Source organism: Paraburkholderia sp. BR10936, assembly GCF_040965735.1.
GTDB lineage: Bacteria > Pseudomonadota > Gammaproteobacteria > Burkholderiales > Burkholderiaceae > Paraburkholderia > Paraburkholderia nodosa_A.
This window is the reverse complement of record NZ_JBFRCM010000006.1, coordinates 225800-283048: the sequence shown is the minus strand read 5'-3', so window position 1 is coordinate 283048 and position 57249 is coordinate 225800. Positions and strand designations below refer to the sequence as shown.

At 63.9% G+C, this 57249-nt stretch carries 48 protein-coding genes (2 of these 48 only partly in view); 19 read left to right on the top strand and 29 right to left on the bottom strand.

Annotated elements, in window-relative coordinates; translation table 11 throughout:
* From AB4Y36_RS15780 to AB4Y36_RS15765, 4 genes are all read right to left on the bottom strand, one after another.
* On the bottom strand, window positions 1-827 hold the 5' portion of the coding sequence (locus AB4Y36_RS15780) for an efflux transporter outer membrane subunit (RefSeq protein ID WP_368683491.1). The gene continues 598 nt to the left of window position 1, outside the view; 827 of the gene's 1425 nt are visible here — the first part of the coding sequence; the start codon lies at window positions 825-827; its stop codon lies beyond the left edge, outside the window.
* Window positions 820-1998 (bottom strand): efflux RND transporter periplasmic adaptor subunit, encoded by a 1179-nt coding sequence (locus tag AB4Y36_RS15775; protein WP_368683490.1) that lies wholly within the window; start codon window positions 1996-1998, stop codon window positions 820-822. The genes AB4Y36_RS15780 and AB4Y36_RS15775 overlap by 8 nt, the downstream gene beginning before the upstream one ends.
* A complete protein-coding gene (locus AB4Y36_RS15770) occupies window positions 1988-5176 on the bottom strand; it encodes an efflux RND transporter permease subunit (RefSeq protein ID WP_368618687.1) in 3189 nt (1062 codons plus the stop codon). The genes AB4Y36_RS15775 and AB4Y36_RS15770 overlap by 11 nt, the downstream gene beginning before the upstream one ends.
* 75 nt (window positions 5177-5251) lie before the next feature.
* Window positions 5252-6481, bottom strand: a complete 1230-nt coding sequence (locus AB4Y36_RS15765; RefSeq protein WP_133179329.1) for an MFS transporter — start codon at window positions 6479-6481, stop codon at window positions 5252-5254.
* Window positions 6482-6623: 142 nt separating this feature from the next.
* On the opposite strand from AB4Y36_RS15765, the gene AB4Y36_RS15760 reads away from it, so the two are divergent.
* The 4 genes from AB4Y36_RS15760 to AB4Y36_RS15745 all read left to right on the top strand — a co-directional run bounded on the left by AB4Y36_RS15760 (window position 6624) and on the right by AB4Y36_RS15745 (window position 10053).
* Window positions 6624-7544 (top strand): LysR family transcriptional regulator, encoded by a 921-nt coding sequence (locus AB4Y36_RS15760; RefSeq protein ID WP_368683489.1) that lies wholly within the window; start codon window positions 6624-6626, stop codon window positions 7542-7544.
* 93 nt (window positions 7545-7637) lie between these two features.
* Window positions 7638-8537, top strand: a complete 900-nt coding sequence (locus AB4Y36_RS15755) for a LysR family transcriptional regulator (RefSeq protein ID WP_368683488.1) — start codon at window positions 7638-7640, stop codon at window positions 8535-8537.
* Window positions 8538-8651: 114 nt separating this feature from the next.
* Window positions 8652-9686 carry an LLM class oxidoreductase gene (locus AB4Y36_RS15750; RefSeq protein ID WP_368683487.1) on the top strand — a complete coding sequence of 345 codons (1035 nt, stop codon included), beginning with the start codon at window positions 8652-8654 and terminating at the stop codon, window positions 9684-9686.
* Window positions 9664-10053 (top strand): nuclear transport factor 2 family protein, encoded by a 390-nt coding sequence (locus AB4Y36_RS15745; RefSeq protein WP_368618689.1) that lies wholly within the window; start codon window positions 9664-9666, stop codon window positions 10051-10053. Before AB4Y36_RS15750 ends, AB4Y36_RS15745 begins: the two co-directional genes overlap by 23 nt.
* A 105-nt stretch (window positions 10054-10158) precedes the next feature.
* Here the strand turns inward: AB4Y36_RS15745 and AB4Y36_RS15740 are convergent, their stop codons facing one another.
* The 6 genes from AB4Y36_RS15740 to AB4Y36_RS15715 all read right to left on the bottom strand — a co-directional run bounded on the left by AB4Y36_RS15740 (window position 10159) and on the right by AB4Y36_RS15715 (window position 22372).
* On the bottom strand, window positions 10159-11676 hold the full coding sequence (locus AB4Y36_RS15740) for a CoA-acylating methylmalonate-semialdehyde dehydrogenase (RefSeq protein ID WP_368618690.1): 1518 nt from the start codon (window positions 11674-11676) through the stop codon (window positions 10159-10161).
* A 269-nt stretch (window positions 11677-11945) separates the two neighbouring features.
* A complete protein-coding gene (locus AB4Y36_RS15735) occupies window positions 11946-17474 on the bottom strand; it encodes an AAA family ATPase (RefSeq protein ID WP_368683486.1) in 5529 nt (1842 codons plus the stop codon).
* 269 nt (window positions 17475-17743) lie between these two features.
* The gene (locus AB4Y36_RS15730) at window positions 17744-18061 is read right to left on the bottom strand and encodes a LysR family transcriptional regulator (RefSeq protein ID WP_368602477.1); all 318 of its coding nucleotides are present in this window, start codon (window positions 18059-18061) and stop codon (window positions 17744-17746) included.
* 64 nt (window positions 18062-18125) lie between these two features.
* The gene (locus AB4Y36_RS15725) at window positions 18126-19649 is read right to left on the bottom strand and encodes an efflux transporter outer membrane subunit (protein WP_368683485.1); all 1524 of its coding nucleotides are present in this window, start codon (window positions 19647-19649) and stop codon (window positions 18126-18128) included.
* The gene (locus AB4Y36_RS15720; protein WP_368683484.1) at window positions 19646-20734 is read right to left on the bottom strand and encodes an HlyD family secretion protein; all 1089 of its coding nucleotides are present in this window, start codon (window positions 20732-20734) and stop codon (window positions 19646-19648) included. The genes AB4Y36_RS15725 and AB4Y36_RS15720 overlap by 4 nt, the downstream gene beginning before the upstream one ends.
* A 12-nt stretch (window positions 20735-20746) precedes the next feature.
* Complete coding sequence (locus AB4Y36_RS15715) at window positions 20747-22372, bottom strand: MFS transporter (protein ID WP_368683483.1); 1626 nt, start codon at window positions 22370-22372, stop codon at window positions 20747-20749.
* A gap of 503 nt (window positions 22373-22875) precedes the next feature.
* Here AB4Y36_RS15715 and AB4Y36_RS15710 point away from each other — a divergent pair.
* On the top strand, window positions 22876-23898 hold the full coding sequence (locus AB4Y36_RS15710) for a LysR family transcriptional regulator (protein ID WP_368683482.1): 1023 nt from the start codon (window positions 22876-22878) through the stop codon (window positions 23896-23898).
* On the opposite strand, the gene mug is transcribed toward AB4Y36_RS15710, so the two are convergent.
* Together mug and AB4Y36_RS15700 are read right to left on the bottom strand one after the other, a co-directional pair.
* Window positions 23884-24450 (bottom strand): G/U mismatch-specific DNA glycosylase, encoded by a 567-nt coding sequence (gene mug / locus AB4Y36_RS15705; protein ID WP_368683481.1) that lies wholly within the window; start codon window positions 24448-24450, stop codon window positions 23884-23886. The genes AB4Y36_RS15710 and mug overlap by 15 nt on opposite strands.
* Window positions 24443-25408, bottom strand: coding sequence for a GlxA family transcriptional regulator (locus AB4Y36_RS15700; protein ID WP_342948937.1), 966 nt, complete (start codon window positions 25406-25408; stop codon window positions 24443-24445). Before AB4Y36_RS15700 ends, mug begins: the two co-directional genes overlap by 8 nt.
* Before the next feature lie 311 nt (window positions 25409-25719).
* Between AB4Y36_RS15700 and AB4Y36_RS15695 the strand changes: the two genes are divergently transcribed.
* Genes AB4Y36_RS15695 through AB4Y36_RS15685 form a run of 3 tightly spaced genes read left to right on the top strand, consistent with a single transcriptional unit; the run spans window position 25720 to window position 29455 of the window.
* Window positions 25720-28545: a 2-oxoglutarate dehydrogenase E1 component gene (locus AB4Y36_RS15695; protein WP_368683480.1), complete on the top strand. Its 2826-nt coding sequence runs from the start codon at window positions 25720-25722 to the stop codon at window positions 28543-28545.
* An 18-nt stretch (window positions 28546-28563) separates the two neighbouring features.
* Entirely contained in the window at window positions 28564-29130 is a 567-nt protein-coding gene (locus AB4Y36_RS15690) for a DJ-1/PfpI family protein (protein WP_368683479.1), read from the top strand.
* Between the two features lie 25 nt (window positions 29131-29155).
* Window positions 29156-29455: an ArsR/SmtB family transcription factor gene (locus AB4Y36_RS15685; RefSeq protein ID WP_368683478.1), complete on the top strand. Its 300-nt coding sequence runs from the start codon at window positions 29156-29158 to the stop codon at window positions 29453-29455.
* A 95-nt stretch (window positions 29456-29550) separates the two neighbouring features.
* Here AB4Y36_RS15685 and AB4Y36_RS15680 read toward each other — a convergent pair whose 3' ends face one another.
* The 5 genes from AB4Y36_RS15680 to AB4Y36_RS15660 all read right to left on the bottom strand — a co-directional run bounded on the left by AB4Y36_RS15680 (window position 29551) and on the right by AB4Y36_RS15660 (window position 35091).
* The gene (locus tag AB4Y36_RS15680; protein ID WP_368683477.1) at window positions 29551-30846 is read right to left on the bottom strand and encodes an HlyD family efflux transporter periplasmic adaptor subunit; all 1296 of its coding nucleotides are present in this window, start codon (window positions 30844-30846) and stop codon (window positions 29551-29553) included.
* 34 nt (window positions 30847-30880) lie between these two features.
* Entirely contained in the window at window positions 30881-32404 is a 1524-nt protein-coding gene (locus tag AB4Y36_RS15675; RefSeq protein WP_368683476.1) for an efflux transporter outer membrane subunit, read from the bottom strand.
* A 56-nt stretch (window positions 32405-32460) separates the two neighbouring features.
* Entirely contained in the window at window positions 32461-32898 is a 438-nt protein-coding gene (locus AB4Y36_RS15670; RefSeq protein WP_368683566.1) for a MarR family winged helix-turn-helix transcriptional regulator, read from the bottom strand.
* 105 nt (window positions 32899-33003) lie between these two features.
* Entirely contained in the window at window positions 33004-34566 is a 1563-nt protein-coding gene (locus AB4Y36_RS15665; RefSeq protein WP_368683475.1) for a DHA2 family efflux MFS transporter permease subunit, read from the bottom strand.
* A gap of 87 nt (window positions 34567-34653) precedes the next feature.
* Complete coding sequence (locus AB4Y36_RS15660) at window positions 34654-35091, bottom strand: MarR family winged helix-turn-helix transcriptional regulator (RefSeq protein ID WP_368602464.1); 438 nt, start codon at window positions 35089-35091, stop codon at window positions 34654-34656.
* Window positions 35092-35349: 258 nt separating this feature from the next.
* Here AB4Y36_RS15660 and AB4Y36_RS15655 point away from each other — a divergent pair, with 258 nt between their 5' ends.
* The 3 genes from AB4Y36_RS15655 to AB4Y36_RS15645 all read left to right on the top strand — a co-directional run bounded on the left by AB4Y36_RS15655 (window position 35350) and on the right by AB4Y36_RS15645 (window position 37089).
* Window positions 35350-35772 carry a VOC family protein gene (locus AB4Y36_RS15655; RefSeq protein ID WP_368683474.1) on the top strand — a complete coding sequence of 141 codons (423 nt, stop codon included), beginning with the start codon at window positions 35350-35352 and terminating at the stop codon, window positions 35770-35772.
* A gap of 259 nt (window positions 35773-36031) precedes the next feature.
* Window positions 36032-36742, top strand: coding sequence for an SDR family NAD(P)-dependent oxidoreductase (locus AB4Y36_RS15650; RefSeq protein ID WP_368683473.1), 711 nt, complete (start codon window positions 36032-36034; stop codon window positions 36740-36742).
* A gap of 113 nt (window positions 36743-36855) precedes the next feature.
* Window positions 36856-37089 (top strand): 4-oxalocrotonate tautomerase family protein, encoded by a 234-nt coding sequence (locus AB4Y36_RS15645; protein ID WP_018442101.1) that lies wholly within the window; start codon window positions 36856-36858, stop codon window positions 37087-37089.
* 210 nt (window positions 37090-37299) lie between these two features.
* On the opposite strand, the gene AB4Y36_RS15640 is transcribed toward AB4Y36_RS15645, so the two are convergent.
* Window positions 37300-38553, bottom strand: a complete 1254-nt coding sequence (locus tag AB4Y36_RS15640; RefSeq protein ID WP_368683472.1) for a serine hydrolase domain-containing protein — start codon at window positions 38551-38553, stop codon at window positions 37300-37302.
* Window positions 38554-38804: 251 nt separating this feature from the next.
* On the opposite strand from AB4Y36_RS15640, the gene AB4Y36_RS15635 reads away from it, so the two are divergent.
* Together AB4Y36_RS15635 and AB4Y36_RS15630 are read left to right on the top strand one after the other, a co-directional pair.
* Window positions 38805-39842, top strand: a complete 1038-nt coding sequence (locus AB4Y36_RS15635) for a diguanylate cyclase (RefSeq protein ID WP_368683471.1) — start codon at window positions 38805-38807, stop codon at window positions 39840-39842.
* A gap of 191 nt (window positions 39843-40033) precedes the next feature.
* Window positions 40034-40300 (top strand): DUF4148 domain-containing protein, encoded by a 267-nt coding sequence (locus tag AB4Y36_RS15630; protein ID WP_069265932.1) that lies wholly within the window; start codon window positions 40034-40036, stop codon window positions 40298-40300.
* A gap of 119 nt (window positions 40301-40419) precedes the next feature.
* Here the strand turns inward: AB4Y36_RS15630 and AB4Y36_RS15625 are convergent, their stop codons facing one another.
* The 7 genes from AB4Y36_RS15625 to AB4Y36_RS15595 form a co-directional block, all read right to left on the bottom strand.
* Window positions 40420-40563 carry a hypothetical protein gene (locus AB4Y36_RS15625; RefSeq protein ID WP_368602458.1) on the bottom strand — a complete coding sequence of 48 codons (144 nt, stop codon included), beginning with the start codon at window positions 40561-40563 and terminating at the stop codon, window positions 40420-40422.
* Between the two features lie 225 nt (window positions 40564-40788).
* A complete protein-coding gene (locus AB4Y36_RS15620) occupies window positions 40789-41934 on the bottom strand; it encodes a hypothetical protein (protein ID WP_342948950.1) in 1146 nt (381 codons plus the stop codon).
* 627 nt (window positions 41935-42561) lie between these two features.
* Window positions 42562-42954: a hypothetical protein gene (locus AB4Y36_RS15615; RefSeq protein ID WP_069265930.1), complete on the bottom strand. Its 393-nt coding sequence runs from the start codon at window positions 42952-42954 to the stop codon at window positions 42562-42564.
* A 79-nt stretch (window positions 42955-43033) separates the two neighbouring features.
* Window positions 43034-43705, bottom strand: a complete 672-nt coding sequence (locus tag AB4Y36_RS15610; protein ID WP_368683470.1) for an RraA family protein — start codon at window positions 43703-43705, stop codon at window positions 43034-43036.
* On the bottom strand, window positions 43702-44742 hold the full coding sequence (locus AB4Y36_RS15605) for an amidohydrolase family protein (RefSeq protein ID WP_069265928.1): 1041 nt from the start codon (window positions 44740-44742) through the stop codon (window positions 43702-43704). The genes AB4Y36_RS15610 and AB4Y36_RS15605 overlap by 4 nt, the downstream gene beginning before the upstream one ends.
* A gap of 34 nt (window positions 44743-44776) precedes the next feature.
* Complete coding sequence (locus AB4Y36_RS15600; RefSeq protein ID WP_368683469.1) at window positions 44777-46105, bottom strand: MFS transporter; 1329 nt, start codon at window positions 46103-46105, stop codon at window positions 44777-44779.
* A gap of 163 nt (window positions 46106-46268) precedes the next feature.
* Window positions 46269-47168 (bottom strand): LysR family transcriptional regulator, encoded by a 900-nt coding sequence (locus AB4Y36_RS15595; RefSeq protein ID WP_069265926.1) that lies wholly within the window; start codon window positions 47166-47168, stop codon window positions 46269-46271.
* Between the two features lie 138 nt (window positions 47169-47306).
* Here AB4Y36_RS15595 and AB4Y36_RS15590 point away from each other — a divergent pair, with 138 nt between their 5' ends.
* From AB4Y36_RS15590 to AB4Y36_RS15580, 3 genes are read left to right on the top strand one after another with little or no spacing between them, the layout of a single operon-like run.
* The gene (locus AB4Y36_RS15590) at window positions 47307-48608 is read left to right on the top strand and encodes a cytochrome c (protein ID WP_368683468.1); all 1302 of its coding nucleotides are present in this window, start codon (window positions 47307-47309) and stop codon (window positions 48606-48608) included.
* On the top strand, window positions 48605-49066 hold the full coding sequence (locus AB4Y36_RS15585) for a (2Fe-2S)-binding protein (protein ID WP_368683467.1): 462 nt from the start codon (window positions 48605-48607) through the stop codon (window positions 49064-49066). The genes AB4Y36_RS15590 and AB4Y36_RS15585 overlap by 4 nt, the downstream gene beginning before the upstream one ends.
* Window positions 49063-51357, top strand: coding sequence for a molybdopterin cofactor-binding domain-containing protein (locus tag AB4Y36_RS15580; protein WP_368683466.1), 2295 nt, complete (start codon window positions 49063-49065; stop codon window positions 51355-51357). Before AB4Y36_RS15585 ends, AB4Y36_RS15580 begins: the two co-directional genes overlap by 4 nt.
* 20 nt (window positions 51358-51377) lie before the next feature.
* On the opposite strand, the gene AB4Y36_RS15575 is transcribed toward AB4Y36_RS15580, so the two are convergent.
* Window positions 51378-51665 (bottom strand): hypothetical protein, encoded by a 288-nt coding sequence (locus AB4Y36_RS15575; RefSeq protein WP_069265923.1) that lies wholly within the window; start codon window positions 51663-51665, stop codon window positions 51378-51380.
* Window positions 51666-51826: 161 nt separating this feature from the next.
* Here AB4Y36_RS15575 and AB4Y36_RS15570 point away from each other — a divergent pair, with 161 nt between their 5' ends.
* Both AB4Y36_RS15570 and AB4Y36_RS15565 read left to right on the top strand, forming a co-directional pair.
* A complete protein-coding gene (locus AB4Y36_RS15570; RefSeq protein WP_368683465.1) occupies window positions 51827-53224 on the top strand; it encodes an MFS transporter in 1398 nt (465 codons plus the stop codon).
* Window positions 53225-53263: 39 nt separating this feature from the next.
* On the top strand, window positions 53264-54259 hold the full coding sequence (locus AB4Y36_RS15565; RefSeq protein ID WP_368683464.1) for a GlxA family transcriptional regulator: 996 nt from the start codon (window positions 53264-53266) through the stop codon (window positions 54257-54259).
* A 14-nt stretch (window positions 54260-54273) separates the two neighbouring features.
* Here the strand turns inward: AB4Y36_RS15565 and AB4Y36_RS15560 are convergent, their stop codons facing one another.
* Window positions 54274-55227, bottom strand: coding sequence for a GlxA family transcriptional regulator (locus AB4Y36_RS15560; protein ID WP_368683565.1), 954 nt, complete (start codon window positions 55225-55227; stop codon window positions 54274-54276).
* A 142-nt stretch (window positions 55228-55369) separates the two neighbouring features.
* On the opposite strand from AB4Y36_RS15560, the gene AB4Y36_RS15555 reads away from it, so the two are divergent.
* Window positions 55370-56173 (top strand): SDR family NAD(P)-dependent oxidoreductase, encoded by an 804-nt coding sequence (locus tag AB4Y36_RS15555; RefSeq protein ID WP_368683463.1) that lies wholly within the window; start codon window positions 55370-55372, stop codon window positions 56171-56173.
* Window positions 56174-56227: 54 nt separating this feature from the next.
* Here the strand turns inward: AB4Y36_RS15555 and AB4Y36_RS15550 are convergent, their stop codons facing one another.
* Together AB4Y36_RS15550 and AB4Y36_RS15545 are read right to left on the bottom strand one after the other, a co-directional pair.
* Window positions 56228-57214, bottom strand: coding sequence for an ABC transporter permease (locus tag AB4Y36_RS15550; RefSeq protein WP_321923830.1), 987 nt, complete (start codon window positions 57212-57214; stop codon window positions 56228-56230).
* Window positions 57211-57249, bottom strand: partial view of an ABC transporter permease gene (locus tag AB4Y36_RS15545; protein WP_069265918.1) — the 3' end only. Its footprint extends 942 nt past the window's final position; the window shows 39 of its 981 coding nt (coding positions 943-981); its start codon lies off the right edge, out of view — the gene reads right to left on this strand; its stop codon occupies window positions 57211-57213. Before AB4Y36_RS15545 ends, AB4Y36_RS15550 begins: the two co-directional genes overlap by 4 nt.

Here is a 57249-nt window from a genome sequence, read left to right as displayed (position 1 = left end):
ATCACGGGCAACGCGATCGAATCGGTACTCGGTGCGAGCTGGAACTCAGAAGGCGAAGCGCCGACCAGCACCGCCACCGCGTGTTCGAGCAATGCGCGCCTTGCCTTGATCTGGGTGAGTTCGGACTGGACCGATGACAACTGGTTGCTGGCGCGCGCCACGTCGAGACCTGACACGATGCCCGCGCCATGCCGGTTGCGGGTCAGGTCGAGCGCCTTCTGGTACGCCTCCTGGGTCCCCTCGATCAGCTGAATCTGCTGATCGAGACCCCGCATGTCGATATAGCTTCGGGCCAGCTCGATTTCCAGGCTCAACTGCGTCGAGGCGAGATCCGCTTTCGACGCCTGACCTTCGTCCTTGCTTGCGGCGACGGAATCGCGCACGCGTCCCCAAAGGTCCACTTCGTAGTCGACTTCGACACCCAGCGTGGCTGAGTTGTAATCGGTCGGCCCAGTCGGGCTGCGCAACGGCCGCGAGTCCGACTCGCGGTCGCGCTGGACATTGCCCACAGCGGAAACCTGCGGGTACATCTGCGACTTGACCTGCCTGATGTACGCCTGCGACTGCTCATAGTGAAACAGCGCCGCGCTCAGGTCGGGGTTATTCGCGATCAGCCGTTGCTCGAGGTCGTCGAGTTCCGGCTCCTTGTACAGCTTCCACCATCCCGCGCGATCGAGCTGGTCAGCGGGGCTGGCCACGGTCCATGGTCCCTGGGTCTGGTACTGCGCGGCCACGGGTGTTTCCGGAACCTCGTAGTGCGGCGCGAGCGAGCACGCGGCAAGCGCCACGGCACTCACCAGCGTGGCGAGTTTCAGATACCTAGTCATGCTTGCCACCTTTGGCCGTGGGCCCGATCACCTGAACATGGTCGCCTTCGACAAGACCATCGGGCGGCGCGTCGACCACGCGGTCGCTCTGCGCCAGCCCCGAGCCGATATCGACCGCGTTGCCGAGGTCCTGCACGATCGAAACGGGTTTGAAGTGAACGGTGTCGCTGCGATCGACAGTGGCCAGCCGCAGCCCCCGGTTGTCGAATATCAGCGCGCTCGCCGGCACCCGCAGTGCGTTGGCGCGCGCCGGCAGCGAAAAATGCAGATTCACGAAGTCGCCCGGCAACAGCAAATGACCGGGGTTATCGACCATCAGCTGGACGAGCGACGTGCCCGATGCGGCGTTCACCGAGTCGGCCTGACCCACCACCGTGGCGGTGAATGTCTTGCCCGGATACTCCGGTACGGTGAAGGTGCCAGTTCCACCGGGCTTGACCGCCGGCACGTATTCCTGCGGCACGCGTACGTACACGCGCAGCTTGTCCACGCTCGATACAGAGAAGAGTTGCGGCCCCGTACCGCCGCCCGCATTGATCAATGCGCCAACGTCGGTGTTGCGTGCAGTGATCACGCCGTCGAACGGGGCGACGATCCGCGCGAAGCTCTTGGTCGCGACCAGCCGGTCCAGATTGGCCTGCGCTGCCGCCACGCGGGCCTGCTTCGCCACGTAGTCCTGCGTGCGGTCATCGACCTCCTGGCGCGATACTGAATCGGAGTCCAGAAGACTTTGCCAGCGTGCCGCGGTCGTTTTCGCGAGCGCGGCATCGGCTTGCGCGCTCGCGAGGTCGGCCTTCGCCTGGATCAACTGCTGATCGAGTTCGGGCGTTTCGATCTCGGCGAGCGTCTGGCCTGCCTTCACCGGTGTGCCGATGTCGACGCTCCACGATTTCAGGTATCCGCTCACGCGTGCATAGATGGGCGCGCTTTCGAAAGCCTCCAGTCTGCCGGGCAGATCCAGCGCGCCGCCCGGCGCCTCTGGCGCGGGCACGACGACATTCACGGACGGCACGGCTTGCGCCTCGGTCCAGTCTTTGAGCTGGTGCTCATGCTTCATGCGAAGCGAGACGCCACCAGCCACGATGAGGACGGCGAGCGCACCGCCAACGATGCCTGTTAAAGAAAGCTGACGCTGCGCGAGTGCGGCGCGCGTTGTGGGTTCAGAGGACATGGATCGAATCTCCGGTAATCTGCGCGGCCGTCGATGTGCGACCCCGACGCGAGTGGATCATGCAAAAAATAGCGGGCACGAGAAAAAGCGTTGCGGCAGTGGCGAACAGCAGTCCGCCAATCACCGCTCGGCCCAGCGGCGCGTTTTGCTCTCCGCCCTCGCCAAGACTCAATGCCATCGGCGCCATGCCGATGATCATCGAGAGTGCCGTCATGAGGACCGGCCGAAACCGGGTCGTACCGGCTTCCAATGCAGCCTTGAACGCGTCGCCGTGCTCGGTCAGACGTTCGCGGCAGAAACTCACCACCAGAATCGAATTGGCCGTAGCCACGCCCATGCACATGATTGCGCCGGTCAGTGCGGGCACCGAGAGCGTGGTATCCGTCGCAAACAACATCCAGACGATGCCGGCCAACGCACCAGGCAATGCCGCCACGATCACGAGCGGATCGGACCACGACTGGAAATTGACGACGATGAGCAAGTAAATCAGCACAACCGCGCCCAGAATCCCGAACGACAACCCGCCGAAGGCGTTGTTCATCGTCTGAGCCTGGCCAAGCAGAACGACCTTCGCCCCCTTGGGCGCTTCCTTGGCATTGGCCGAGACGATGTGGCGAATGTCGGCGGCGACGGCGCCGAGATCGCGGCCCTGGGTCGTGGCGAACACCTCGACCATCGGCTGCACGTTGTAGTTGCTCACCACTTCGTTGCTGGCCGTGCGGTGAATGCTCGCGACCCCGCCGAGAATTTGCCCATCGTTGGCCTCGGCCCCGCCGCTCACCGGCAGATTCACGAGCGACGAGAGCGAATCCACGCTGTACTGCGGCGTCTGCAGCACGATCGAATACTCCACGCCATTGGCCGCGTTGAGCCAGTAGGTCGGGGCGATCTGGCTCGAACCCGCCATGTGCACCACGAGGCTGTTGGTCACATCGCGTTCGGTGAGGCCCTGAAGCGATGCGCGGTCCCGATCGACGTCGATATTGAACTGCGGATTGGCCTGCGACTGCTCGATGCGCGCATCGACGACGCCGGGCACGTGGCGGATCTGACGCAGTAACGAGTTCGCGTAGGCGAAGTCGGCCGGCAGATTGTTGCCGCGAATCTGCAGGTCGATCGGTGCGGGCGAACCGAAGTTCAGGATCTGGCTCACGATGTCCGCGGGCGGGAACGAGAACGTCACGCCGGGGAACGCGCGCGGCAGCGATTCGCGCAGCTTGCGCACATAAGCGGCCGTCGGCCCATGGCCTTCTTTCAGCGAGATCTGGATGTCGCCGTCCTGCGGGCCGATCGTGCCCGTGTTGTTGTAGGCCGTATTGATGGAGCTGGTGGAAAGTCCAATGTTGTCCACCACGGTGCCGAGTTCGGACGGCGGAATCGTCGCGCGCACCTGCGCTTGCACCTCGGCGAAGATCTCGGCGGTTCGCTCCACACGCGTACCCACGGGCGCACGCACGTGCAGCAGGATCTGGCCCGCATCGACGTCAGGGAAAAAGTTGCGCCCGAGCAGCGGCATCAACGCGAACGACACCACAACGAATGCAAAGAAGCCAATCACGAACGTGCGGCGACGTTCCAGCACCCGTTCGAGCATCGCGGCATAGTTCGCACGCACGCGTTCGAAGCGCTGCTCGAAGCCACGATGAAAGCGCGCCCACACGCCGGCAGACTCGTGATGTCCTTGCTCATTCGCATGGGACTTCAGCAGGTACTTCGCCATCGTCGGCACGAGCGTGCGCGAGAGAATGAACGAGGAAATCATCGCGAAGATCACCGACTCGGCCATCGGCACGAACAGGAACCTCGCCACGCCATTCAGGAAGAACATCGGCACGAACACGATGCAGATGCAAAGCAGCGAGACGAACGCGGGTGTCACGATTTGTGCCGCGCCGTCGAGAATCGCGCTTTCGACGTCCTTGCCTTGCTCCAGGTGCCAGTTGATGTTCTCGATGGTCACGGTGGCGTCGTCCACGAGAATCCCCACCGCTAACGCGAGCCCGCCGAGCGTCATGATATTGAGCGTTTCGCCGAGCACCGAGAGCACTGAAATCGACCCGAGAATCGCGAGCGGAATCGAGGTCGCGATAATGATCGTCGAGCGCCAGCTACCCAGGAACAGCAGGATCATCACGCTCGTGAGCAAGGCGGCAATCAAGCCCTCGCGCGCCACGCCCTTGATTGCAGACCGCACGAAGATCGACTGGTCGCCAATTGCGTCGATCTGGAGCGCGTCCGGCAAGGAGGCCTTCGCGTCGGCAACCTTCTGACGAATGCCGCCGATGATCGACAATGTGGATGCCGAACCGTTCTTGAACACGGTGAGCAGCACCGAACGCTTGCCTTCCACGTGAACGATATTGGGCTGCGGCGGGCTGCCGTCGGTCACGTCAGCCACATCGTGCATGTGCACCACGGTGCCATTGGCGGACTTGATCGGCAGGTTCGCAATGGCCGCGATCGTCTCCGGCGCGTCGTTCAGCTGCAGCGTGTACTCGTAGTTGCCGATCTTTTCGGTGCCGACCGGCGTCACGAGGTTCTGCGCCGTCAACGCATTGAGCACGTCCTCGGCCGACAAGGAGCGCGCTTCGAGTTCGGACGGCTTGATGTTGATCTGAACCTGGCGGTCCTTGCCGCCGAACGGAAACGGGATCGCAGCGCCGTTCACGGTCGCGAGAATCGGCCGCAACTGGTTCTTGCCGAGGTCCGCCAGATTCTGTTCCGAGAGGCCCTTGCCCGAAAGCGCGAGCTGGATGATCGGAACCGTCGAAGCGTTGTAATTGATAATGAACGGCGGCGTCGCCGAGGGCGGCAGCTGCTTCAAAATCTCCTGCGAAATGGCGGTCACCTGCGCATTCGCGGTACCAATGTTGGTGCCAGGCTGAAAGAAGATCTTGACAATGCCGTAGCCGGTAAGCGACGTGCCTTCGATGTGCTGAACGCCGTTCACGGTGGTCGTCAACACCCGCTCATACGGAGCCATCACGCGACCTTCCATCTGGTCGGGCGAAAGCCCCGTGTACTGCCATACCACGCTAATCACAGGGATATTGATCGGAGGAAAAATATCCGTAGGGGTACGAAACGCCGACAAAACGCCGACGATCAGGATAAACACGGCCAGAACGACAAATGTATAAGGCCGTTTCAGCGCGACGCGCACGATGCCAATCATGATAATTCCAGTATTGAAGCTGGCATCGCCCCTAACCGCGGCGGATTCCAGCAAGCAGATTCTCGATGCCTTGAATCAATCTGCGTTTGATGGGATCCGGCCCGCGGACTCGCGAGGCGCACCGATCCAGTGGATAGCGGAAGCCACAATTCCGAGCACAACGCCGAAGGCGACGATGCCCGACCAGCCAAAGCGGCTCATGAGCCAGCCGCTGACCGTCGCACCGACTGCGCCGCCGAAAAACGTGGCCGTCATATAGAGGCTGTTGATTCGGCCTTGTGCTTTCGGATCGACTGAGAAAGCGCGAGTCTGGTTAGAAACGAGACCGGACTGCACGCCGATATCGAGCACGATCACGCCCACGATCAGCAGCGTGAGCGACGTGGCCGCGCCGGAAAGAAGCACGTAGGCGAGCGTCGCGATGACGATGCTCGCGCCGATGACCTTGCGAAAGCCCACGCGGTCGGTGGCATTGCCACCCAGCGATGCGGCGAACGCGCCGGCTGCGCCGATGATGCCGAAGCCGCCCGCCCACGCGCTGCCGAGGTGCCACGGCCCGCTCTTGAGCAGCGCCGCGAGATTGACCCAGAAGGCGTTGAAGCAGGCCCACAGCAGCGCCTGGATAATCATCGATTCGCGAATCGGGCGATTGTCGCGAACGAGCGGCCACAGCGAAGCAAGCAGACGTCCATACGAAAGATTCGTGGAGGGCACGCCCTTCGGCAGCAACGCAGCGGCGGCGATAAAGACCGGCACCATGAACGCGGCTTCCACGCCGTACACCGCGCGCCAGCCCCACGCCGCGCCAATTGCGCCCGCGATCGTGCGGCCGACGAGGATGCCGACCATGATGCCGCTCACGACGGTGCCGACGTTACGCCCCCGCTCGCTCGGCAACGACATGACGGCGGCGAAGGGCACGAGCTGCTGTGGCACGCAACTCACGATGCCAAGCGCAAACGAAGCCGCGATCAGTGCCCAGATACCGGGCGCCACCGCCGCTGTCGCCGCGAAAACGAGTGCGAGCGCGATTTGAGTGAGCACGAGCTTGCGCCGGTCGAAGCGGTCGCCAAGCGGCAGCAGCAACGCGAGACCGGTCGAGAAGCCGAGCAGCGCCGCCGCTGCGACGAGATCCACCGTTGTGATGTTGACCTGCAGACCCGCTGCGATCAGCGGCAGGATCGGCTGCGTGCAGTAGATGTTTGTGATCACTGCTCCTGCGACGACCGCCATCATGACGATCTTGCCGCGCGATGCGACGGCGGGCGTTGCTGCACTTTCTGGGGTGCTGGATAAGCCGCTCACGACAACCTCCTTATTCGTTGAATTTCTCCGGTCTTTGCAGCGGATTGCCGCGATCCAGATTGAGGTCGAACGTTACGCGCTTGCATTTACGAAGAGAATCCCTCACGATCAAGATTCATCCTTCCACTATTTGATAGGGTCCATGAATCGCCTCGAAGCCATGGCCATCCTCGTTTCGGTCGCCGATGCGGGCAGTCTCTCGGCTGCCGCGCGGCATCTCGACATGCCGCTCGCCACGGTCAGCCGCAAGGTTGGGGAACTGGAAGCACACCTGAAGACGCGTCTCTTTCACCGCACGACGCGAAAGCTTTCATTGACGGAAGCCGGGGCCGCATACGTGGCCGCGTGCCGGCGCATTCTCGAAGACATCGGCGAAGCCGAGCGCGCAGCCACCGGCGAATACGCCGCGCCCAAAGGCGAACTCGTGGTCACCGCGCCCGTTGCGTTTGGCCGCTTGCACGTGGTGCCGGTGGTGGCGGAATTCCTCGCGCAGTATCCGGAGATCGACATCAATCTCCTGCTGACCGATCGTGTCGTTCATCTGATGGATGAACACGCGGACGTCGCGGTCCGCATTGGCGAGTTGCCCGATAGCACGTTGATCGCAACGCGCGTGGGCACGGTGCGCCGCGTCATTTGCGCCAGCCCCGCCTATCTCGCGAAGCACGGCCTGCCAGCCGAACCCGCGGACCTGGCAGGCCATCAATGCATTACCTTCGAGGCGCTCGCGTCGCTGCGGGCGTGGTCTTTCGGCTCCGGCAAGTCAGAGCAGTCCGTGCCCGTTCATTCGCGGCTTGCCGTGAATACGGCGGACGCCGCCATCGAAGCCGCGATCCTCGGCGTGGGTTTGATACGCGTGCTGTCCTACCAGGTTGCACGCGCCGTTCGGGCCAACGAGCTTCGCGTCGTGCTCGACACATTTGAAGCCGCGCCGCTGCCCGTCAATCTCGTGCATGCGGGGCAAGCACCCCTGCCGCTGAAGCTGCGCGCGTTCCTCGACTTCGCATCGCCGCGCCTGCGCGAGCGCACTGCGGGCGAACTCGTCAACGCCGAGAGCGCATGACGGCCTGAGCCGCGCGCGCAAAGGCGCTGCGCGCTCGCGCCGGAAGAGAATCCGCTAACATCGGGAATCTCCCTTCCAGTGATCGAGAAGACCATGGACCGTCTCGAAGGGATGTCCATCCTGGTCGCAGTCGTCGATGCAGGCAGTTTGTCAGCCGCGGCCCGGCAACTCGGCCAGCCGCTGGCGACAGTCAGCCGCAAGGTCGGCGATCTCGAAGCGCACCTGAAGACCCGCCTGCTCCATCGCACCACACGGCACCTCTCGCTCACCGAGGCCGGCGAGGCTTATGTCGCGTCGTGCCGGCGCATTCTCGAGGACATCGGCGAAATCGAACGCGCCGTGACCGGCGAATACGCGGCGCCGAAGGGCTCGCTCGTGGCCACGGCGCCCGTGGTCTTCGGGCGGCTGCATGTGGTCCCTGTGATGGCGGCCTTTCTCGCGCACTATCCGGAGATCGACGCCCGCCTCGTGCTGACCGATCGCAACGTCAATTTTCTCGAAGACCACGTGGACGTTGCGGTACGCATCGGCCAGCTGCCGGACAGCAGTCTCGTGGCGATACGCCTCGGCGAAACGCGCCCTGTGGTGTGCGCGAGCCCCGCGTATCTCGCCGAGCGCGGCACGCCGCAAAACCCGGCTGATCTCGCCGATCATGCGTGCATCGGTTTCGAGGGAATCAATGCGTCGCGCACGTGGACGTTTGCCGGCGAAAAGTCGGAGCAGAACGTGCCGATCCACGCGCGGCTCGTGACAAACACGGCGGAATCGGCCATCGATGCCGCGACGCTCGGGACCGGTTTGACGCGGGTTCTCTCTTATCAGGTCGCGAACGCCGTGCAGGAAGGCCGCTTGCAGCTCGTTCTGGAAACCTTCGGGCTGGCGCCCATGCCGATCCATCTCGTCCATGCCGGCCAAACGCCGCTGCCGCTCAAGCTGCGCGCGTTTCTCGACTTCATGTCGCCGCGCCTCAAGGCGCGCATGTCCGCTGTTTGAATTCCCCGCGTTATTGAGCGCGAGTATCAACTGTTGTTCATCGCCGGTGGTTTTTATCAGCGCCGTTCGTGCGTAACCTTGGTTCGCAAATGGGAAAGCGCAAGGCGAAACGCAATGGATATGTCAGCAATCACCGCAATGAAGGCTTCCGCGCCCGCCGAGCATGCGCTTTCAGCGCAGCCCGCGTGGCGCCGCGTGTTTCGCGAGGACGCGCTCACGGTCGGACTGATCCTGCCGCTCGAAACGCATCCGGACTCGCCGGTTCCGACCATGCGCGATCACATCGCCATGGCTCAGCGCGCCGAAGCAATGGGCGTGGCCGCGCTGTGGATGCGCGACATTCCGTTCTACGATCCTGCGTATGGCGATGCGGGCCAGATCTTCGAGCCGCTGGTGTATATCGCCAGCCTCGCGGCAGTGACGAAGGAAATCGCGCTCGGCACGACAGGCATCGTCTTGCCGATGCGCGAACCGCTTTTGCTGGCCAAGCAGGTGAATTCACTCGACCAGTTGACGAATGGAAGGCTTCTGTTAGGGATGTCCTCGGGAGACAGACCTTCCGAGTATCCCGTTTTCGGCATCGACTTCGATACGCGTGGCGAGCGGTTTCGCGACGCGTTCGAGACCTATCGAACAGTGAGCGAGCAGCCCTTTCCCGTGTTTTCCTCGCCACGCTTCGGTAAATCGGGCGGCACGCTCGACATGTTGCCCAAGCCGCCTTACGGACGCACCCCGGCCATTGCCGTCGGCCGGGCACAGCAGAGCCTCGAATGGATCGCGGCACATATGGACGGCTACCTCGGCTTCGTGCCCGGCCCCGCCGCGCTCGACGCATTCGTGCGCAACTGGAAAGACCAGGTCGCCCGGTCGATGGGCCGCGAAGCCTTCAAACCGGTTGCCTTTGGCGGGTACCTCTATCTGCATCCGCGGCCCGATTACCCGTTCCGCGCCATCAAGGGCGGCTTCGCTATCGGCAGCCGTTCGCTCAGACATTTTCTCGAAGCGGCACGCGAAGCGGGCGTGAGCCACGTCGCGCTGAATCCGAAAGTCACGCCGCGCCCTTACGCCGACGTACTCGACGAGTTGCACAGCGAAGTGTTGCCGTACTTTGTCCCGGAGGTGTTTCATGCAACACACGAACATAAGTGAAGCGCTCAATGCGCACTGGCAGGCGTCGGCGGCCGGCGATCTCGAAGCCGAACACGACATCTACGCCGACGACGCCATCTGCGACTACCCTCAATCCGGCGAACGCATTCTCGGGCGCAGGAATTTGCAGGCCCTGCGCGGCCATCATCCCGGCAAGCCGTCCGGTTTCGAAGTCAGACGAATGCAGGGCGAAGGCAATCTGTGGGTGACCGAATACATCATCGCTTACCAGGGGCGATCCGCTTTCACCGTGAGCATCATGGAATTCCATGACGGCAAGGTCGTTCACGAGACCCAATATTTTTCGGATCCCTTTGAAGCGCCCGCCTGGCGCAGCCAATGGGTTCAGAAGATCACGGCCAGCTAACGTTCGCTTCGAAAAATCGATTACGCAAATTGCAAAGCGAGATAGCCGGCCATGACCGCGCCGGCCATCTTCAAGCGCGCGCGGCGTTTTCACGCCGCGCCCGACTTACTTCGAAGCGGGCATGGCGAACTCCGCGCCCTTGTCGATGCTGCCGGGCCAGCGCTGCGTCACGCTCTTGTAGCGCGTGTAGAAGCGCACGGCTTCCTCGCCGTAGGCGTGATGATCGCCGAACAGCGAGCGCTTCCAGCCCCCGAACGAATGCCACGCCGACGGCACCGGACTCGGCACGTTGATGCCCACCATGCCGATCTGAATCTGCCGCGTAAACGTGCGTGCCGCGGAGCCATCGGCCGTGAACAGCGTGACGCAATTGCCGAGTTCGTGTGCGTTGACAAGCTCGATAGCACTGGCCAGATCCGGCACGCGAACCACCGAAAGCACCGGCCCGAAAATCTCTTCGCGATAGATCTTCATATCCGGCTTCACGTCGTCGAAAAGCGAGCCGCCCAGGAAGAAGCCCTCTTCGTGTCCCGCCACGGTATGGCCGCGCCCGTCCACGACGAGCTTCGCGCCAGCCTCGACGCCTGCATCGATGTAACCCAGCACCTTGGTGCGATGCGCGGCGCTGATGAGCGGCCCCATGTCCAGATCGGGCTCCATGCCCGCGCCGATGCGCAGCGCGCGCACGCGCGGCGCGAGACGCTCGATCAGTTCGTCGCCGATGCTGCCTATCGCCACCGCGACCGAGGTCGCCATGCAGCGCTCGCCCGCCGAGCCGTATGCGGAGTTGATCAGCGCATCGACGGCCTGATCGAGATTCGCGTCTGGCATGACGACGAGATGATTCTTTGCACTGCCCAGCGCCTGCACGCGCTTGCCGCGTTTGGCGCCCTCTGCGTAGATATATTCGGCCACCGGCGTGGAGGCGACGACGGACATCGCGGCCACATCGGGATGCTGGATCAGCGCGTCGACGGTGCCCTTGTCGCCGTTCACCACGTTGAACACGCCTTTGGGGAAGCCCGCCTCGATGAAGAGTTCCGCCAGCCGGATCGACGACGACGGCGTGCGCTCCGAGGGCTTGAGGATGAACGTGTTGCCGGTCGCGGCGGCCATGACGAACATCCAGCACGGCACCACCACCGGGAAATTGAACGGGGTGACGCCCGCAATCACGCCTACGGGCTGACGCAAATTCCAGCTGTCGACGCCGCTGCTGCTTTGATCGGTGAAACCGGTCTTGAGCAGGTTCGGAATGCCGCACGCGAATTCGACGATTTCGATGCCGCGCATGACTTCGCCCCTCGCGTCCGAAAACAGCTTGCCGTGGTCGCGCGTAATGAGTTCGGCGATTTCGTCGAGATGCGCCTCTAGCAGTTCCTTGAACTTGAACATCAGGCGCGCACGCTTGAGCGGCGGGGTTTCGCTCCACGCCGCAAACGCGCTTTTGGCGGCCGCGACGGCGGCGGCAACCTCACTGGTATTCGCAACCGGCACGCGCGCCGAAATGCGGCCCTGCGCGGGATCGTAGACGTCGTTGAATCGCCCGCTCACGCCAGCGGTGTATTGACCGTCGATGAAATGTTTCAGTTGGCGCACCGCGCCCTGGTTTGCTTCGCTCATACGACCTTCCTTTAGGGAATCTGGGCACTGCGCGCGGACCGAAGAGAGTCCGCATCGCAGCGCGCGTCAAGTCGAGTGGCCGGGCATCTCCATGACTCCCCGCCAGGACCGGCAGTCATTGACCGCCGACGAGAACAGTCTACGTTTTACGGCTCCCGGCCGAGGGACTAGCTGCGACGGTTTGGGGACATTCCCGGCGCGTTTCCGGCCATCGCGACAAGGCGGAAATCGCGGCGATCCGAAGGGTCGAATGGTTTCGCGAGGCGGCGCTAAATGCGCGCTGGGGGCGAAGCGTTACCTTGTGCAGGAAGCGTGAAATGGAAGCTGACGCCAACGGGGGCGTTCGGCGTCACCCACAGGCACCCGCCGTGGCTTTGCACGATCGAGCGGCAGATGGGCAGCCCCATGCCGAGACCGTCGGGCTTGGTGGTAAAGAACGCCTCGAATACGCCCTCGAGGTTGCCGGCGGCGAGTCCCGGCCCGGAATCCTGCACGGTGATGCAAAGTTCGTTATCGTCATTCCTGCCGGTTCGGATCACTAACGTGCGCTCGCCGGCTTTCACTTCGCTCATCGCCTCGAGGGCGTTGATCATCAGATTGAGCATGACCTGCTGCAATTGCACCCGGTCGCCCTGCACGCGCGGCAAGCCCTCGGCGAGTTGCACCGTGAGTTCGACCCCGCACTTGCTGGCTTCGCCGCGCACGAGCGCGATCAGTTCCCGAATCATGTCGTTGACGTCGAGCCCATCGGTGCGCAGCGGCTCTTTCTTGAAGTAGGCGCGGGTCCTGTCGACGATGCCGTTGGCGCGGTCGCTATCCGCGACGATGCGGGTCAGCGCGAGACGCACTTCGTCGAAATTCGGCGGGCGCGCCGCGAGCCAGCGCAAGGCTGCACTCGCGTACGCCGCGATGGCGGTGATCGGCTGCTTCACTTCATGCGCGATCGACGCCGACAACTGCCCCATGGTCGCCACGCGGTTCGAATGCGCCAGCACCGTCTGGAGTTCGCGGTAGCGTCGTTCGCTGTCTTGCACTTCCTGTTGCGCGCGCTTCTGGTCGGTCAGGTCGAGTATGAACGCGACGCCCTGCCCCTCGCGGTCGCCAAACGCCGCCGCGCCGACCATGACGGACACGCGGCTGCCGTCCTTGCGTATATATTCCTTCTCGATCGGTTTGGCGCTACCCGTGGCCTGCAATTCGGCCTTCACCTGTTCGTCGCGCTCATGCCATTCCGGCGGCGTCAGGTCGGGCCAGCGAATCTGCCCGGAGCGCAGGTCTGCGGCCGTGTAGCCCACGATGCGCAGAAACGCATCGTTGGCTTCGACGACATTGCCTTCGAAGTCCCAGATGTGGATGCCAATGATATTGGAGTCCACGAGGCGCCGCACCTTTGCTTCGCGTTCCTGAAGATCCGCATACAGGTGGGTATTCTCCAGGGAAATGGCGGCCTGGGACGCGAGCAAATCGAGCAGTGCGGAGCGGCGTGCGGTGAACACGTGCGAGGTCTCGGTGTTCTCCAGATACAGCAGCCCACTGAGTTCGCCCTGCCTGACGAGCGGCAGACAGAACACGGAGCGCGTGGCGCCGCTCGCCAGATACCCGTCTTCGGGAAAGAGACTGGACGTCACGGCATCGTCGATGATGACGCGCTTGCCCGTGTGCATGACGTAGCGCAGTAGCGCGGCTGGGGTGGCCGAGCCGCTGCCTGGTAATCGCCTCACCTCGATCCCGTTGCCGTCGATACGCGCCTCCGCCTCGATGCGGTAGCCGTCCGGCTGCTCGGGCACGATCAGCAGCCCACGGTCGGCGCCTGCGGTTTGCAGCGCGATCGTCATCAGGCGTTCGACCAGCCGCTTCAGTTCGATCTCGCTGGAGAGCGCGTGAGAAGCCTTGAGCAGTGTTGCTGCGTCGAACTCGCGCCAGTCGAAGCTGTGCGTCGACGTCAGCGTGCTCCCTTCCAGGTCGGCGAGGCGCGGGAATTCGCTGTCGAGCTGCATGATCTTGCTTTGCGCGCCCCACGCGTCGAAGCACCGGCGCGCATTGCGCAAATGACCTTCGGCGCTCGTCGCGAGGCCCATACGCAAGTAGAAACGGCCCGCCAGTTCGCTCGCAAGTCCTTCATGCTGCGCAAAGCCGTTCTCGCGGGCAGAGCGAATGGCCTCCTCGTACAGGCGCATGGCGTCGAGCTCGCGCCCCTCCAGACGCGCGAATTCCGCGCTGAGCAACGCATGGCGGTTCTGATAGTTTTCGGGACACTGTCCGGCCCACATTTCAAACTTCTCGAGTGTCTCTGCGAGCATGCGTTTGTACATTTCCTGCTGCTCGGGAGATGACTCGGGAAAAAGGGCCGTCAAGGTGAGCATATGAAAAAAGTGAAAGGTCGGTTCGATCGCCAGCGCCATCACCGAATTCAGCACGGCCTGCGCCTGCTGCACGGCCGCCAGCGCGTCGACGTAGCGGCCGTCGAGAAACGCGAGCATGACCTTGATGATTCGATAGACGCCAATGGCGCAACCAAAATTCGACCTGACGATCGCCTCGAAACAGGCGGTTTCGTCGAAGGTCTCGTCATTCAAATCGAACGGTTTAGTGGTCCTGCCCCGCAGACAGATGACGCATTGCCGTTCGACCCGAACCAGTTCGTAGACGGCGTCGTTGTGGCTCTGCCGCATGAGCGACGCGTACTTCTCGGCGATCGCCTGCACGTCTTCGAGCGCAGCGCCGCTCTCGAGCGACTGCCAGACGGCATTGAACGCCACGTTGCCGGCAAAAACGAAATCGCCCACTTCCATGCACTCGGCGGTCGCCCTTTCCAGCACCGGGAGATTCGCGGCGATGTGGCGGCGCCAGAAATTGACATGGGCGCCATACAGATGAAGCAGCTTTCCATTCAGGTGCCGATTGCCGAACCTCTCGTTGAGCTTCAGTGACATCTCCGAAACCTGAACCGCCGTGGGAATATCGCCGATCAGCGAAACCAGCATGAGCGCGTAATTGCCGAACGCAAAACTCGAGTTATCGGTCATGCCATGCTGCAAGGACAGATTGACCGCCTTGAGCGTGATGAGCGGATAAAACGCGGGCCGCGCGGCAAACGCGCAGTTCATCGCCTGAAGGAGCAGATTGACGATCGCGTGGATCGCGGGGTCCATCGCCACCGGTGCCGCGACGAGTTCGGCGATGGCACGGGCCGCCTGATTGACCTGAACGTCGTGCAGGGCGGCATGGAACGCCGCCTGAATACCCTCTTCGGTCTCGGGAAAGTGGATATCAAAGCCGCGCAGCGCAACGAGCGCGACCGCGAAGCTTTCGTCATATCGTCCGGCAAGCTGGTACAACTCGATGCGTAAGCTGTAGACCCTGGCGCGATCGAGACTGGAGCGGGCTCTCGCGAGCATCATGTCCGCCAGGGCATCTGCTTTCGCAAAGTCGCCCACCAGATATTCGCACTCCGAAAGCGCGAGATAGAGTTCGAACGTGCTCTCGTAGCGTTGCGTCCACGCATCGGGCGACAGCAACGCCACGCCTTGCGCAAGATAGCCGCGTGCGGCCACATAGGCCGTCGACCCCATGGCCCGCCTGCCCGCGACGAGGTTCAAGGCAACCGCCTGCTCGCGCTCCGTTGCGTCCGCGATCAGCGCCGCGCCGCGATTGAGGTGGTTCACGATGTCGAAAATCGCAGCTTCCAGTGCGTCCGGCGGCGTGCGCGACGCCAGTGCCCGCCCGATCCGCAGATGCGCGGCAGCACGGTCGTTGGCGGGAATCAGCGCGTACGCTGCCTCCTGCACGCGATCGTGCGCGAATTCATAGACATTGGCCTCGCGAAAGACGAGCCCCGTTCGCACGGCTTCCCACAGGTCCGCGTGCAGCTTCTCTTCGGAGCCGCCCTGAACCCAGGCCAGCGCGGCGACTTCGGCGACGTTGCCAAGGCACGCCAACTGGCCCAATGCGTCGCGCACCGCGGGCGGCAGCCGGCCCAACCTTCCCGCCATGAGATCGGCGACATTTTCCGTGTAGGCCTTCGCGCGAATGCGCGGCAGTTCCCAGCCCCATTTCGCGGCGCGCGGGTCGAATGCAAGCAGGTTTTCATCGGCGAGCGCGGTTAGAAACTGAATCGTGAAGAACGGATTGCCGCCGCTCTTTTCATGTGCCAGTTCCGCCAGCGGAGCGGCGCTCGCGCGGTCACAGTGCAGCGCATCCGCCACGAGTTGTGTCACGCTGTCCCTCGTGAGCGGCGCAAGCTCGATTTGCTGCACTTTGCCTTCGGCGCGGGCAATCGACTCCAGCGTGCGCGCGAACGGGTGCGAAGCGTCGACCTCGTTGTCCCGATAGGCGCCCACGAGCAGCACGTGCCGCACGTCCGGATGCGTGGCGAGATGCGCGAGCAGGTCGAGCGTCGCCGTATCCACCCATTGCAGATCGTCGATAAACAAGGCGAGCGGATGCTCCGGCCGCGCAAATACACCGAGAAAGCGTCGAAATACGATCTGAAAGCGGTTTTGCGCGTCTTGCGGCGGCAGCGTCGGCGCAGCCGGCTGTTCGCCGATGATGAGCGCAAGTTCAGGAATCAGATTCACGATCAGCTGACCGTTAGGCCCGAGTGCTTCCATCAGTGCGCGACGCCACGGCACGACCTCGGCTTCCCGCTTGCTCAGCAGGTTGCGCACCAGTGTCTGGAAGGCTTGCGCGAATGGCACATACGGAATGCCGCGCCGGTACTGGTCGAACTTGCCGGATGCGAAGAGACCACGCGGCGGGACGAGCACCCTGTGCAGCTCGTTCACGACCGACGACTTGCCGATGCCCGGATAGCCCGAGATAAGCACCAGTTCGACCGAGCCGCTGCCCACCACGCGATCGAACGCGCTGGTCAGCGCTTCGATTTGCGGCTCGCGCCCGTACAGCTTTTCGGAAATCAGCAACTGGTCGGACGCGTCGTGCTCCCCCAGTGGGAATGGATCGATGCGATGGTGCGCTTCCCATGCCGTGAGGCAAGAACGCAGATCGGCCTCGAGTCCCGCCGCGGTCTGATAGCGGTCCTCGGCGGCCTTCGCGAGCAGCTTGAGCACGATGCCCTCGAGCGCCTGTGGAATTGCGTCGCGGCGCGCCCGGGGCGGCGTGGGCTTGCGCGCGATATGGCAGTGAATCCACTCCATCGCATCCGAGGCCTTGAACGGCAGCGCCCCGGTGAGCATCTCGTACAGCGTGACGCCGAACGAATAGAGATCGCTGCGCGTGTCGATCGAACGATTCATGCGACCGGTCTGCTCAGGCGCCATATAGGCAAAGCTTCCGGCGACGATCTCGGGCGGTGCAGGCGGCTGATGTTCATGCGCCAGTTGCGAAGCAATACCGAAGCCGGTGAGGCGCACGTTGCCGCCACTGTCCACGAGCACATTCGCTGGCTTGATGTCTTTGTGAACGAGGCCGCATCGATGCACGTGGCCGACCACCTTCGCGAGATTGACCGCAATGCGCAACAGCCGTGCGAGTTCGAACGGGCCAGCAAGCGAGCGATCGAGTGGTTCTCCGCCGTCGTCGTCGAGGACGAGCATGGGCGGCTCCCTGTGCCGGTAGAACGCAAGCGGCCGCGCTGCCCAGCTGGAATCGAGCAGCTCGGCGAGGGCGTATTCGCGCTCGAGCCGCTTCACGCCCACCGGGTCCGCCCGTCTGGCGACCAGCGTGAGCACCGAGCCGGGATGGCTGCGTTTGCGGGCGCGATACAGTGAAAAATCGCTGTCATCGCGCAGCGGCACCAGCTCATATCCAGCGAGATCCACGACGGACGCTCCTGTCATGATGCGATCTTCATCCGGAAATGATTTTGCACGCGCGCCATGGCGAGCGCCGCGGAATCATTGATTGTCCTGAACAATGATGAGCGGATGCACCTAACCTTCGATGCATCGACGTAAGGCAACATAGGAATCAACAGCCGGCCAGATAGCTGAAGAGATAGTCGGCGAACACCTTGATTCTCAAAGGCGTGCGAGGCCGGTTGCGGTAGCAGACGAAATAGCCTACACCCATTCGGCAGTCCGGCCCGAATCTGCGTTTCTCTGCAAGATCAGCCTGTGCCGCAGCAGATCGTCGATGGCAAGCGGCGCGCCGTGTTGCGCAAGACAGGCCAGCGCGGCGCAGACCACGAGCCCCGACTCGCAAAGACGGCGCGCCACGAAGCACCAGCAAGCGTACATTCAACTGGGGACTCAAGCCGCGCGATGCTCTTGCTCAACGAAGGCGAGGAAACACCCAGCTGGCGTGAAGCCTCGGCAAGACTGCCCGTGAGCGCGACGTTGATGAAGCCGATCACGCTGGAAAAGTTGCGCGCAATCCCCGGCCGGCGTCGTGCTGTCGATTCCCATACGTCGTCGTGTCCGGACATACGAATCATTGTTATCGTTAAACGGCGCGCGTCCCGAATGACAAGCGCGCATCCGGGCTATGGCTTACCCACCATAAGTCGACTCCCATCCCCCTCCCAGCGCTTTACAAAGCGTAATGAGATTCGTGGCCGCCGTGGCTCTGCTTTGTTCGAGATTGCTTTGTGCTTCGAGCAGTTGCTTCTGCACGTTCAAGACGTCGAGATAGTCGAGCGCCCCGGCCTTGTACCGCTCCCGCGCGACCGAGAGCGCGCGCTCGTTCATCGTCACGGCCTGGGCCAGCCGGTCGCGGCGGCGCTGTTCGGCGTCGTAGGTGACGAGCGCGTCGTCCACCTCCTGCCACGCGCGCAGCACCGTCGCCTTGTAGGCAATCGCCGCCTCCTGCTGTTGCGCCTCGCGCAACTGGAGCGTTCCTTTCAGGCGACCGCCTTCGAAGATAGGAAACGTAATGGAAGGGCCAACGACGAACTGCCCTGACGCCCAACTGGCCAGACTCGAAAGCTGAAGACTCTGAAAGCCCGCACTGCCATTGAGCATGATGCGCGGATAAAAATCGGCCTTCGCCACGCCAATCGACGCCGTCGCCGCGTGCAGTTCGGCTTCCGCCTTGCGGATATCCGGACGGCGCTGCACGAGTTCGGAAGGAAAGCCGATCGGCACCTGCGCCGGCAGTACGGGCACCTCCTGCGTTGCGGCGAGCGTCTGACGCAGCGCGCCCGGTTCCTCGCCGAGCAGCAGGCCGATGGCATTGATCGTCGTTTCGGAGTGCGATTCGAGCGTGGGAATCAGGCTTTCGATATTCTCCACCTGCGCCGAAGCGTTCGAGACATCGAGGTCCGTGGTCACGCCTTCATGCGCGCGTACCTGCGTGAGCTTCAGCGCGTCGTTGGCGATGTCCAGGTTTTGATGCGCGATCTGCAGGAGTTCCTGCGTGTCGCGCAGTTCGATATAGTCTCGCGCAAGCTCCGCACGCGCGCTCAGCAAGACCGAGTTCCGGTCCTCATAAGAGGCCTCCGAAAGCGCCGTCGCCGCTTCCACGCTGCGTCGCACACGCCCCCATATGTCGACTTCCCATGAAGCGTCGAAGCCGACCTGATACAGGTTATAGGCGGGCGAACCCTTCGAGCCCGGCATGGCCGCCACGCCGAGCGGCGCGCTGCCCGAGGCCGACTGCGGCTGACTCTGCGTCGGCGTCACGCCAAGCAGCGAGAGGATGCCGTTTTCACTGCCGCGTTCGCGGTTATACGATGCGGCGCCGTCCAGCGTCGGATATTCGGCTGCGCCCGCTACGCGGCGCTCGGCGCGGCTTTGCAGCAGGCGCGCGGAGGCAGCTGCCACGTCCAGGTTCGCATCGGCGAGTTGCTTTTCCAGACCGTTCAGCACCGGATCGTTGAACAGCGTCCACCATTCCGGACCGAACTGGCCTTCCACGGCTTTGCTCGGCGCCTGCGCCGTCTGCGTGCGGTTGAAGACCTCAGGCGTTGGCGACTTTGACGGTTCGAAGTTGGGACCGACGGTGCAAGCCGCCATTGCGAGACACGCGAGAACCGGGAGAAGGATTGCGCGAACAGAATATTGACTCGTGTTCATTTTCTTTCCGCTCCCTCAGCCGTCGCTTCTGCACCCCGGCCAACGGCCACTTCGGCTTCCACCGAGAGCCCAACGCTCAATGCCGCCGCAGCAGGCTGCCCGCGATCGATCGTGATCTTGACGGGCACGCGCTGCACCACCTTCGTGAAGTTGCCCGTGGCGTTGTCGGGTGCGATCGGCGCGAAGCTCACGCCGGTCGCCGGCGCCAGGCTGTCGATGCGGCCATGGATCACGACGCCGGGAACGCTGTCGACCGTCACGCGCACGCTTTCGCCGGGCCGCATATTGGTGATCTGGCTCTCCTGGAAGTTGGCGACGACATACGCATCCGAAAGCGGCACGATTGCGAGCACGGGGGCGCCGGGCGTCACGAAGGCGCCGACCCGCGCCGAGCGGCGCCCCACCTTGCCGTCGACGGGGGCGCGAATTTCCGTATAGGAGAGGTTGAGCTTCGCCTGTTCGAGCACCGCTTCGGCGTGTTGAAGCGCGCCAGCGGCCTTGTCGCGTTCGGTGCGCAGGACGTCCAGATTCTGCTGGGTGGCCGTCAGCACCGCCTGGTCGTGCGACTGCTGCGCAAGCTGCTGGGCGAGCGTGCTCGAAGCCTGTTGCTGCTCCTGCGCGGTCCCTGCCCCCGCCGTCGAAAGATTCTGGTAGCGCGCCGCGTTGGCCCGCGCGAAGCCGATCGACGCGTCGTCGGAGCGCAGCGTGGCACGCGCCTGATCGACGAGCGAGGGCTGGCGCGCGATCTGCGCGTCGAAGTTCGCCACCGACGCCTTCGCGCCCGCCACCTCGGCCTCGGCGCTCATCAACGCGGCGTGATAGTCGCGGTCGTCGATGCGCACCAGCAGCTGCCCCGCCTCCACGTCCTCGTTATCGTTCACCAGTACGTCCATGATTTGCCCCGCGACTCGCGGCGCGACGAGCGTGAAATCCGCGGTGACGTAGGCGTCGTTCGTGGATTCCGAACTGGAGTGAGACAGGAGCTTCGCGCCGGCCCAGCCAGCGACGCCGACAACGGCGACGACTGCTGCAATACGAAGCCATTTCAACCTGGACGGTGCGGGGGTGGGTTGAGTCGATGACATGGAAAGCGGACCTCATTTCGAAGCGGGCGGCGTCGTGCTCCACGGCGGATAAATCCGCACCGGCAGCACTGGAACAAGAAGAAGCAAAACGAGCGCAACACACGCCATCACCCGGTAGAGATCGGCGGAAGTCAGCACGACGGCCTGCTCGTGAATACGGTGCGCGAGTTGCCCCAGCGCGTAGGGGGTGTCGAGACCCGGGCTTGCCACCAGCGCGCGGTTGCCGAGCTGGTCGACGAGCATGCTCGAATGGAAATGTTCCCGTGCAGTGCCTACCCCCTCGATCAGTCCCGTCGCGATGGCGGCGGCGAACGTCTTGACCGTATTGAACATGGCCGAAGCGAACGGACCCTCCGTGGGGGGCAGCCCCGTCGTGACGCCCATGAGGATCGACATGATCACCATGGGCTGCGCGATGACCTGCAGCGCCTGCAGCACATAGAAGTTGTCGCGAATCCACTCTGACGTCATGAAGCTGCCGAGTGCGCACGTCGTGGACATCAGCGACAGACCGATTGCGATCACCCAGCGGTGATCCGCGCGCTGCGTGTTCAATAACGCCGCCGTCAAGGGAAGCGTAATCAGCAGCGGAATGGCGAGCAGCAGCGAGAGCGGCGCCGTCTGCAGCGGCCGGTACGCATGAACCTTGGCGAGAAACTGCCCGGGTATAGCGGCGACGCCCACCAGCAGGATCACGGTGCCGACCAAGGTCGAGAGCCCGTGCGTGAAATTCCTGCGCTCGAGTAACTGGAGCTTGAAAAAAGGCACGGGCTGAAACCACTCGTTGACGAGGAAGACCGCGAGCAGCAGAGCGCCGCCGCCCAACATCACGCGGATAAAGTCCGATTCGAACCAGTCGAGCCGGTCGCCTTGCAAAAGCCCCGTCACGAGCATGGCAAACGCGGGGAAGCCCGTAATCAACCCGATCCAGTTGAAGGTACGAAAGCGCTCGAGCTTGACCGGATCGGCGGGCAGCCCCTGCTGTATCGCGATACAGCACAGCACGCCGAGCGGAATGATTTGCCAGAACGCCATGCGCCAGCTCACGAACTCCGTCCACAACGCGGCGAGCGGTGTGCCGAGCGCCGGCCCGAAGGTCGCCGTGAGCGCATAACCAGCGAGACCGTACAGCTTGAATTTTGGCGGCAGATAACGCAGCGCCACGATGATCAGCATGGGGGGCAGACAGCCGCCCGCGATTCCCTGGAAGATACGCAAGACGTAAAGCGTCGCCAGATTCGGCGCGAACGGGCACAACAATCCGAAGAACATCGTGGCGAGCACGGCGCCGATCGTGAAGCGTTTGAGCGTAAAAGTGATGCCGAACCAGGGGGCGAATACCATCGTCGCGACATTGGCGGCTTCGAAGAGCGAGGTGAGCCACGTCCCGTCGTCATGCCCGATCAGGAACGCGCCCTGGATATCGGCCATCGCCGCAGCGGTCACCTGTTCGTTGAGGATGGCCAGCAACGAAGCGAACAACATGCCGAGCAGGCCCACCACGATGCGCCCCGTGAACGCCACCTGCGCGGGGGCGGGCTGCGCCGGCGCCGCGGCTTCGCGCACAGCGCGTGGTTCCAGCGCCTGTAGGGCCGTTGCCGCATCCGTTCCAGTCGTCAAAGGGTTCGCAGTTGTCATGGCGATCAGCAACTTCCCGGATTTCGTTAGCTGTACTGTTTGATGTGGCTAGTTCACTGTGAGGCTATTCAGCGTCCTGCATCCTCACGCCAGGCGATGACCACACCTCCGGTTTCGCCGCGCATTGTTGCTGTTCACTGACGGCTTTATTGTCAGAGATGAACCCAATTTCTTAAAGTCTCGCCTGGTCTGATTTTGGGCCATCTAGTACGAGAATTTTGCCAGGCTGTCCGGTCGTGATCTGCCCGGCGCGTATGCGCTGCGTCAACGCAAACCTGTCTGATTACGCGCGGGTCATTTCTGCACGCTTTTGGGCCAATTGCGGTCGTACGGCGATACCAGACGGCACACGATGCTTAGAATCGCGGCGTAGGCATTCAGGCCGCGCGTTGATCGCGATAGACACGATTTACGAAGGTTTGAAAACGAACCGGCAACGTTAGGTGTCAAACGGCTATTACTTTTGTTCTCCGTTTGCAAGAGACTCAGATTGGGAAGTCAAGATGGACAGATTACGTGAGATGGAGGTGTTTGTAGCCATCGTCGAACGCGGCAGCTTCAGCGCCGCATCCGATAAATTCGGCTTATCGCGCGCGGCGGTCTCGCGGGCGGTCAACTCGCTCGAAACGCGCCTGGGCGCCCAGCTGCTCGCGCGTACGACACGCTCGGTCCGGCCCACGGACGCGGGTGTCGCTTACGTTGAAGCCTGCCGCAAGCTGCTGGATGGCATCAGCGATGCTGAGTCGCATATCGCCACGGATCTCGCCAACCCGGTGGGCACGCTCACGATTACAGCCCCGGTGCAACTCGGCCAGCGCTTCATCGCGCCGCTCGTCAACGCCTACACGCTGCGCTATCCCGACGTCAGCGTGAACGCTGTTTACCTCGATCGTCCCACGCGCCTGCTCGAAGAAGGCGTGGATATCGCCATACGGATTGGTCATCTCGAAGACTCGTCGACATTCGCGGTGCGCCTGGGGTCCGTGCGGCGGCAGACCTTTGCGTCCCCCGCTTATCTCGCCGCGCATGGAGAGCCCATGCATCCGCGAGACCTGGTCGGCCACCATTGCGTTTCCTTTACCGGCGTCTCCCAACCGCTCGAGTGGACGTTTTACGAAAATAACGCAAAGATTCCTGTGCGGCTGCAGCCGCGCCTGATCGTGAATCTGGCGCCCGCCGCCATTTCGGCCGCGGAAGACGGCGTGGGTATCACGCAGTTGCTGTCTTATCAGGCCGCAAGCGAAGTCGCTTCTGGAAATCTGGTGCCGATTTTGCGGGCCTATGAGCCCGAATCGACGCCGGTCAGCCTGCTTCATGTCGAACGGCGCGGGACGAGTGGAAAGATCCGCTCCTTCGTGGAGTTCGTCACCGAAACGCTGCGCAACAACACGTATCTTCAATGTGCGAGCGGATTGACGAGCGAAGGCGAATGCGTTCCATGTCAAGGCAATCGCGAACTCGCCACGAGGCATTCCGAAGCGCATGCCCCATATCTACAACCGCTTGTTCATTCACTCGGCAACTGATGACAATTGAGCCGCAATACGCAGTTCGCGGTACGCGCCCACGAGCGCGTCGAGGCTGAATGCGCGATTCAAGCCGCTCGGGTTCGGCAGAACCCACACGCGCGCGCCGCCGAAGCTACCGGATTGCAACCCCCACTCGATATCCCGCTTGCCCGACATTTCGGCGAGCGCCATCTTGCCAAGAAAGGCGATAAACCGTGGCGCGTAATGTTGAACCTTCAGCTCGAATTGCGCCGCGGCAGCTTGAATCTCCGCTCTCGACAATTCGTCCGCGCGTGCCGTCGCGCGCGAGACTGCCGTAGTCAGACCAAAGCCATGCTGCAGTAGCTCACGGTCGTTCTCGGGGCGAAACTCTCCCGGCGTAAAGCCGGCGCGATGGAGCACTCGCCAGAACCGGTTCCCTCTGCCATCGAAGTGATGCCCCGTCGCCACCGCACGCATGCCCGGATTGATCCCGCAAAACAATATCGACAAACCAGGCTCGATGATATCGGGAAGGAATGGCGCGGAATCGGCGTTCGCCAGCTCCGCCAGGGAATCATCGCTATGCACTCGCCTCCCCGCGGAATCGCAGGCGATATTGCTTTGGCGTGACGTTCAGGCGCCGCGAGAACGTCGTGCGCATATGCGTGGCGCTATGAAAGCCGCATTTGAATGCGACCGTCTTGAGCGGCGCATCCGTATCTTCCAGAAGCTTTCTCGCCGTGTCGACGCGAACCTGCTCGACGAATACGGAGGGCGTGACCTTGGCATTTTTGGCGAAGATGCGCGACAAAGTGCGCCGGCTCACGGCAGCCGCACTCGCCAGCGCCTCGATCGAAAGCGTATCGGTGATATGTTCGCTCACGTAGCGATACACCTTGCTGAGTATGGGGTCCTCGTCCTTGCCGGCGCCGATATACGGGCTGTACTGAGATTGACCGCCTTCGCGCTGGATATACACCACCAGCCGCTTCGCCACCCGCACCGCCAGTTCGTGTCCCCAGTCTTCCGCCACCAGCGCGAGGCACAGATCGATGCCCGCGGTCACGCCCGCCGACGTGAACAGCCGCCCGTCGCGCACGAAAATGCGGTCCGGCTGCACGTTGGCGTGCGGGAATTCGTTGGACAGGCGCCCGGCATCCGACCAGTGGGTCGTCACTTCCTTGCCGTCGAGCAGCCCCGCATGCGCCAGCACGAATGCGCCGTTGCACACCGAACCGAAGCGGCTCGCGCTGCGCGCCTGACCTTGCAGCCAGGCCAGAAACTCATTCGACGGATGCACGTCGGGCAACTGAGGGCCGCCGGCCACGAGCAGCAGGTCCCATTGCGTGTCGCTGTCCGCATAGCCGCGCGAGACCGCCAGTTGCATGCCGTTCGAACAGGTTACGGCGCCCGCCTCGCGCCCGACGAGCGTCACCTCGTAGCGCTGATGCTCGGAAAGGAATGTGTTCGCCTCGGCGAATACATCGAGTGGGCCTGCAACATCCAGCGCCTGCACACCATCGAATACAACAATGGCGACTTTCATGCCGTGACCTTCAGAGGTGGTGTCCCAACCAGGACCGTGGCGCAGCTTAACGCATCGTCGTTAGTGCATGCAGTCTGCCCCCGGAAAAAGTATTTTGCGCCGGTGTAACAAATCGGCAGTGTGGCCCAAAACGTCCACTAGTTGGCAGGCGGCGGCACCACGCGCGTATTTCGCCCGTTGCCCCGCATAACTAGACTGTGTTCACGACTGCGGCTGGGCAAACAACCCGGGCGGACCGGAAGGCGTTGTCGCCATCACTCCCCGTGTTGCGCCCGACATTGGACCGCACACCGACCAAAGGCAGATTGATCATGTTGAAAGAACGTCAGAGCTCTTTCCTCTTCGGGGGCAACGCCCCTTACGTCGAAGAGCAATATGAAACTTACCTGGCCGACCCGGATGCGGTCACCGGTGAATGGCGGGCGTGGTTCGATGCACTGCGCGAAACGCCCGCTATCGACGGCAGCGATCGCGACGACGAACCGCACGCCCCCGTCATTTCCAGCTTTGTCGAGCTTGCGAAGCGGCCGCCGCGCGCGATCGCTCATGCCGACACCACCCTCGCGAATGACGCCGGCCTCGGCCTCGCACGCAAGCAGGTCGCGGTACAGTCGCTGATCGCCGCGTTCCGCATGATCGGCACGCGCACGGCCGATCTCGATCCGCTGATGTGGACGCCGCCACGCGCCTACGCCGAGTTGACCCCGGCTTACTACGGCCTGACGGCCGCGGACATGGCGACGATCTTCAGCACTGCCGACACGTTCCTGTTCGACGACGACGCCACGCTGAAGGAACTCGTCGCGGCGCTGAAGCAAACCTACACGGGCACGCTCGGCGCCGAGTTCATGCATCTGACCGACGCGGAGCAGCGGCGCTGGTGGCAGATGCAACTCGAATCCACGCGAGCGAGACCGTCGCTGCAGGCCCCGGAAAGGCGTCGACTGCTGGAACGACTGAGCGCGGCGGAAGGCCTCGAGAAATACCTGCACGCACGCTACGTCGGACAAACGCGCTTCTCGCTCGAGGGCGCGGAGTCGCTGATTCCGATGCTCGACGAAGTCGTCCGCTACGGCGCTTCGAAAAAGCTGCGCGCGGTGGTGATGGGCATGGCGCACCGCGGACGCCTGAATGTTCTGGTGAATATCGTCGGCAAGCCGTTGCGCGCGCTGTTCGACGAGTTCGATGGCAAGGATCCCGAACGACTTACCGCGGGCGACGTGAAGTATCACAAGGGCTTTACGAGTACGGTCGATACGCCTGACGGGCCGGTCGAAGTGATGCTCGCGTTCAATCCGTCGCATCTGGAAATCGTCAACCCGGTCGTGCAAGGCATGGCGCGCGCCAAGGGCGAGCTCCTCGGTAGCGCCGACGGCGTGGAGGTTCTGCCGGTCGAGATTCACGGCGACGCGGCGATGTCCGGCCAGGGTGTCGTGATGGAAACCTTGAGCCTCACTTATACGCGCGGCCACGGCACGGGCGGCACGGTTCATATCGTCGTCAACAATCAGATCGGCTTCACGACCTCCGATCCGCGCGACACGCGTTCGTCGTTCTACACCACGGACGTCGCGAAGATGATCGAGGCGCCTATCCTGCACGTGAACGGCGACGACCCCGAAGCCGTCGCGATGGCGGTGCGCCTTGCCCTCGACTATCGCACCGCGTTCAAGCGCAGCGTGGTCATCGATCTCGTGTGCTTCCGCAAATTCGGGCACCAGGAACAGGACACGCCGGGCATCACCCAGCCGCTAATGTATCGCGCGATCGCAAGTCATCCCGGCGTGAGAACGCGCTACGCACAGAAGCTGGTTCAACAAGGCGTCTTGACAGCCGAAGAAGCGGATGGCTATGTCAGCGAGCGGCGTGAACTGCTCAAGCGGGCGAACGAAACCGACAGCTCAGAGGCCGCCTCGTCACGGGAGGAAGCGCCCAGTCCGATCTCCTGGTCCGCCCCGTCGACGAAAGCGCTGCGCAGTCTCGCGCAGCAGATTTCGACCGTTCCTGAGGGGCTCGCGCTGCACCCGCTCGTCAAGAAGATGATCACCGGACGTCAGGAAATGGCCTCGGGAAAACGGCCGCTCGACTGGGGCATGGGCGAGCATCTGGCATTCGCCTCGCTGCTTGGCGATGGGATCAGCGTTCGACTGAGCGGGCAGGATAGCGCGCGCGGGACGTTCAATCATCGTCACGCCGTGCTGCACGATCAAACGCGCATGAACCGGCCGGATGGCGTTTATATTCCGCTCGATCATCTCGCTGATGCGAGTGGCAACGCAGCTGGCCGCTTCAGCGTGACGAACTCCATCCTCTCCGAAGCGGCAGTGCTCGCGTTCGAATACGGCTACACGACGGTGAACCGCGATGCGCTGGTGATCTGGGAAGCGCAATTCGGTGATTTCGCAAACGGCGCGCAGGTGGTAATCGACCAGTTCATCGCAGCGGCCGCCGCCAAGTGGGGGCAACGCAGCGGCCTGACGCTCTTCCTTCCTCACGGGCAGGAAGGCGCGGGCCCCGAGCATGCATCGGCGAGGCTCGAACGCTATCTGCAGCTGAGCGCGCAGGACAACATGCGCGTCGCGCAGCCGACCACGCCCGCGCAGCTGTTCCATTTGCTGCGCAGGCAGGCACTCGCCGCCGATCGTCGCCCGCTTGTCGTCATGACACCCAAGTCGCTGTTGCGGCACCCTGAAGCGGTCAGCACGTTCGAAGCGTTGAGCGAGGGCGAATTCCGCGAAGTTCTGCCGGATACGCAGGTCGGCGCGTCGCGGGCATCCAGCGTCGAGCGCGTCATCGTGGCCACGGGCAAGGTGTACTACGAATTGCTCGAGCATCGCCGGGCGGACGCGACCGACACGCCGATCATCCGCGTCGAACAGCTGTATCCGTTTCCCGCAGAACAGTTGGCCGCCGAACTCGCGCGCTACCCCAACCTGAAAACTGTGGTCTGGTGTCAGGAAGAGTCGCGCAACCAGGGCGCATGGAGTTTCATTGAGCCGCAGTTGCGCGGGCTCCTGCCAACGGGTGCGAAGCTCGCCTACGCCGGTCCTGATGCCGGTGCATCGACCGCGCCGGGCTACCATTCGGCGCACGTTGCGCGGCAATCCGCGCTGGTCGAGCAGGCGTTCACGGGGTAACGGCGCATGCGTGTCGCGATGATGCTTTACGCAGGTTTTCAACTGCTCGAAGCGAGCGGCCCGATGGATGTGTTTCATGCAGCGAATCGCCTGTTCGGCAGCGCATTGTATGAACCACACCTCGTCGGGACCTCGCCTGGGCCAGTACTGTCTTCCAACGGCACGGCGGTGGGCACCACGGAATGCCTGTTCGAAACGCGCGCGCCGTTCGACGTCGTCGTGGTGCCCGGATCTCCCGTGGTGAGTTCGTCGAGTGAGCATCGCGAGCTCGTGACGTGGCTCGGCGACGCCGGCCCCGCCACGCGCAGGCTGGCCTGCATTTCCAATGGCGCGTTCCTGCTGGCGCGCGCCGGCGTTGCCGACCGTCGCTGGCTGACCACGCATTGGCGCGACGCTCGCCGCCTCGCGGCGGAACATCCACGCGTGCACGTCATGTCCAATCCCGGCTGCCTGAAAGATGGCAACCTCTATTCGTCGGGCGGCGCAAGCGCCGGCATTCATCTGGCGCTGTCGATCGTGCGGGAAGACCTTGGGGAAAGCGCGGCGGGAACCGTCGCCAGAACGTTGTTGATGCAGCCGCATTGAAGCACGCGAGAGCACAAGGAACGCCATGATAGACGCGAACCGGATTCACAAGGCCCTCGCCAATCCACTGCGGCGCGACATCCTCGCGTGGCTGAAGGTCCCCGCCGACGCCTTTCCAGAGGGCCACGTCGATCTGCGCCACGGCGTGCCCGCACACGCCATCCAGGCGCGCAGCGGGCTCTCGCAGTCCACCGTATCCGCGCATCTTGCCGTACTGGTCGAAGCGGGTCTGCTCGTTTCGACGCGAATCGGACAATGGATGTTTCTTTCACGTAACGAAGAAGTGATACGGACCTTTGCCGAGCAGATTCGCCTGCATTTATAGGCCAGGATCAAGACGTTCATGGACTACCTGCGCGAGGCGGTGCCCAAAGCGCTTGCAGCGGATGCGCAAGCGCCTGGCCGGGCAGCCAGCCTTCCTTAGCCCGCGTTGCCCTTATGATCGCGCGCAGCCACACGTTGCGACGAGGGTTGTGACGCAGTCGCCGGTGCAGCCAATTCGTTTTGCTTGATGATCTTTTCGATCTCGCCGTCGGCTTGCGCATCGTACTGTGCGAATACATCGGTGCGATAGCGCGTATTTTGCGCCGCGCCGAGCTGCGAGCCCGACTCGTCGCGCGTATCGGCATCCACCGTCATCGAAAGGCCGATGCGCAACGGACGCGCCGCGAGTTCGCGTGGATCGAGCGCGATACGCACCGGCAGACGCTGCACGATCTTGATCCAGTTGCCGGTGGCGTTCTGCGCCGGCAGCGTCGCGAAGGCGCTGCCCGTACCCGCCGAAAAGCCTTCGATACGACCGTGATACTTCACGCTCGAGCCATAGACATCCGCAATGAGCGTCACCGGCTGGCCAATACGCATGTGCTTGAGCTGCACTTCCTTGAAGTTCGCGTCCACCCACACGCCGTCGAGCGGCACGATTGCCATGAGCGGCGTGCCGGGCGACACGCGCTCGCCCACCTGCACCTGGCGCTGCGCCACATAACCCGTCACGGGCGCGGGCAAGGTATCGCGCGCATACGCGAGCCAGGCCGCACGCACTTTCGAGGCGGCCGCCTGCACATCCGGATGCTGTTCGACCGACGTACGATCGGTCAGCGCGTGATTCGCAGCCCCTTGCTGGCGTGCGGCGTCGAGCGCGGCCTGGGCGGCCTGCACAGCGTCGCGCGCGTGGGCGATGTCTTCTGCGGACACAGCGCCCGAGTCCGCGACGGCCGTGCGACGGCGCAGATCGTCGTTGGCGCGGGCCAGGTCCGATTCGCGTTGCGCCACATTCGCTGCATAAAAGTCGTTGTTGACATAGAGGCCGCTTACGCGTCGCACGGTTTGGCCGAGCGACGCTTCGGCATCGGCCAGCGCGATTCTTGCGTCGGCCGGATCGAGCGTCACGACCGGGTCGCCCTGCTTCACGATCTGCGTGTCGTCGGTGTCGACGGCCACCACCGTACCCGTGACCTGCGGCGTGAGCTGCACGAGATTGCCGCTCACATAGGCATCGTCGGTCGATTCGTAAAAGCGGCCTTCCGTGAAGTAGTACGCGCCATACGCCGCGCCCGCAATCAACGTCACGGCGCCGAGCAGCACGATCAGACGCTTGCGGCGGCCCGGGGGCGTGGCCTGCTGGTCGTCCTTGGCCGGGGTCGCTTGCGCGCCGCCTTTGCTCTCGTCGCGTTGATCCACCGGCTCGCGGTCGGTCGTGATCGTTTCGCTCATTTCAGTTCTCCTGACGGGTATGCAAACATGCCGTTCAACGCGCGGCGGCAATGATGGAATTGGTTTGAGGGTTCGGTTGGGCGGCAAGGTCGGCGTGGTGACCGGTATCGGCCGAAGTGTCGACATAGCCGCCGCCCAGATCCGAAGCCAGCGCAATCTGCTGGTCGCGGCGATCCATCTTCAGGTTGGCGATGGCTTCGTCGGCGTTCAGTGCCGTGACGTCGGCATTGAGCACCGTGAGCTGATTGGTCAGGCCGCCCTTGTATTGCGTGATCGCGAGCTGGTCGGCGTCGCGTGCCGCCTGCTGCGCGGTTTCGGCATCGACGAGCTGTGCGTCGCTCGAATGGATCTGCGCGAGCTGCGTGGCCACGCCGCTGAGCGCGCCAATGAGCGTCTGGTCGTAAGCGGCCACGGCGTAGTCGAAATCGGCGTAGCGGCCCTTCAACTGCGCACGCAGTTCGCCGCCGTCGAAGATCGGCAGATGGACCGCGGGGCCGACCGACGCCGTGCGGCTCGCGGCGGTCAGGAAGCGGCCGAAGCCGAAGGCGTCGAGACCGAGCGCGGCGCTCAGGTTGATGTCCGGATAGAACTCGGCCTTCGCCTCCTTGACCTCGTGCGTGATCGCGTCCACGCGCCAGCGCGCCGCGACGATATCCGGGCGCCGGCTCACGAGGTCGGCGGGCAGGTTGTCCGGCAAACGCACCTCGTCGCCCACGCCGAGCGTCGGCCGCGTGATCGCGAGTCCGCGGTCGGGGCCCTTGCCCAGCAGCGCGGCCAGCTGGTAGCGCGTCGTGAGAATGCTGCCGTCGAGCGCGCTCACCCGCGAGCGGCTCGTCGCCAGGTTCGCCTGCGCGGTCTTGCGTTCCACCTGCGTGTCGAGACCCGTGGCAATGCGGCCCGCCGTGATGCGGTCGATCTGCTCGCGGCGCGTGACTTCTTCCTGCGCGATGTCGCGCAGCGCGTAGAGCCGCGCCAGCTGGTTGTAGGTGCGTGCGATCGAGGTATCCAGCGTCAGCTTGACCACTTCCTCGTCGGCCTCGCTCGCGGCCGTCTCCGAAACGGCTGCACGCAGTGCCTCGCGGTTCTTGCCCCACAGATCGAGATCGTACGATGCAGTGAGCAGCCCCTTGTTCTCGGTCTGCCACGAGCCGGCATACGGCGGCGGAATCAGCGCCGTGCTGCTGTACTGCTGACGCGTGAGCGTGTAGCTGGCGTCCACGCGCGGCAGCGTGCCCGCTTTCGCGGTTTCGCTATAGGCCTGCGCCTGGGCCACCCGTGCCTTGGCCTGCTCGACGCTCGGGCTACCCTGCAGCGCTTCGGCAATCAGCGCCTTGAGCTGCGCGTCGCCGAACTGGTCGACCCAATCGGCGGACGGCCAGTGCCCCTGCTCCTGCGGCAGGCTCTGCGCCGTCTCGAACTGTTGCGGCTGGGCCATCTGCTTGTCGCTGTGGATGCCCGCGTAGTTGGCGCAAGCCGCCAGCGTGGCCATTGCGATCGCCGATACGCCCAGCTTCAGCGTATGGGTACCGATGCTTGCTTTAGAAGTCTGAGATTTCATTTTCTGACATATCAGATTAATGGTCGAAAAAAAGCGCGGCGCCACGGCCGCACCGTTCAGTCGTCTGTAAACTTGCGAAGCAGGCGGTTCAGTTCGGCGAACTCCGCCTTGGTGAATTTGCGCAGGCGTGCGTTCAACACTTGCGGCGCGACTTCCGGAATCTGCGCTGCCGTTTCCAGTCCCTTTGGCGTGAGGTTCAGATTGACCACACGACGGTCGTCTGCGTCGCGCGAACGCCCCAGCAATCCCTTGCTTTCCAGCTTGTCCAGCATCCGCGTCATGAGGCCCGTATCGATGCCGAGCAGTTTCGACAGTTCGAACGGCGTGGTCGCCACACCCTGCTTCAGCGAAAGCAGAATGCCCATTTGCTGGCCCGTGATTTCGAGGTCCTTGAGCGCGGAATCCATCTCAGCGACGATCAGATTGCGCGCCTTGACGATCCTGAAACCGACACTTTCCGTTAGCATGAAATTTCTCGTCGTGTAGTGGTCCATCGCGACATCCTCCGTGTTGAACGGCACAATATCTGCATTATCAGATACTGTCAAGAAAAACACGCGAGACTTGTCGGCCCTCCGGACCGGGTTCAACTGCACAATTCAGTGTCCGCCAGCGGCTGCCGCGCCCGCGCCACCGCCCTTGACCGGCCTCGTCACCCAGATCAGCGGGATGATGACGACGAAGATCACCGCCGATATCCAGAAGATGTCGTTCAACCCCAGCATGGTGGCTTGCGCGTTGAGCGAGCTTTCATAGAAGGCCGTGGCCTTGGGAACGCCGCCGCCCAGCGTCGCCTGCAAGTGCGCAATGGCGCCGGTGAACGCGGGATTCTCGACGCTCGTCTGCTCGGCGAGCCGGGCGTGGTGGAGGATAGTGCGGTCGTTCCAGGCGTTGCTCATCAGCGACGTACCCACGGCGCCGGCGAAAATGCGCGCGAAGTTGGACAGACCCGCGGCCGCCGGAATCTCGTCGGGCCGCAGACCCGAGAGGATGATGCCGGTGAGCGGCGTGAAGAACAGCGCCGTGGGAATGCCTTGCAGCAGCGTCGGCAGAATCAGCGTCCACGCATCCACGCCGGTCGTGTAGTCCGAGCGCATGAAGAACACGGCGGCGAAGCCCACGAACGCCAGGGTGGCTAGCACCCGCAAATCGGAGCGCGGCATGACCTTGCCCATCACGGGGGCCAGGATCACCGCGAAAATCCCCAGCGGCGCGGTAACGAGCCCCGCATCCACCGCGCGGTAGCCGAGAAAGCCCTGAATCCACTGCGGCAGGATCACGAGGTTTGCAAAGAAAATCGCATACGCGACCGAAATCGCAATCGTGCCGCCGAGGAAGTCGCGTTTGGCGAACAGCCGCAGGTTGACGATCGGTTTTTCCTCTGTCAATTCCCAGATCAGGAAGAACACGAAGCTGACCGCGGCGACGATCGTGAGCACCCAGATGACCGGCGAGCTGAACCAGTCGAGGTCCTTGCCCTTGTCGAGCATGATCTGCAGCGGCGCGACCCACGCGATAAGCGAGATCAGCCCGACCTTGTCGATGGGCAGTTTGCGTGCCGGCGTCTCGCGGTCGCGATAGATTGCCCATACCACGCCCGCGGCAAAGAGGCCGACCGGTACGTTGATGTAGAAGATCCACGACCAGCTGTAGCTGTCGGTGATCCAGCCGCCGAGCGCCGGGCCCGCGATCGGTCCGACGGTTGCGGTCATCGCCCACAGCGCCAGCGCGTTCGAACTCTTTTCCTTTGGAAACGAAGCGAGCAGCAAGGCTTGCGACAACGGCACCAGCGGGCCCGCCACCGCGCCCTGAACGATACGGGCGACCAGCAGTGTCAGCAGGTTCGGGGCCATGCCGCACGCTGCCGACGAAAGCACGAACAGCAGGATCGCCCAGACGAACAGCTTGACCTGGCCCACGCGCTGCGTCAGCCACCCGGTCAACGGAATGGACACCGCATTGGCGGCGGCAAACAGCGTGATGACCCATGTCCCTTCGTCGATCGACACACCGAGGTTACCGGAGAGCGTGGGAATCGCAACGTTTGCGATCGACGAATCCAGCACGTTCATGAAGGTGGCGAGCGCCACGGCGAAGGTGCCCAGTGCGAACTTCGCGCCAGTCAGCTGGGGCGGCCCGCCTGGGTTGGTCGAAGAATTCATGTTAGGTTCTCTCGTCTGGATGCGAATGTCCCGTCAACCACGGGCCGTTATCTGACATGTCTGATAATTGAACAAAAAAAAGCCGCCCTAGCCATGGAGCAGTCTGGAAAGCAGCGTGCTCAACGCGTCGAAGTCGGACTTCGAGAAGTGCGAGAGCCGCTCGCTCCAGGCGCCAGGCGCGACGTCTGTATTTCGCGCCGCGACCAGGCTGCCCTCCCGCGTCAACGAAACGTCCACGAGGCGCCGGTCCGTGCCGTTGCGCGCGCGCTCCACGAGCCCGCTGGTTTCGAGCTTGTCCAGCACGCGGGTCATCCGGGCGGGGTGGACGCCAAGCAGCTTTGCCAGCGCCGCCGGCGTCTTCGCGCTCCCACCGGCCAGCGTCAGCAGAATGCCGCGCTCCTGCAGGTTCAGCCCGGCGTCCTTCAGCCCTGCCCTGAGTTCGGTGGCCATCAAGTGGTGCGCCTGACCGAGCACAAACGCCAGCTTCTGCGTGCGCTCGAAATCTTCATTGACGGGATCGTTCATCGATTGCCCTCCTGGATATCTGATCCGGACTATATCTGACATTGCAGATGTGTGCAAGAAAGTTTCCGAAGCCGCATGAGACGGGCCGGCGCCTCGCCCAACCGCCCTCTGCGCGACGCGATACACGGTGTAAAAAGTGATGTGACCGGCAAGCGATAATCGACGCCGAACTTCACAGCTATATTGTTTCGGCAGAGTTTTGATCCGTGAAGTGCGGAACGCGGGATCGGCGCACTCTTTATTCAGGAGAATCGAAACATGACTGACAAACCGCTTACGCTGGGCATCGATCACGTCGGACTGACTGTGCGCGACCTGAATCTCACGCGTGACTTCTTCGTGCATTGCCTGGGTTGGAAACAGGTTGGCGAAAGACCCAGTTATCCGGCGGCGTTCGTTTCGGACGGTCACGTCATGTTGACCCTCTGGCAAGTCACCGACCCAAGCCGCCTGGTCGAGTTCGACCGCAAGACCCATGTGGGCCTGCATCATCTTGCCTTGCGCGTAGGCAGCGAAGAAGCGCTCGACGATATCTTTTCGCGCGTGTCCGACTGGCCCGGCGTGAACATCGAATTTGCGCCGGAAAACCTCGGTCCGGGGCCGAAACGCCATACCATGGTGTACGAACCGGGCGGGATCAGGCTCGAATTCGACCACGATCCGCGCACGCACGCCTCCTGAGCTTCGCAGACAACCGCGTGTGAGGATTGGCGCGGCAAGGTCTTCCCCAATCAATCAGTTATCCAAATCGACGCAAGCGTCATTCGCATGACCTTTTCCGCCGCACGCCGTCGCCCCCTGCCCGCTCTCATTTGTTCCTGCGACTCACAACTGTTTGTCCGCGTCCTGTATTCAAACGGGGAGCGCGGATGCGTAAATTGGTCGTCATCGGAGCAGCAAGCCCGATCAGAAACTGAGTCCAACGTACTTCGAGGTTCATATGAGTCAATCCCCCAAAGTCATCGTGATCACTGGCGCATCGCAAGGCATCGGCGCCGAAGCGGCCAGGGCATTCCGCGCACTCGGCCACAAGGTGGTCGCGACGTCGCGCAACATCAAACAGACTGACGATAGCGATCTCGTCGCAGTGGCCGGCGATATCGCCGACCCGGCCACGGCGCGCCGCGTCATCGAAACGGCCGTCTCGCGCTTTGGCCGCGTCGATACGCTCGTCAACAATGCGGGCATTTTCGTGGCGAAGCCGTTCACGCAATACACTGCGGAAGACTACGCGGCGATCAAGGGCACCAACCTCGACGGTTTCTTCCATATCACGCAGCGCGCCATTGCAGAGATGGAAAAGCACGAGAGCGGCCACGTCGTGACGATCACGACGACGCTGGTCGATCACGCAATCGACGGCGTACCGTCGGTGCTGGCCTCACTGAGCAAGGGCGGTCTGGCCGCCGCCACGCGCTCGCTGGCGATCGAGTATGCCAAGCGCGGCATTCGCGCCAACGCGGTATCGCCCGGCATCATCAAGTCGCCGATGCACGCGCCCGAAACCCACGCCGCGCTCGGCGCGCTGCATCCGATGGGGCATATGGGCGAGATGAGCGACATCGTGAACGCCATCCTCTATCTCGACTCTGCCCCCTTCGTGACGGGCGAAATCCTCCACGTCGACGGCGGCCAGGTCGCCGGCCACTAGAGGCGCACTACGGGCGCACTGCGGGCGTACTGCGCTCCACGGTGCCCCACCGGGCGACGAGGGAGCGCCGCTGGCCGGCGCTCCCTGCAACGATCAACATCGAGGAAAGCGAAATGCCGATCGTCACAATTCAGGTTACACGCGAGGGCACGCGGCCCGGCACGGATTCCGTCACGGCGGAAGAAAAGGCGCAGCTCATCAAGGGCGTGAGCCAACTCCTGCTCGACGTGCTGAACAAACCGCTGGAGGCGACCTTCGTCGTCATCGAAGAAGTACCAACGGAAAACTGGGGATGGGGCGGGCTGCCTACCGACGTCTATCGACGACAGAAGGGACTCATCAAGTAAGCGCGCGCGGCCCGCTCGAGAGCGGGCCTTCGCGTGCCTATGCACCGCTTGCATCGCGGCAGATGCTACGCACTTTGAATCGCGAGAGAATCCGTTGATATCAGGAACCTATCTTCCAATTAACGGGAAGATATTGCGGAACGTAAAAGAGGCCGCCAGCAGTCCCGCCAGCAAGCCTCTTATGCAATTGCCAAACGCCAGGCGCGCCGCTCAGCGTTCGCACTCCGTAATCGCGCTGTAAACGAGCGTGCGCAACTGCCGGCGAATAGGGTACGCAGTCGAAGGCAGGAGCTGGGTGAGAAACAGCACGATCATGTCCTCGCGCGGATCGACCCAGAAGAAGGTGCTGGCCGCGCCGCCCCAGAAGAAGTCGCCCGCGCTGCCCGGAATCAGCGTGGATGCGGGCGCAATCGTCGTGGCGAAGCCGAGCCCGAAGCCAACGCCTTCATAAGCCGCTTCGGTGAACATCGAGCGCGAGAGGCGCGGCAGGTCGACACCGCCCGGCAGATGGTTGGCGGTCATCAGCTCGATGGTCTTCGGCCCCAGGAGCCGCACGCCGTCCAGCTCGCCGCCCTGCAGCAGCATGCGCGCGAACCGCATGTAATCCGCCGCCGTGGAAACGAGGCCGCCACCGCCCGAAACGAACGAGGGCGGCTCGCGATATGGGCTCGTGTGAGGATCGTCCTGCAGCTCCGGACCCTTTTCGGAAACGACCTTCGAGCCGAGCGCGCCGATGGCATAGCAGGCGCAGAAGCGCGACACCTTCTCCGGCGGCACATAAAAGGCCGTGTCGACCATGCCGAGCGGATCGAAGATCCGCGTTTTCAGAAAGTCCTCGAAGGCCATGCCGCTGATCTTGCCGACGAGATAGCCGAGCACGTCCGTGGAAACCGAATAATTCCACGCGTCGCCCGGAGAGAATTCCAGCGGCAGCGTGGCCAGCTTCCCGATCATTTCGTCGAGCGTGCCCGCGGTCGCAAGCTCGCCCACCTTCAGCTTGCGATAGGCCGCATCGACATTGGTGTTCTGCTGAAAGCCGTAGGTCAGCCCCGAGGTATGCCGCAACAGGTCGACCACGCGCATCGGGCGCGCGCTCGGGCGCGTCTGGAAGCTCTCCATGAAACCGCCCGCGTACACGCCAAGCTTTTCCCACGACGGGATGTACTTGCTGACGGGGTCGTCGAGCGCAATCTTGCACTCCTCGACCAGCATCATGATCGCCACCGACGTAACGGGTTTGGTCATCGAGTAGATGCGGAAGATGGAGTCCTCGGCCATCGGCGTGCGCCGTTCGCGGTCGGCGAGACCCAGCACCGAGTTCAGCGCGAGTTCGCCACGCCGCCATACCTGCGTGACGGTGCCCGCGAGCGTACCGGTCGCGACGTAGTTCTCTTCGAGAAAACGTTCGATCCGCGCGAGCCGCTCACACGACATGCCCTGCTTTTCCAGACCTTCCCTACCCATGACGCCTCCTTGAATGCATTGACCGAGCGTATTCGGAACCGATGGATTGCACGCGATGCGCGTCACAGTATCGGTCATTCGGCGCGAAGTCGCATTGCCACACGCGCCGCCATCCTGCGAGCTGAAATTTCGTTTTTTTAGCGCCTCGACTCGCAGTATGTGTGGGGTACACTACCGGGCGACAAAATACAGAATTACAGCGGGGGGCTGCGATGGGCGAGACGGAAACATATTCCTGGCCCGGGAAAGCGTTGTTTCGTGCATTTCCGAAGGACCCAGAGAAGGAGCAGGCCGTACTGCGCATCACGCTCGGTTCCGTCGTCCTTCTCGCCTACCTCGTTGCCTGCTCGATCTATCGCTCGACCCACGTCTACGCAACGCTTCTGGCGGTCACCGCTTATGTGGCGTTCGGCGTCATATCGTATGTGGCAGTCACCGTCGCGCCAGCGCGCTCGCTCGTACGCCTCACGCTCGCCACGTTCGCCGATCAGGCCATCGTCACCGGCGCGCTGGCCGTAGGTGGAACGGCCGCGCTGCCGCTCTTGTGGGTGGCCTTCTGGTTTCTGGTCGGCGCGGGCTGCCGCTATGGCCAGCGCATGCTGGGCCTTTCCTGCTTCGTGGCGCTCGTCGGCATCATGGGCCTGATGCATTGGCAACCGTGGTGGGGCGCCAATATCACGGCCGCGCTCGGCATTGCGCTCAGCATCGTTGCGACATCCATCTATCTGGCGGTACTCGTCCACCGGCTGGAACGCCAGGCCTCGACCGATCCGCTCACCGGGCTCTACAACCGCGTGCGTCTCGAGCAGGCCATTGGGCGCACGCTCTTTACGCGCACCGCCGAAGTCGATCGCACGGCCATGCTGCTCGTCGATCTCGACGGCTTCAAGGAAGTGAACGACTCCTTCGGGCACGCGGTAGGCGACGAACTGCTGCGCAGCTTCGCCGCGGCACTGGTGCGCCGCACGCGGCGCGGCGACACGCTCGCACGATTGGGCGGCGACGAGTTCGTGGTGCTGGCGCGTCACGTCTACGACAAGAACGACGCGCTCACCGTCGCCAACAGCATCCACGCGATTCTCGCCAACATGCGCACCGTAGGCGGCTATCCGGTGACCGTGTCGTGCAGCATCGGTGTGTGCCTGCTCACGGAAGGCAGCGGCAGCCGCTCGCTCGATGCGCGAACCTTGATGCGCGCCGTGGACAGCGCCATGTACCGGGCCAAGTCGCGCGGCATGGGCAAGACCGAGTTCGTCGATACGGTCGGTGTCGCGCCGGGCATAGTCTGACCCCATTCGCTCCCGCCGCGTTCGGGGAATTGCTGGCTCGTGCCACCGTCGTGCCCGGATTGTTCTCCTGGCGGAAACAGTGAATTCGGCTATTAGGTATTTACCCTAGTGCCCGGCCCTCCTACACTGACTTCACCGCTGCTTACAACCCTGTAGGCAGTTCAAGAAGAAAGTAAATCTGGAGGTTAGTCATGAAATCGCTCGTCCAAGCCGTCGTTATCGCTGCCGCCCTCGCCGCTCCCGTTGCCGTGTTCGCCCAGTCGAACCAGCCCGTGACGCGCGCGCAAGTCCGTGCAGACATGGTCCAGGTCGAAAAGGCCGGCTTCAATCCGGCACGTTCGAACCCCAATGAATATCCGGCGAACGTTCAAGCCGCCGAAGCTCGCGTCGCTGCGCAAAACAGCGCAGTGGGCGGCGTGAACAACGGTTCGTCGCAAGCCGGTCAGGCAGCGCAGTAAGTTGCCAGGCTGAATAGCCGCGCTTTTGTAGTCGTTGCCTTCTGGCCCGCCATCGCAGTGTGTTGCGATGGCGGGCCAGTCGCATTTATGGCGTCCGCAACGCCTCGCGTTGCGCGTTGTTAAGCCCGAATGCGCAACACGACCTCTCCGCCGCCCGACGGCAACTGCACCTGCACGCCCGACTCTGCCGCTTGCGCATTCAGCTCGCCGGCATCGCGCAGTTCGGGCCATTGCCGCAGGGTGAGCGGCAACGATTCGTTCACGCCGTCAGGCGCGCGACACGGCCGAAACGGACAGCTTCACTACATTGGCGAGTTCCCGAACACCCATGCGCCGGTTCAATGATGTTGGAACAGGTCCGGGAGCCCGCGCCGTGCGAAACGTCGTCACCGTAAGGGAGCGCTGGGCCGAAGTGGCGGAAGAAACGAAAAAGCCAGCGGACGATTTTCACGTCCGCCGGCTGTGTGCCAGGGCCTGAAACTTTGCGGCTACTGCGTCGAGAACACCGATATCCCGCCATTCGGGAATGCCGTCGACCCGGGCTGGTACGGCACGAAGACTTCACCAAGGCTGCTGTCGATGCCCACCGAGTGCGCGCCTGTCCCCACCGCCACGGTATAAATGAGCTTGCGCGTCGCGCCGTCGATCACACCCATGGTCGGCGTATAGCCCGAAGACGCCGCGGTCCCGCTCGTGACGTAGTGGCGCGCAGGCAGGAAGTAGCGATTCGACGCGGGATCATAAGCCACCTGGTCCACGCCGCCGAACGGCACCGACGCGAGTTGCGTACCCGCATTGCGATCGAGGATCAGCGTAATGAGCGGATCGCCCGCAGAAGGATCGCAACCAATCAGCACGTCGCTGTTGGGACCGAGCGCAATGCCGGAGGGGCCGCATTTGCCGAGCGCAAACGCCTTGCTCACCGCAGGCGCGCCCGACGTGACCGAACTGGCGGTGATCACGTCGAGTTCGCCGTCGGGGTTGGCGGCGGTTCCGTCGTTGTTGATGAGAAAGTTCTTCGAGACCGGATCGTACACGCAGGCTTCCAGGCCTGAAGAGCCGTTGAATACCAGTTTGTTGACGACAGCTTGCGTCGTGGTCGAAATGAAGGTCACGTAGGGCGGCGTGTCGCCGGGGCTCGCAAACATGACGAGATGGTCGTCGGGATCGTAGCAGCCTTCATCGACGCGCGAGCCCGACGTGCTGATGGGGATCGTCTTGACCGTTTGCATCGCGGACGTGTCGACGATCTTCACGCTATCGACGTCCCCTACGTACAGCGTATTCGTTCCCGTCACGCCCACGATGCCGTCAGGCCCGGACGCATCGGTGCTCGCGCCCGCACCGGTGAAGTTGCCCGGAATCTGCGCGAGCAGCGCTTTCGTTTTGGTATCGACGACATCGACGGACTTGTTGTTGCGATCGGCCAGATAGTACCGGCCCGCTTCGACATAGCCGATATCGAAGCTGAACGCCGGGCTCGTCGTATTGGGCACGACAATGTTCGAGAGCAGTTTGGGCGCAGACGGTGTGGCCGCGGCCGACGCCGGGTTGGAACTCGATGAGTCCGAGCCTCCGCAACCGGCAACGGCCACCGTCGCCGCGAGTAGAAAGGCCAATAAGGGTTTATTCATCAGTCGGCTCCTTTGAGCAACAGAACAAGTGGATCAACACGCGAATGCCTATCGGAATCTGCGGGAGCGCCTCGATGAATCCTCATCGCGCCGCGGCTCACGTCATCCATTTTCTTGAAGCGGCGCAATGGCGGGCTTCGATATGGACGTAAGGATGCGCAACGAGCGGTAATAATGCACAGCAAAAGAAATTGATCGTTTCTATTTAAAAGCGCCTATGAATGTATGGCTGTAGAAACTTATCGAGGACTAGAAGCATCGCGCTCAGTAAGTTTCGGTTCACATCTTTTTTTCTGGAATGAAACTCAGAATTGATCAGATCGGCAAAAGAATCCGGACGTGCTGTGCCGCGCCATTTCCTGCACTGCAATGCCGCGAGGGCCTTGAAGCGCGAGCTTTAGCTTGTCGTGGGAGGTTTTGATGCGGGGGCACATCGATATGCGGCGTTTGGCGCGGCGTCGATTGAGCCGCGCGCAAACGGGACACGCATGTAAGGTTCGGTTGTGAAGTCGAAAGCGACATTGGCGGTCATTCGAAGATCAAGCCGCCAGAAATGAATTAGAGGCCAGGGAAAAGCCTGACCTCCGTTTGATTCACCACGAATATAAGCGCGCGGGAATCAGAAGTTCAAAGCGGCACATCCTCGATCAAACGCGCTTTCAACGCACGGATACGCTGATCGACGAAATAGCCGCCACCTTCCGTATAACGAAGGTAAAGCCGTCCGCACAGCGTGCATTTCCACACGCCGCAACGGTTATACGGAAAGTACCGGGGCGCGATCGGCGCATTCTCCGACCAGTAGCCCGTCTCTCCAGGCAGATGTTCGGCGAAGGTCGGTTCGGCTTCGTCCGCGCTAACGAGCGTGCCGATCTGTTCCAGTTGCCGCTCGTCGAGCGAGAGCGGCTGCGATTGCCAGCCATCCAGCGGCGTCTTCGTGCAGGTACACGGCGGCGGGTCGGTTTGCTCCGCGCGTTCGGCGAGTTCGCGCAGCGCGGCAGCGTCAAGATATCGGGTCATGGAACAAGAGGGGTCTGCGGTTGAGCGAGGGAGCACAAGCTCCAGCGCGCATCTTAACGCCTGGAGCCGCCTGGGCTCCTCAGGCGCCGCTTCTCATGCGCTCGATGTGGGGCATCACCCATGCGCGGTCGAAGCGCCCTTCGGAGATCGCCTGCAATGCGGCGGCCTCCTTTTCGGCCTGCCGGCGCGCGCCCGCAATGACGGCCTCCACATCTGCGGGCGCGATGGCGAGCAAGCCGTCCTCGTCCCCCACGATGATGTCGCCGGGATTGACGACCATCCTGCCGATGGTCACCGGCACGTTGATTTCGCCCGGTCCGTTCTTGTAGGGCCCGCGATGCGTTACGCCGCGCGCATACACCGGAAAGTCGCGCTGACGAATCGCGCCGACGTCGCGGATCGCGCCGTCGATCACGAGCCCCTGCACACCGAGGCTTTCCGCGTAGCTCGACATGATGTCGCCCATCAGGGCCTGGGTCGCCTCGCCCGCCCCATCGATCACGAGCACGTCGCCCGGCCGGCAGAAGTCGAACGCGCGATGGATGGCGAGATTGTCGCCGGGACGCGTGCGCACCGTCACCGCCGTGCCCGCCATCGGCCTGGGCTTATGGAACGGCTGCAGGCCGAGAATGCCGCTCGAGCGCGCCATGTTGTCGCTCAGGAGCGACACCTGCAGTTCGCGCAACGCGGCGAGCGTCGCTGCGCCGGCCTGCGGGGCAGACTCGTTTTCGCGCCAGCCAATCTGGTTCATTTTGTGATCCCTTCCAGTGCGGTTTGTCGTTCGATCTGCGCGGAAAGCCGGCTGTACACCGCGCGCGCGTTGCCTTCGTAGATGCGTTGCCGGTCGGCGTCGCTGAGCCATTCGATCGCGTCGATATAGCGGCGCGTGTCGTCGTAGTAGTGGCCGGTTTCCGGGTCGATGCCCTGCACCGCGCCGATCGTCTCCGAGGCGAACAAAATGTTCTCAACCGGTATCACCTTGGCGAGCAGATCGGAGCCCGGCTGGTGATAAACGCAGGTATCGAAGAACACGTTCTTGAGCAGGTAGTCCTTCAGGAGCGGGCGCTTCATGTCCTGCGCCAGGCCGCGATAGCGTCCCCAGTGATACGGAACCGCGCCGCCGCCGTGTGGAATGATGAAGCGCAAGGCCGGGAAGTCGGCAAACAGATCGCCCTGCAGCAACTGCATGAACACCGAGGTGTCGCCGTTGATGTAATGTGCGCCCGTCGCATGAAAGTTGGGATTGCACGACGACGAAACGTGGATCATCGCGGGCACGTCGAGCTCCACCATGGCCTCGTAAAGCGGATACCACGAGCGATCCGTGACCGGCGGCCCCGACCAGTGCCCGCCCGAGGGGTCCGGGTTGAGATTGCAGCCGACGAACCCCAGTTCCTCCACGCAGCGGCGCAGCTCGGGAATGCAGTTTTCCGGCGTCACGCCCGGCGCTTGAGGCAACTGGCAAACACCCACGAAATGCTGCGGGAAAAGCGCGCACACGCGATGCACGAGATCGTTGCATTCGCTGGACCAAAGCGCATTTGCCTCCGCGCCCGCCTGATGATGGCCCATGCCCGCAGCGCGCGGGGAAAAGATCGTCAGGTCCGTGCCGCGCTCGCGCTGAATGCGGCGCTGGCCGTTTTCGATGCTTTCGCGAATCTCGTCGTCGCTGATCGACGGGCGCGGCGGCATCGGCGTGCCGTCCTTGAGCGCGGCGATCTGTTTGGCGCGCCAGGCTTCGTGCTGGGGCGGCGAAGTCGTGTAGTGACCGTGGCAATCAATGATCATGTAGCAATTCCATCAGGTGTACGGATGAATCAAGTCAGCTTTCCGTCGCTTCGTCATGGCCGACGAGCGCCGGGTTCGAGGCGCCGCGCTCGGCAGGCTTCACGCGCATCACGATGGCGATGAGCGTGGCGACCACGAGAAACGCGGCGATGGTGAGCAGCGCGAGCTTGAAGTTGCCGGTGGCGTGACGCACGAGACCGATGGTCCACGGCCCCACCACGCCGCCGAACTGGGCGATCGTGTTGATGAGCGCGATCGTCGCCGCACCTGCCGCACCGGTTCTGAACGAAGCGGCAAGGCTCCAGAACAGCGGGTTGCCCGCGTAGATGAAGAGGCCCGTCACGCAAAGCAGCGCATACGCGAGCAGCGGATTCGGCGCATACGCGCTGCCCGCAATCGCTAGCGCGCTCATGCCGTAGACGAATGCGAGGTGGTACTTGCGGTCGCCGGTGCGGTCCGAGCTGCGGCTCACGAGGAACGTGCCCAGCACGCCCAGCAGCGGCGGCGCGGCGGAGAGGAAACCTACTTCGATGTTGTTGAGGTGGCCCAGGCTCTTCACGATCTGCGGCAGCCACAGGAACAGGCCATAAATGCCGACCAGCGCGCAGCCGAACAGACACGCGAGACTCCAGACGCGAATGTCACTCGCGACCTTCAGCAGCGGAAAATGCCGATGGCCGCCCAGCGCCTCGCGCTCCTTGGCGAGCGTGGCTTCGAGCCATTGCTTCTCTTCCGTGGAAAGCCAGTCGGCGTCGGCGGGGCGCTCGGTCATGATGCGCAGCGTGACGAGGCCGAGCAGCATGGCGGGCACGCCTTCGATAATGAACATCCACTGCCAGCCGTGCATGCCGAGCACGCCATTCGCGTAAGTCATGACGGTGGTCGAGAGCGGGCCGCCCAGCACGGCCGAGAACGACCCCGCGATGATGTACCCGCCCACGGCGCGGGCGCGATAGCGCTCCGGAAACCAGTAGGTCAGATACACGGCGATACCCGGCAGAAAGCCCGCTTCCATTACGCCGAGCAAAAAGCGCAGCACGTAGAAGCTCGACGCGTTGAAGACGAAGGCCGTTGCGGCCGCAACGGCACCCCACGTGAGCAGAATGCGCGCGATCCAGCGGCGCGCGCCCACGCGGTGCAACAACAGATTGCTGGGCACTTCCAGCAGCATGTAGCCGACAAAGAAAATGCTGCCCGCGAAGCCGAACACGGCAGGGTCGAAGCCCATGTCCGAGTTCATGTCGAGTGCGGCGAACCCGATATTGATGCGGTCCAGATAATTGAAAAACATCATGCAGAAAAGGAGCGGCACGAGCCGCTTGTAAACCTTTCGCATGGTTGCTGCTTCATCGAAGTGACTCATGCTGTCTCCGCTTCATGGCGACGGGCGGTGCCGTCGCTGCATAGTTATCGGCCGGTGAGCGTTGCCGGCGGCACCCCGCGAGACAGGGCGCCTGAGTTTCGATAATAAGAAGCGGGAGGCGTCGAGTCCAAGACGCGATACTTATGCTTCTATAAGCGTGCGCTTATAGTGTGCTGGCGAGCGGCGGCGGCAGGCATTCGAGAAACGCGCGCAGATGCGGCGAGGCGTCGTCGCTGCGGAACGTCGCGGCCAGCACGGTGCGCTGTGCGGCGCCAGGGCCCGCGAGGTGGCGCGCCACGACGTCGGCGCGGCCATGACGCGCCACCGACTCGCCCACCACGGTCACGCCGAGCCCCGCCGCCACGAGCGCAATGGCGGTCTGGATCTCATAGGCCTGGTGCGCGACGAAGGGCGTCACGCCCGCGTCGCGGTAGAGCGCCTGAACCGTGCGCTTGAACTGCGCGTTCTGATGCTTCGGGTAGAGGATCAATGGCGTATCGGCGAGCTCATCGATGCGCACCTTCTGTCGTTTGGCGAGCGGGTGATCCGACGCCATCAACACCACGAGCCGCTCGCGCAGCAGCGGCAAGGTCGTGTAGCCGGGCACGGCGAGCGGCTGCCGCCCAATGCCGATATGGATGCGCATGTCGCGCAACGCGTCGGTCTGCTCGTCGGTCAGCATTTCGAACAGCTTGAGCTCGACCTGCGGATACGCCTGATGAAACGCCTTGAGCGCGGGCGGCAGCACGCTGTACATCGACGAGCGCGTGAAGCCGACACTGAGCCAGCCGCGCCGGCCCACGCCGATCTCCAGCGCGCCGTGCGTCACCTCGGCGAGCGAGCCGAGAATCTGCCGCGCTTCGGTGGCCAGGTACTGGCCCGCTTCCGTCAGGCGCAGCGGGCGGCGCGTACGATCGATCAGTTGCGTACCCACCCGGTCCTCGAGGGAGCGGATCTGCTGGCTCAAGGCCGGCTGCGCAATGTGCAGACGCTCCGCGGCGCGGCTGAAGTTCAGTTCCTCGGCGAGTGTCACGAAACACTGCAGGCCCCGAAGCTCGTTCATCTCGTCATCTCCGTATCGATTTGCCCAGCATCGTAATACAGTGAACAACCTGCGAACTGGGCACGTCATTTGCTGGCGATCGAACGGCGCATGCCGATCGCCATGTTGAGCGATGGCCCTCTCGGCTCTGGAGGCTCGATGAAAGGCACGCGGGTACGGATGGCGGGCATGGCCGTCGTCCTTCTTGCTCTCGCTGCCGCCTATGGCGGCCACGTTGCGCGTGCCTGGGAGCGAGGGCTCGCGCCGGTGGCCGCGCCCTCGCCGCCTGCGGGCGACGCCGCGGCCATCGCGCGCGGCGCGAAGCTCGCGGCCGTCGGCAACTGCATGACGTGCCATACCGCGACTCAAGGTCAGCCGCTCGCGGGCGGTCTGCCGTTGCAAACGCCCTTCGGCGTGATCTACTCGACCAACATCACCCCGGACAACGACACCGGCATCGGCGACTGGTCGCTCGACGCGTTCACGCGCGCGATGCGGCGCGGCGTTTCGCGCGACGGGCATCTGCTCTATCCCGCGTTCCCGTACCCGCACTTCGCGCAGATGAGCGACGCCGATATCGCCGCGCTCTATGCGTGGCTGATGAGCCGCGCGAGCGTCAACGCGCCGGCGCCGCACAATGCGCTGATTTTTCCGTTGGGGTTCCGGCCGCTCATGGCAGTGTGGAATAAGCTCTATCTGCCGCCTACGTCTGCTCCGTCTGCCACCTCGACAGACACACAAGCGCCCGAGGTCGCGCGCGGCCGCTATCTCGTCGAGAGCCTCGGTCATTGCGGCGCGTGCCACACGCCGCTCAACCGTCTCGGCGCCGAGCGCCGCGACCATGCGTTGCAGGGCGGCACCCTCGAGGGCTGGGACGCGCCCGCGCTCACCGACCTCACGGCACGCCCAAGACCCTGGACGCAAGCACAACTGACGAACTATCTGCGTACGGGCTACGCCAGCGAGCATGGCGCGGCGGCGGGCCCGATGCGTACGGTGACGCGCTCGCTCGGCGACGCGTCTGCCGAAGACGTCGAGGCGATCGCCGCGTATCTGATGACACTGCAGTCCAATCCGAATGCCGCCGCGCCGCCCGCCGCCGCCAGCGTCCATGTCTCGACTGCGCCCGCCAACGGCGCTACCCTGTTTGCCGCGGCCTGCGCGTCGTGCCACGGCGAAGGCGCGGCGATGTCGATCGACGGCCATCGTCCGTCGCTGTCGCTCTCCACCGCCGTCAACGCCGATAGCCCGCGCAACATGGTGCGCATCATGCTCGACGGCATTGCCTGGCACGAGAGCGAAGCCGGGTCTTTCATGCCGCCATTTGCCGGCACCTTCACGGACACGCAGATCGCGGAGCTTGCCAACTACACGCGCGTGCGCTTCACCGCGCTTGGCCCCTGGTCCGCGCTCGACGCCCAGGCCGTGGCGCGTCTTCGCAAGGAAAGCCCATCACGATGATTACGCTCAACGTCAACGGCGTCAGCCATACCGTCGATGCCGATCCGTCCACGCCGCTGCTCTATGTGCTGCGCAACCAGTTGCGGCTCAATGGCGCAAAGTTCGGCTGCGGGCTCGGGCAATGCGGCGCGTGCACGGTGAGCGTGGGCGGCGAGCCGGTGTTCTCGTGCCTGCTGCCGGTCGTGGCCGTGGCCGAGCGGCCCGTGCGTACCGTCGAAGGGCTCGGCAGCGCGGATCATCCTGGGCCGCTGCAACAGGCCTTTATCGATCAGCAGGCCGCGCAGTGCGGCTACTGCATCGCGGGCATGATCATGCGCGCGCAAACGCTTCTGGAGCGCACGCCGCACGCCACCGACGACGAGATTCGCCGTTATATGCAGCCGAATCTGTGCCGCTGTGGCACGCATATGCGCATCCTCGCGGCGATCCGGCAAGTAGCGGCGGACACGCAGTCATGAGCCGCACTCGCCCATCCTCTTCGCTCGCCCCTGGCGGCCCCGACGACGCCACGCGCCGTCGCTTCCTCGTGGGCGGCTCGCTCATGGTGAGCTTCGCCATCGTGCCGGGCATGGCCGCCCTCGCCCAAACCACCACCGAAGCGGGCACTTTCCACGCGAGCGCCCCGAAGCTGCCCGGCAGCCTCAAGACCACGCCATCGCTCGACGCGTGGATCAAGGTCGCACCGGACGGTCAGGTGAGCGTGTTCACGGGCAAGGTGGAATTGGGCACCGGCGTTCGCACGGCGCTCCTGCAACTCGCCGCCGAAGAACTCGACCTCGCGCCTCACGCGATCGAACTGATCACCGCCGATACGGCCGCCACGCCGAATGAGGGCTACACGGCGGGCAGCCACACGATGGCGGACAGCGGCACGGCCATCCTCAACGCGGCGGCCCAGGTGCGCACGCTGCTCGTCGAAAGCGCAGCGGCGCAGTTGGGCGTCGATGCCGCCGCGCTCACCACGCGCGACGGCGCGATCCTCGCCGCCGACGGAAGGCGCGTGACCTACGGCGAAGCGGTGCAGCACGCGAACCTGCATCAGGACGCGCAACCCAACGCCGCGACAAAGCCGCCCGCGCACTACGCCGTGATCGGGCACACGCTGCCGCGCGTGGATATTCCGGGCAAGGTCACGGGCGGCCCGAGCTATGTTCAGGACCTACGGCTCGCCGGCATGCTGCACGCGCGCGTCGTGAGGCCGCCCTCCTATGGCGCGCGGCTCGTTGCTGTCGATAGCGCGCGCGTGGCGGCGCTGCCTGGCGTCGTCAAGGTCGTGCGCAACGGCGACTACCTCGCCGTGGTCGCCGACGACGAATGGCGCGCCATCGTCGCCATGCGCGAACTCGCGCTCGCGGCGCAGTGGCAGCCGGGCCCTCCGCTGCCCGATCCCGCCGGAATTCACGCGTTTCTAATGAACCTGCCCGCACAGGAAATCGTCGTGGCGGATCAGGGCGCGCCCGCAAGCCAGTCGGCGGTGACGTTGAAAGCCCGCTATTCGAAGCCCTATTTGACGCACGGATCGATCGGGCCTTCGTGCGCGCTCGCGCAACTCGACAACGGCGTCATGACGGTCTGGACGCACACGCAAGGCGTCTATCCGCTGCGCGCCGGCATAGCCGAGATGCTCGGCATGCCGCGCGAGAAAGTGCGCTGCGTGCACGTGGAAGGTTCGGGCTGCTACGGACACAACGGCGCGGACGACGCCTCCGGTGACGCCGCGCTCATCGCCCGCGAGCTGCCCGGCCGGCCGGTGCGCGTGCAGTTCATGCGCGAGCAGGAACACCTGTGGGAGCCGTTCGGCCCCGCGATGACCGTGGAGGCGAGCGCGTCGCTCGACGCCGGCGGATCGATCGTCGCCTGGCAATACGAACTATGGAGCAATACCCATAACAATCGCATCGAGAACGCGGGCCGGCTCTTGCCGGCGCAGCTGCTCGCGCAACCCTTCACGCCCGCGCCGCCCAAGCCGATTCCCATGCCGGAAGGCGGCGGCGACCGCAACAGCATTCCGCTCTACCGCGTGCCGATGCTGCACGTGCAGCATCACTTCCTGCCCGATATGCCGATACGCGTCTCGGCCATGCGCTCGCTCGGCGCGCATATGAACGTGTTCGCCATCGAGAGCTTGATCGACGAGCTTGCGAGTGCCGCGCAAGCGGACCCCGTCGCGTTCCGGCTCAAGCATCTCGACGACTCACGCGCGCAAGCCGTCATTCATGCCGTGGCCGATCGATTCGGCTGGCGTGCACATGCCGCGCGTGCGACGCACCCGGACGTGCGCGCGTCCGGCTCCGGCTTTGCATTCGCCCAATACAAGAACCTGATGGCCTACCTTGCCATTGCCATGGACGTGACCGTCATGCGCGATACCGGCGAGGTGCGTATCGAGCGCGTGGTCGCCGCCATCGACTGCGGTCAGATCGTCAATCCGGATGGCGTGCGCAACCAGGTCGAAGGCGGCATTTTGCAGTCCGCGAGCTGGACGCTCTTCGAGGAAACGCATTTCGACCGCGAAGGTATTACGAGCTTCGACTGGAGCACTTACCCGATCATGCGCTTCGCGTCGGTGCCCAGGCGCGTGGAGGTTGTGCTGATCGACCGCCCCGGCCTGCCGTTCCTCGGCGTGGGCGAAGCGGCGCAAGGACCGGCCGCGGCGGCGCTCGCCAACGCGATTGCCGACGCGACCGGTGTGAGAATCCGCGACTTGCCGCTGCTCGGCGAGAAGTCGCGGAACGCGCTCAAGGCGTAGCGAAGCCGCCGCGTGTTTCGCTAGTGCTGTTTAGGCGGCAGAGGCTGATCGAGGCCGGGCTCGACCGGCGTGGGCACCGCATCGCCCAGCGGCCTGGAAATGTCGTTGTGCGGCGCCCGATCTTTCTCGCCTGGGTCCTTGCCCGCCTCCTCCGTTGGCAAAGTCTTGGGTGGCAGCGGCTGATCGAGACCCGGCTCGGTGGGTGCAGGCACAGCGTCCCCAATTGGCTTGGGCAGATCCGTGCCGCGCGGTTCCGGTGCATCGTCGGGCTGTTCGGGATGTTCGGACTCGTCGGACTGGTTGCTCATCGTATCGACCTCCCTTCGCGATGGATATCGCATGGTCCCGCCAGATCATGCAGGGACCGTGCCAGTGGCAGCGGGGCCAACTTCAGTAGAATGAGGGACACTGAGCGCCGAATCCGGCGGCCGACGAAGAATCACGCCCGGAAAATCCTGGAACACGCCTGATGCCGCACGCCCTCGATCGCCGCACCGCCGTCGCATTCCTTGTGGCCGCAACGTTCTTCATGGAGAACCTCGACGCCACCGTCATCACCACCTCGCTGCCCATCATCGCGCGCGACTTTCACACGGCGCCCGCGTATCTCTCGATCGGCGTCTCCGCGTACCTCGTCGCGCTGACGATGTTCATCCCCGTGAGCGGCTGGTTCGCCGAGCGCTTCGGTGCGCGGCGCGTGTTCGCCACGGCTATCACCGTGTTCAGCGTGGCGTCGCTGCTGTGCGCGCTGAGCACGGGCCTGTTCGCCTTCACCGCCGCGCGCGTGCTGCAGGGGCTGGGCGGCGCGATGATGGTGCCGGTGGGCCGGCACGTCGTGCTGCGCGACACGCCGAAGCACGAGATCGTGCGCGCCATTGCGATCCTCACCTGGCCCGCGCTGGTCGCGCCGATTCTCGGACCGCCGCTCGGCGGCTGGATCAGCACGCACTGGAACTGGCACTGGATCTTCCTGCTCAACCTGCCGCTCGGCGTGGCCGCGCTCGTGGCCGCTCTGCTGCTCCTGCGCGACGAGCATACGCAACCGCGGCGCTTCGATACCTTCGGCTTCGTGCTGAGCGGCCTCGGCTTCGCGTTCGTCATGAGCGGCATCGAGATGGCGAGCCGCTCCGACGTCACCGCGCCCGTGTCGATCGGCACCTGCGTGGCGGGCATTGCACTGTTGGCGGCGGCCGTCGTGCATGTGCGGCGCGTGCCGCATCCGCTGTTCGATCTCGCGCCCGTGAAGATCAACACCTTTCGCGTGACCGTATTCGGCGGCTCGCTGTTTCGCACGGCCATCGGCACCGCGCCGTTTCTGCTGCCGCTCATGTTCCAGGTGGCGTTCGGGTGGAGCGCCGTGGCATCGGGCGCACTGCTGCTGTGGCTGTTCGCCGGCAATCTATGCATGAAGCCGGGCACCACGTGGGTCATGAACCGCTTCGGCTTTCGCACCGTCTTGATCGGCAACGGCATGCTGGTCGCGCTCGGCTTTGCGGGCTTCACGCTGCTCGGGGCCGATACGCCGCGTGTCGTCGTGGCCGCGTTGCTGTTCTTCAGCGGCCTCGTGCGCTCGATGCAGTTCACCGCGCTGAACACCATTGGTTTCGCCGACGTCCCCCAGGCGCAGATGCGCGACGCGACGACGCTCTTCTCCGTGCTGCAGCAGATGAACGCCGGCATGGGGATCGCCGTGGGTGCGCTGGCGCTTTCGGTTGCCGAGGCGCTGCGCGGCACCCATGCGGGCACGGCGGGCGCAGCCGACTTCCATCTCGCGTTCTGGTTCATCACGGCGCTCGCGGCGCTTGGCGTGGTCGACAGCGTGCTGCTGCCGCGCAGCGCGGGCGCGCATATTCTCGCGCGACGCTAGCGAACCTCCGATCCCTGATTCCGTTCTTCGTTCAACACGATGCTGACCGTTGCGCTACTCGTCTTCCCAGGCGTCCAGGCCCTCGATGTGTTCGGGCCCACCGACGTCTTTTCGGAAGCCAATCGCCTGCTGCCGCCCGAGGCGCAATACCAGCTCGAGCTGATCGCAACGGAACGCGACACCGTACGCTGTTCCAGCGGTGTGCGGATCGGCGCGGACCGGTACTTCGACGAAGCAGGCGGCCATTACGATTTGCTGCTCGTTGCGGGCGGCCCATCGCTCGTTGAGCAGCCGCTTGCCGATGCGGCGCACGCGTGGCTGCGCGAAGCCAGCAGGCGCGCCCGGCGCTTCGGCTCCATCTGCAACGGCGCGCTGACGCTGGGGCGCGCGGGCTTGCTCGACGGCCGCACCGTGACGACGCACTGGAACGACGCAGCCGCGCTCGCCGCGATGTGCCCGACCGCGAACGTCGAATTCGACCGCATCTTCATACAGGACGGCAATCTCTATACCTCGGCGGGCGTGACGGCGGGCATCGATCTCTCGCTGTACCTGCTCGCTCAGGATCATGGCCCGGAAATCGCGCTGCAGGTGGCGCGACGGCTCGTGGTGTTCGTGCAGCGCGCGGGCGGCCAGTCGCAATTCAGCCCGTATCTCACGCCCTACGCGGAGGCGACGTCGCCCATCGCCCAGGTGCAGCAGTACGTGCTCGGGCATCTGAATGAAGATCTTGGCGTTGAGGTGCTCGCCGGCGTCGCGCAGATGAGCAAGCGAAACTTCGCGAGAATTTTTGTGCGCGACACCAATGTGACGCCCGCCGAATTTGTCGAGAGCGCACGCATCGACGCCGCGCGGGTGATGCTGGAAAACAGCACGGCGCCGTTGAAGACGGTGGCCTTCCGATGCGGCATGCGCGACGCCGACCAATTGCGCGTGGCGTTCAAGCGCAAGCTGGGCACCACGCCGCAGCAATATCGCGCGCACTTCGGCGCTGTCACAGCAAAAGCCAAACGCACCGCAAAGGCCGATACCTAGCAGCCTCGTTGCGCCTACGGCCCCGCCCGCACCTCGCGCCGCACCGCCTGCGGCGGCACGCCGAACCCACGCACGAACGCTTCGCGCATGTGCCGCCGGTCGCGAAAGCCGGTCTCGCGTGCGATGACATCGAGCGGATGCGTGCTCTGTTCGATCATGAGGCGCGCCGCCTCGAGACGCAGGCCTTCCACGGCGCGCGCCGGCGACTGCCCCGTTTCTGCTGTGAACACGCGGCTGAACTGGCGCGGGCTCAGGTGCACGGCCTCTGCAAGCTGCTCCACCGTGAGCGCGCTGCTCAGGTTGCGGCGCGCGTAGTCGAGCGCGTTCTGAATGCGGTCCGATTTCGGCGCGAGCGCGAGCATTTCGGAATGCTGCGACTGGCCGCCCGAGCGCCGCTGGTGCATGACGAGCTTGTGCGCCACCGAGCGCGCCGTCTCAGCGCCGAGGTCGCGTTCGACCATGGCAAGCGCGAGATCGAGCCCCGCCGTCATGCCCGCCGAAGTCCAGACCGGCCCGTCGACGATATAGATGCGGTCGTCTTCCACGCGCACTTCGGGAAAGCGCTGCTGCAGATCGCGCGCGTAGTACCAGTGCGTAGTGGCGCGGCGACCGTCGAGCAGGCCCGCCTCGGCCAGCACGAAACCGCCCGTGCAGATACCCGCCACACGCCGCGCGCGGCCGCTCGCGCGGCGCAGGAACGCCAGCACCGCGGGCTCCGCGTCCACGGTACGCGGGTCGTTCACGCCCGCCACGATCCAGGTGTCCACGCGGCTGCGCGCGGGCGCGGGCGTGCGCAGCGTATTCACGCTCATGCCGAGCGACGAACGCACCGCGCCACCCTCCACCGAATAGTTCTCGATCGCGTAGAACGGCGAGTCGGCCATCATGTTCGCGTATTCGAAAACGCTTTGGGTCGCGAGCGCCATCACCTGGAATTCGTCGCTCAAAAGGTAGCCGATGCGGTGCATGTCCTGTTCCTGTCGCTGCATGTCCTGAATCACGACCTTATACGTCATTTGCGCCACGGTCAATCGCGGCCAGAATGTATTCACAGCAGCGCCACTTGCACGTTACCTAACCACCCGCGCCGCTACGCCAAGGAGCTTGATCATGAACCAGCCAACCCATCGCGGCACCGCGCTCGTCACCGGCGCATCGTCCGGCATCGGCGCCGTGTACGCCGCGGAACTCGCGCGCCAGGGCTACGACCTCGTGCTCGTCGCGCGCAATCGCGAGCGGCTCGCCGCGCTCGCTGAGCGCATCACGAGCGAAACCCGGCGCGACGTGGAAGTGCTCGCCGCCGATCTCAACGACCGTGACGATCTCGCCGCCGTGGAAGGGCGTCTGCGCGACGACGCAAGCCTCACGCTGCTCGTGAACAACGCGGGCATCGGCACGCACACGCCGCTCGTGGAGAGCGACGTCGATTACATGACGCGCATGATCGAGCTGAACGTCACCGCGCTCACGCGGCTCACGTATGCGGCCGTGCCGGGTTTCGTGGCGCGCGGCCAGGGGGCGATCATCAACATCGCTTCCATCGTGAGCATCGCGCCCGAGATCCTCAACGGCGTGTATGGCGGCACCAAGGCCTTCGTGCTCGCGTTCAGCCAGTCGCTGCATCACGAACTGGCGAGCAAGGGCATCCGCGTGCAGGCGGTGCTGCCCGGCGCCACGGCCACGGAGTTCTGGGAGACGGGCGGCCTGCCGCTCGAACATCTCGACAGCGCGATCGTCATGTCCGCCCAGGACATGGTGCGCGCCGCCCTCACCGGCTTCGAGCGCGGTGAAACCGTGACGATTCCGTCGCTGCACGACGTGGAGCAATGGAACGCGTTCGAGACGGCTCGCCGAGCGATGTCCACGCAGCTGTCCAGCAACACGCCCGCGCCGCGCTATCGCGTCGCGCAGTGACGTTCCGGTTCGATCAGGGGGATTGAGCGTGAAGCGGGGGCTCGCCCCCGCAACCTACACTTCGCGCTTGCTGCGCCCGTACAGCAGCAGCATGGCCGCGATCACCACGCCGTAGATGATCTGCCGCCCCGCCTCCGGCATCTGCGCGACCGAGAGAATGGACTGCAGCAGCGTGATGAGGATCGCGCCGGCGACAGTGCCGAGGTACGACCCGCGGCCGCCCAGAATGGAGGTGCCACCCAGCACCACCGCCGCGATCGCGGGCAGCAGGTAGGCGTCGCCCATCGACTGCGCGGCCTTCGACGCATAGCCCGCGAGCAGCACGCCGCCGAACGCGGCGAAGGCGCTGCACACGGCGAACGCGGCCACGGTCACGAGCCGGGTATCGATGCCGGAAAGATACGCCGCGCGCTCGGTGTTGCCGATCGCGTACAGCGTGCGGCCGAAGGTCGTGCGCGAGAGCAGGAACATCGTCGCGGCCCCGATCACCACCCACAGCGCCACGGCATTCGGCACGCCGGGCAACAGCCAGCCCGCGGCGAGCCAGCGCATGACTTGCGGCGCCGAATCCTGCGGCGACGATCCGCCCGTATAGACGATCATGATGCCCTGCGCGACCGCGTTGGTCGCGAGCGTCGCGATCATCGAAGGAATACGCAGGAGTGCGACGAGAATGCCGTTGACGATGCCGATCAGCACGCCGCAGCCAATGCCGACCGGAATCGCGAGAATCTGCCCGAGTTCGCCATGTCCGGCGACGGCACAGGCCATCATTGCGCCCACCGTGATCGTCCACGGCAACGAGAGGTCGATGTGGCCGAGCAGAATCACCATCATCAAGCCGGTGGCGATGATGCCGAGAAACGCGCCGACCTTCAACTGCAGCAGGATGTATTCCGGCGACGTGAAGTTGCGCGAATACATCCCGCCGACGAGCAGCAGCGCAACGATGCACCCGAACGAGATCAGGATCGGCTTGTCGATCCTGCGCGTGAGCCTCGACACGAAGGTGGTGCGGGTGCTTGCAGAAACGCCGCTCATTGGAACCACTCCAGACGGTTGCGCACGCTGAACAA

Excerpts from the sequence above, each read along its gene's own strand:
- AB4Y36_RS15775 (WP_368683490.1), bottom strand. The coding sequence starts at position 1,998 with ATGTCCTCTGAACCCACAACGCGCGCCGCACTCGCGCAGCGTCAGCTT.
- AB4Y36_RS15770 (WP_368618687.1), bottom strand. The coding sequence starts at position 5,176 with ATGATTGGCATCGTGCGCGTCGCGCTGAAACGGCCTTATACATTTGTC.
- AB4Y36_RS15760 (WP_368683489.1), top strand. The coding sequence starts at position 6,624 with ATGAATCGCCTCGAAGCCATGGCCATCCTCGTTTCGGTCGCCGATGCG.
- AB4Y36_RS15755 (WP_368683488.1), top strand. The coding sequence starts at position 7,638 with ATGGACCGTCTCGAAGGGATGTCCATCCTGGTCGCAGTCGTCGATGCA.
- AB4Y36_RS15750 (WP_368683487.1), top strand. The coding sequence starts at position 8,652 with ATGGATATGTCAGCAATCACCGCAATGAAGGCTTCCGCGCCCGCCGAG.
- AB4Y36_RS15745 (WP_368618689.1), top strand. The coding sequence starts at position 9,664 with ATGCAACACACGAACATAAGTGAAGCGCTCAATGCGCACTGGCAGGCG.
- AB4Y36_RS15740 (WP_368618690.1), bottom strand. The coding sequence starts at position 11,676 with ATGAGCGAAGCAAACCAGGGCGCGGTGCGCCAACTGAAACATTTCATC.
- AB4Y36_RS15735 (WP_368683486.1), bottom strand. The coding sequence starts at position 17,474 with ATGACAGGAGCGTCCGTCGTGGATCTCGCTGGATATGAGCTGGTGCCG.
- AB4Y36_RS15730 (WP_368602477.1), bottom strand. The coding sequence starts at position 18,061 with ATGTCCGGACACGACGACGTATGGGAATCGACAGCACGACGCCGGCCG.
- AB4Y36_RS15725 (WP_368683485.1), bottom strand. The coding sequence starts at position 19,649 with ATGAACACGAGTCAATATTCTGTTCGCGCAATCCTTCTCCCGGTTCTC.
- AB4Y36_RS15720 (WP_368683484.1), bottom strand. The coding sequence starts at position 20,734 with ATGTCATCGACTCAACCCACCCCCGCACCGTCCAGGTTGAAATGGCTT.
- AB4Y36_RS15715 (WP_368683483.1), bottom strand. The coding sequence starts at position 22,372 with ATGACAACTGCGAACCCTTTGACGACTGGAACGGATGCGGCAACGGCC.
- AB4Y36_RS15710 (WP_368683482.1), top strand. The coding sequence starts at position 22,876 with ATGGACAGATTACGTGAGATGGAGGTGTTTGTAGCCATCGTCGAACGC.
- AB4Y36_RS15700 (WP_342948937.1), bottom strand. The coding sequence starts at position 25,408 with ATGAAAGTCGCCATTGTTGTATTCGATGGTGTGCAGGCGCTGGATGTT.
- AB4Y36_RS15695 (WP_368683480.1), top strand. The coding sequence starts at position 25,720 with ATGTTGAAAGAACGTCAGAGCTCTTTCCTCTTCGGGGGCAACGCCCCT.
- AB4Y36_RS15690 (WP_368683479.1), top strand. The coding sequence starts at position 28,564 with ATGATGCTTTACGCAGGTTTTCAACTGCTCGAAGCGAGCGGCCCGATG.
- AB4Y36_RS15685 (WP_368683478.1), top strand. The coding sequence starts at position 29,156 with ATGATAGACGCGAACCGGATTCACAAGGCCCTCGCCAATCCACTGCGG.
- AB4Y36_RS15680 (WP_368683477.1), bottom strand. The coding sequence starts at position 30,846 with ATGAGCGAAACGATCACGACCGACCGCGAGCCGGTGGATCAACGCGAC.
- AB4Y36_RS15675 (WP_368683476.1), bottom strand. The coding sequence starts at position 32,404 with ATGAAATCTCAGACTTCTAAAGCAAGCATCGGTACCCATACGCTGAAG.
- AB4Y36_RS15670 (WP_368683566.1), bottom strand. The coding sequence starts at position 32,898 with ATGGACCACTACACGACGAGAAATTTCATGCTAACGGAAAGTGTCGGT.
- AB4Y36_RS15665 (WP_368683475.1), bottom strand. The coding sequence starts at position 34,566 with ATGAATTCTTCGACCAACCCAGGCGGGCCGCCCCAGCTGACTGGCGCG.
- AB4Y36_RS15660 (WP_368602464.1), bottom strand. The coding sequence starts at position 35,091 with ATGAACGATCCCGTCAATGAAGATTTCGAGCGCACGCAGAAGCTGGCG.
- AB4Y36_RS15655 (WP_368683474.1), top strand. The coding sequence starts at position 35,350 with ATGACTGACAAACCGCTTACGCTGGGCATCGATCACGTCGGACTGACT.
- AB4Y36_RS15650 (WP_368683473.1), top strand. The coding sequence starts at position 36,032 with ATGAGTCAATCCCCCAAAGTCATCGTGATCACTGGCGCATCGCAAGGC.
- AB4Y36_RS15645 (WP_018442101.1), top strand. The coding sequence starts at position 36,856 with ATGCCGATCGTCACAATTCAGGTTACACGCGAGGGCACGCGGCCCGGC.
- AB4Y36_RS15640 (WP_368683472.1), bottom strand. The coding sequence starts at position 38,553 with ATGGGTAGGGAAGGTCTGGAAAAGCAGGGCATGTCGTGTGAGCGGCTC.
- AB4Y36_RS15630 (WP_069265932.1), top strand. The coding sequence starts at position 40,034 with ATGAAATCGCTCGTCCAAGCCGTCGTTATCGCTGCCGCCCTCGCCGCT.
- AB4Y36_RS15620 (WP_342948950.1), bottom strand. The coding sequence starts at position 41,934 with ATGAATAAACCCTTATTGGCCTTTCTACTCGCGGCGACGGTGGCCGTT.
- AB4Y36_RS15615 (WP_069265930.1), bottom strand. The coding sequence starts at position 42,954 with ATGACCCGATATCTTGACGCTGCCGCGCTGCGCGAACTCGCCGAACGC.
- AB4Y36_RS15610 (WP_368683470.1), bottom strand. The coding sequence starts at position 43,705 with ATGAACCAGATTGGCTGGCGCGAAAACGAGTCTGCCCCGCAGGCCGGC.
- AB4Y36_RS15605 (WP_069265928.1), bottom strand. The coding sequence starts at position 44,742 with ATGATCATTGATTGCCACGGTCACTACACGACTTCGCCGCCCCAGCAC.
- AB4Y36_RS15600 (WP_368683469.1), bottom strand. The coding sequence starts at position 46,105 with ATGAGTCACTTCGATGAAGCAGCAACCATGCGAAAGGTTTACAAGCGG.
- AB4Y36_RS15595 (WP_069265926.1), bottom strand. The coding sequence starts at position 47,168 with ATGAACGAGCTTCGGGGCCTGCAGTGTTTCGTGACACTCGCCGAGGAA.
- AB4Y36_RS15590 (WP_368683468.1), top strand. The coding sequence starts at position 47,307 with ATGAAAGGCACGCGGGTACGGATGGCGGGCATGGCCGTCGTCCTTCTT.
- AB4Y36_RS15585 (WP_368683467.1), top strand. The coding sequence starts at position 48,605 with ATGATTACGCTCAACGTCAACGGCGTCAGCCATACCGTCGATGCCGAT.
- AB4Y36_RS15580 (WP_368683466.1), top strand. The coding sequence starts at position 49,063 with ATGAGCCGCACTCGCCCATCCTCTTCGCTCGCCCCTGGCGGCCCCGAC.
- AB4Y36_RS15575 (WP_069265923.1), bottom strand. The coding sequence starts at position 51,665 with ATGAGCAACCAGTCCGACGAGTCCGAACATCCCGAACAGCCCGACGAT.
- AB4Y36_RS15570 (WP_368683465.1), top strand. The coding sequence starts at position 51,827 with ATGCCGCACGCCCTCGATCGCCGCACCGCCGTCGCATTCCTTGTGGCC.
- AB4Y36_RS15565 (WP_368683464.1), top strand. The coding sequence starts at position 53,264 with ATGCTGACCGTTGCGCTACTCGTCTTCCCAGGCGTCCAGGCCCTCGAT.
- AB4Y36_RS15560 (WP_368683565.1), bottom strand. The coding sequence starts at position 55,227 with ATGCACCGCATCGGCTACCTTTTGAGCGACGAATTCCAGGTGATGGCG.
- AB4Y36_RS15555 (WP_368683463.1), top strand. The coding sequence starts at position 55,370 with ATGAACCAGCCAACCCATCGCGGCACCGCGCTCGTCACCGGCGCATCG.
- AB4Y36_RS15550 (WP_321923830.1), bottom strand. The coding sequence starts at position 57,214 with ATGAGCGGCGTTTCTGCAAGCACCCGCACCACCTTCGTGTCGAGGCTC.